We start from the raw sequence: 57,256 nt of genomic DNA on the forward strand, positions 1-57,256 counted from the left end.
ATCTGTTAAATCTTTCAGCATGGTCAATGTTTCATCTAATTTTGCCATGTTCCAAACCCTCCTTCATCAGTCCTGCATTCTTATTATACAGAACATAGCGCTAACCATACGACTATTTCACTTGAAAATCGGGTATATGTTTTTACAGCTTTCTTTTAGAAAAAGTGAAACCTTTTTCTATGCTTTTCGTATTACATCAGATCATCACCATAAGGGAGGTGCCTTCACACAATGTTTGTCATGGTTCTAAGGATTATTTTGCTTGCACTTTTTGCTTATTGTATTTATGCCGTGGTCAAATATGTCGCGAATCCTAAGAGAAGGCTTAAGCTGGCCCAATCAAAAGAACATTTTTATATTATTGATGAACAAAACAATACCCGGAAGAATTTTCAGCTGACGTATAAAGGCGTGCTTTTTGAGGGAGAAAAGCATATTCCTTCCAAGGATCATCCGCTGTTTATTCACACGATCTTTGTCTGGACAGAATCTCCTGAGAAGCTGAAGCATTTCTCTGCAAAAGATTTTGAGAGCATTGAAGAAAAAGTGCTGGAACGATATCCAAATTGTAAGATTGACTGGGACCAGCCCATTAAACTCGCAAAAAAAGCAGAAGAGCGTTAAACGCTTTTCTGCTTTTTATAAATCAAACGGGCTGTAGTAAATAGCGATGAGAATCGCTTCAATTACCAGAAGAAGCGGTACTCCGTACTTAAAAGAAGCGTGTTTCGTTTTATGTCTGAAGGTTTGCATGCCAAGCCAGACACCGAGCGCTCCAAACACGATGGCTATCAGCCACAGCCGGTCTTCAGAAATTCTCCACTTGTGCTGCTGCGCTTTGCGTTTGTCAATGCCCATCACCCAAAAACCGCACAGATTAATCAACACCAAATAAGCAGCAATAATCATGTTGCCTCATCCTTTATATAGAAAAAGCCGCTCTGCTGGAGAGCGGCTCTATATGATTACTTGTTTAATTGAGCTTTAGCAGCATCAGCAAGCTGATTGAATGCAGTAAGATCGTTTACAGCAAGATCAGCAAGCATTTTACGGTTTACTTCGATACCAGAAAGCTTAAGACCGTGCATTAAACGGCTGTAAGAAAGGCCGTTCATGCGAGCAGCTGCGTTGATACGAGTGATCCAAAGTTTACGGAAATCACGTTTTTTCTGACGACGGTCACGGAAAGCATAGTTTCCAGATTTCATGACCTGCTGGTTAGCTACTTTGTATAATGTATGTTTTGAACCGAAATAACCTTTTGCTAATTTAAGAACCTTTTTACGACGCTTACGTGTAACAGTTCCGCCTTTTACTCTTGGCATTGAATTTCCCTCCTAATTGTTCCTTATCCGATTACTTGATGTTAGCAAGCATTTGTTTGATACGTTTGAAGTCTCCTGCGCTTACAACAGCACTCTTGCGAAGCTTACGCTTTTGCTTTTGAGATTTGTTGGCGAATAAGTGACTTGTGTACGCGTGAGAACGTTTTAACTTCCCAGAACCTGTCTTTTTAAAACGTTTAGCAGATCCGCGGTGAGTTTTCATTTTTGGCATGGGATTTCCTCCTTATTGCTTTTCGTTTTTCGGTGCGAGCATTAAGAACATGCTGCGGCCGTCCATTTTTGGTTTTGTTTCGACTGTCGCAACCTCAGCACATGCTTCGGAGAAACGGTCTAATACACGCTGACCGATTTCTTTATGAGTGATTGCGCGTCCTTTAAAGCGGATAGAAGCTTTCACTTTATCGCCTTTTTCAAGGAATTTAATCGCATTGCGCAATTTCGTGTTAAAGTCATGCTCATCGATTGTCGGACTTAACCGAACTTCTTTTAAGTTAATGATTTTTTGATTCTTGCGTGCTTCTTTTTCCTTTTTCTGCTGCTCAAATCGGAACTTACCGTAGTCCATGATTCGGCAGACAGGCGGTTTTGCATTCGCTGCAACTAACACAAGGTCAAGATTTGCGCGGCCGGCGATTTCAAGTGCTTCCTGACGGGACTTGATTCCAAGCTGGTCGCCATTTTGTCCGATTAAACGGACCTCACGTGCACGGATACCCTCATTAACCAATTGATCTTTGCTAATAATGAGCCACCTCCATAGTTTCTTCGAATTGATTCACAACTCATTTTGAATGCATTTTGCAGGCAAACAAAAAGTGTGGGCATTATAAAACACCCACACTACGAACATCTGTATCAATAAAAATGTACGGTCAACCTGCCAACTACATGCATGTGTCAATCAGGTGAGAAGCGGGTGCTTCTGCTTGTGATTTATATTCAATTCAATAACTATTCTACACAATACCGGATCTTTAGTCAAGGACGACTTATCCGGAACAACTTTTACATTGTAACATGGGTTTTCTATGAGCGCAAGAGAGAAAAAGAAAATCTTTCATCCCCACCCAGAATACAAAGAACCAACAATTCCCCCCTTATTTCGCAATTTACAACAAAACCACCGACAGGAAGAAATGTAAAACAAAGTTAATCTCTGACCGATATAAGAAGCAGAAGGGAGCCTGACACATGAACAAACTGATACAGCTTGCTTTATTTTTCACATTGATATTAACCGGTTGCTCGAATAGCAGCACATCTTCCGAATCAAAAGTCGAAACTGTTAAGACAACTGCAGCATTTCCTCAAAAGGGGCTGGAGAAAGAGCTAAAAAAACTAAAACCCGTTTCATTGGACATGAAGTTCGAGAGTCCACTTGCTACTGAGTTAGGAAAGCGGAAGGCAAAAGAAGAAGCTGAAAAGCAAAGACAAATCGCCGCAGAGAAAAAGCTTGAAAAAGAGCGGGAGGCGAAACGAAAGAAACAGCAGGAGGAAAAAGCAGAGAGACAGCGATTAGCAGAGCAGCAGGCGGCAGAGAATCAGCGATTAGCGGAAGCAAAAAGACAAGCTGAACTTGAAAGACAGCGGCAGGCAGCAATCCAAAAAGAGCAGAAAGCGAACGCTGAGAAAAAGCGGCAATCGCAGGCACAACGGCAGCAGACTGAGGCACCCTCATCTAATAGTCAAGATCCACCATCTTCCTCGAGTCAGACAGATAAAACCATTCAACAGCCAGCTTCAGAGCTTCCTGATGACGATGGTTATGGTTATGAAGAACGAAAAAAGTGGCATGACGATCAAGTAGAATGGGGCATTAAACAAGGGTATATCGATCCCGAAGACGCACCATAAAATAAAAAAAGCCAAGGCATTCAGCCTTGGCTTATCCTCCGATCAGCTGCACGAACACAGGGATGACCAGAACCGTTACCACTCCTACTACGACAACAGCAATACTTGCCATCGCAGCTTCAACTTCTCCCATCTCAATCCCGACCGCTACACCAAGTGCATGTCCGGATGTTCCAAGAGCCAATCCTTTAGAAATCGGATTTTTCACTTTAAACACCTTCAAGAACAATGCTCCAAGCGCATATACGATGACAGCGTTAAAGATGACCGCAAAGGCTGTGATGTCGCTGATGCCCCCGATGCCTTTTGATAAAGGAAGCGCAATTGCCGTTGTAGCCGCCTGCGGAAGCATGCTTTTCATTACGGCCGAATCGAGATGAATGCCTTTAGCGAGCAAATAAACAATCGTGACAGAGCAGATAGAGCCGGCAATAATGGAGGCCATGATTTGCCACCAGTACTTTTTAAGCTTATCTCTTTGTTTGTACAAAGGAATTGCAAATGCGATCGTTGCCGGTTCAAGGAAAAACTTAATGATCTCTCCCCCGTTATTATAATCCGCGTAGGAAAAACCGCCGATTTTTAAAAATGCGATCCCCAGTACCATGGCAACAAACAAAGGAGTGAAAAGGAAGAAGCCTTTCGTTTTCTTAAATAAAAAGGTGCCGATGCCGAATGCAGCAAGTGATACGACAATCCCAAAATAAGGACTCATTGTGCTTTCCATGTGAAGAACCTCCTGTTTCCCTTAATGGTGAACGAGTTCGTTATTGTTCTGCGGGCTTTGCACTGTTTTTGTTTTCATGTCCGCTGCGGTTTTGCGTTTTCCGCTCAGCGACAGAATCAGCTGAGAAAACAATCCCGTAGCCCCCAGCAAAATAATCGTTGCGAGCAGAATGACAAGAACAATTTGCAGGCCGTATTGCTGCATCACACCAAGCGAATTCATAACAGATATACCTGACGGAACAAATAAAAATCCGATCAGAGAGGTCAAAGACGTTCCGAGCGTCTCCACTTGTTCCAGTTTAATGACTTTCAAACATAATAGGAGAAATAATAAGACCAACCCTACAACCGATGCCGGGATAGGTATTGGGACAATAGCGGCAATCATATTTGAAACCAGCATAATGACGGCAAAAATAAATGCTTGTGTTAAAAACCCGTACACTTTTTTAGCACTCATTTTCTTCACCTCTTTCTCTTTGGTACCCCCATTATAAATAAGAATTCCCTGTTATAAAGCGCTTACAAGATAACATGCCGTATAGCGGGTCTGAGTTGCAGAATCAAATGGCTGAAATGCAAAAAGCCGCCCATCAAATATGGAGCAGCTTTTTCAATTCCTTCGCATATGTCCGGCTGACCGGTATTTTCGATCCGTCTTTCATGATCAAATTATACGTTGAATTAAACCATGGCTGAATTTCTTTAATATATTCGGTATTCACGACAAAGCTCCGATGGACGCGGATAAAATCAGAATCCGGCAGCTTTTTCTCAATCACAACGAGTGTATCGCTGACCGTATAAGAATGATCGAAGGTTTTTACATTGACATGACCATCTTCTGTTCCGGCATAGATAATGTCCTTCGTATCCACAATCACAATCGATTCCCCCACAGATAGCGCGAGCTTGTGCTGGCCGGCATGGCTGTTTTGCTCTGTTTCTACAATATCCCGATTGACTTTTTTATATTTTTTCAGCGTTTGCTGAATTCTTTCTTCATCGAATGGCTTGGTTAAATAATCAAGAGCATCCACCTCAAACGCTTTGAGTGCATACTGGTCATACGCTGTCGCAAACACAACAGCAGGAGGATGCTTCATTTTCTTCAATCGCTTTGCGATATCAAAACCGTTTTCTCCGGATAAATCAACGTCTAAAAACAGCAAATCAGGTTTTTGATCCATCATTTGGTCAAAAGCGGATTCGATATTTTCCGCTTCATTGATTTCCATTTCCTCATTGGTCCGCTTAAGCAAGTAAGCCAGTTCATCCCTTGCCAGCATCTCATCATCAACTATTAACACCCTGAGCATGTTCTTCTCCCTCTTTCATCTGTTGCATTGGCACTTGAAAGGAAACCTCTGTCCCTTTATGAACCTCACTGCTGATATGCAGTGCAGCCTGCTGTCCGAATAAACCGATCAGCCGCTGATTTAGGTTATAAAGCGCTGTACCGGTTCCCTCCTTAGACGGAAACGGTTTCTTCCCCAGTTCCGGCAAGACGTCCGGCGGAATTCCGCGTCCGTTATCCGCCACCTTCATATAGACGGATGCGTTATCAGATAAGACACAGACTGTAACCTTGCATATGTCTTGTTTTTTCGGAAACGCGTGCCGAAGCGCGTTCTCGACAAGCACCTGCAAAACAAACGGAGGGATTTCAATCTGCTCCAGTCTGCTGTCGATATTAAGCTCAATTTTATATTTCCCGGGAAAACGCGCCTGTTCTAATGACAAATAGGCGTTAAGATGGTTCAGCTCCTTTGAGAGCGGAATCAGCAGCTGTCTCGCTCCTTGAAGGTTTGAACGAAAATAAACACTGAGCTGCAATAGGAGCTTACGGGTTTTTTCAACATCTGTACGGCATAGCGCAGAAATCGTGTTGATCGCATTAAATAAAAAATGCGGATTCACCTGTGCTTGAAGCGCTTTAATTTCAGCATCCTTGAGAAGTTTGCTTTGCAGCTCTGCTTCCCCAAGCTCAAGCTGTGTCGAAAACAGCATGGCCAGCCCCTCGGCAAGTTCCTCCTCTACCTGACTCAGGCCTGCCGGGCTTTTAAAGTACATTTTCAAGGTGCCGATTGTATTGCCGTTCGATGTCAGCGGCAGAACAATTGCAGCGTGCAAAGGGCATTCAGCATGCGTGCATTCAATCTCTTCCTGCGAAATCGCCTTCATAATATGCCCTGTTTTAATCACCTTTTTGGACAGGCCGGTGATCAAACTTTTCGATGGGATGTGGTGATCCATTCCCGCACCGACATGCGCAAGGATCTTTTCTTTATCAGTGAGAGACACCGCATCTGTTCCTGTCAGCTTATGGATAATAGCCGCTACACTTTTACAGGAGTTTTCATTTAATCCTTGGCGAAAAAATGGAAGTGTCTGATCAGCAATCGTCAGCACTCGATGCGTTTCGAGAGCTCTTGCCTGTTCTTCCTTGCGAATGATCGCTTGAATAATAGACAGAAAAATAAAACTGCCTGTTCCATTGATGAGTATCATCGGAATTCCGATCATGCTGACAAGCTCCCAAGCGTCACTGAACGGCTTTGCCATCAGCAAAATAATGATCATTTGCAGTGACTCCATGCCGATTCCCACAAGAGCCGCGATGCGCGGTGTCGGCATTCGATATCGCTTCGTAAAATACCTGCCGATCAAGCCTGCAAGAACACCCGCTAAAATAGATGATACGGCACAGCTTAAGGCCGTGCTGCCACCGAGTGAAAAACGATGCAGGCCCGCAAGTATGCCGATCCCTGCCCCTACAAAAGGACCTCCGAGAAGGCCCCCGATTTCCACGCCCAAAATACGGGTATTCGCGATAGAGCCCGATGGATCTATCGTAAACACCCAGTCATTGTTTACAATCATATTCCTTTGAATTTCGATGCCTGTATAATTGCTGATGATGCTGAAAAGAGAAAAAATTGAAATTAAAATCGCTTTTCCTTTATAGCCGTCCTGATTCTGAAGAGCTTGTCTGAAAAGTTTCGTATGGGCGAGAATGAACCCTAATATAACAATAATCCCCACTCTCTCCAGCATCATAATCATTAAATGAATCATTCATGTCACCTGTTCTTTCGTTTTCATTCTAGCATGTTTTCGTTTTACGGCTGACCGTTTTTTTAAAATCGTCTGAAAACATATTTCACAAGGCTTTTATCTATTGTAAAATAAAACATGAGCCTTTTGGCAGAAAGATTTGAATCTGAAGCAGAGGAGAAGATCATGAAAGCCGTATTTTTTGATTTAGATGATACACTACTTTGGGACGAAAAAAGCGTCAGAACAACATTTGCAGAAACTTGCTTACAGGCGGAGAAAAAATATGGCCTTGACCCTGAGGAATTCGAAGCAGCTGTTCGCGAAGCGGCGAGAGAATTGTACATGTCATATGAGACGTATCCATATACAGTGATGATCGGCATTAACCCGTTTGAAGGACTGTGGTCCAATTTCTCAGAGCCAATCAGTGAAGGCTTTCAAAAGCTGAACAAGATTGTGCCGGAGTACAGAAGAAATGCATGGACAAACGGACTGAAAGCGCTTGGGATCGATGATCCTGCATATGGCGAATACTTGGGAGAGTTTTTTGCGGCAGAGCGCAGAAAACGCCCGTTTGTATATGATGAAACTTTTGCTGTACTCGATCAATTAAAAGGCAAGTATGAATTATTGCTTTTGACAAATGGCGATCCGAGTCTGCAAAAGGAGAAGCTTGCCGGCGTACCTGAGCTCGCTCCTTACTTCAATGAAATCGTCATCTCGGGCGCATTCGGCAAGGGCAAGCCGGATGTTTCAATTTTTGAACACTGCCTTAAGCTGATGAATATTGAAAAAGACGATGCCATCATGGTCGGCGATAATTTGAATACTGATATTTTAGGCGCTTCAAGAGCCGGAATCAAAACCGTTTGGATCAACCGGACGGATAAGAAAAACGAAACTGACGTAACGCCTGATTACATCATCAGCAGCCTTCATGATTTGTTTCCTATATTAGAGAAATAAAAAAGCATGATCTCTTCAACGAGATCATGCTTTTTATTTTATTTTTTCGCTTCAGCTACTGCCTTTTTCACAAACTCATCAAGTGAAATGGTTTCAGAGTTCTGTTCTCCGTATTTACGCACGTTTACCGCTCCGTTTTCTGCTTCTTGGTCACCGACCACCAGCATGTACGGGATTTTTTGCATTTGCGCTTCACGGATTTTGTAGCCGATTTTTTCATCGCGGCTGTCGACTTCAACACGCAGGCCTTCACGTTGCAGGCGTTCCTGCACTTTTTTCGCGTAGTCTAAATGCACAGCCGGAGAAACCGGGATGACTTGGAACTGAACCGGTGCAAGCCATGTCGGCAGCGCGCCTTTGTGTTCTTCGATTAAGAAGGCAACAAAGCGTTCCATTGTTGAAACGACACCTCTGTGAATGACAACCGGACGGTGCTGCTTGCCGTCCTCACCGATGTATGTCAGGTCGAAACGTTCCGGCAATAAGAAATCAAGCTGAACCGTAGACAGTGTTTCTTCTTTTCCGATCGCAGTTTTCACCTGAACATCAAGTTTAGGGCCGTAGAATGCCGCTTCCCCTTCTGCTTCGTAATAGTCGTGGCCGATTTCGTCCATTGCCTCTTTCAGCATGGATTGCGCTTTGTTCCACATTTCATCGTCATCAAAATATTTCTCTGTATCTTCCGGATCGCGGTAAGACAGACGGAATGTGTAATCACTTAAACCGAAGTCTTCATAAACATCCTGGATTAAACGGACTGTACGGATAAACTCATCCTTAATTTGATCCGGGCGCACAAAGATGTGTGCATCATTTAACGTCATTCCGCGTACCCGTTGAAGCCCTGACAGCGCACCTGACATTTCATAGCGGTGCATCGTTCCAAGCTCTGCAATACGAATCGGAAGCTCGCGGTAACTGTGAATGTCTTGTTTGTAAATCATCATATGGTGCGGACAGTTCATCGGACGCAATACAAGTGTTTCATTGTCCATTTCCATCGGAGGGAACATGCCTTCCTGATAATGATCCCAGTGTCCTGATGTTTCATACAGCTCTTTGCTGCCTAGCACAGGTGTGTATACGTGCTCATAGCCGAGGCTGATTTCTTTATCAACAATGTAGCGCTCGATGACGCGGCGGATTGTCGCGCCTTTTGGCAGCCAAAGCGGCAGGCCTTGTCCGACTTTTTGAGAGTTCGCAAACAGCTTTAATTCTTTGCCGAGCTTTCTGTGGTCGCGTTCTTTCGCTTCTTCTAGCATACGAAGATGCTCTTCAAGATCAGCTTTTTTGAAGAAAGCTGTGCCATATACGCGCTGAAGCATTTGGTTTTTGCTGTCACCGCGCCAGTATGCGCCTGCAAGGCTTAACAGCTTAAATTCTTTGATTTTTCCGGTTGAAGGAACGTGGACGCCGCGGCACAGGTCAAAGAATTCGCCTTGCTCATAGATCGAAACGGTTTCTCCTTCAGGAATCGCATCCAATAGTTCAAGCTTCAGGTCGTCGCCGATTTCCGCAAAACGGGCTTTCGCTTCTTCACGGCTGACTTCTTTTCGAACGATCGGAAGGTTCGCATTAACGATTTTTTTCATTTCTTTCTCGATTTTCGGCAGATCCTCCGGTGTAATCGCTTCGTCCATTTCTACATCGTAGTAAAACCCGTTTTCGATAACCGGACCGACGCCGAATTTAACATCTTTGTAGATGCGTTTAATCGCTTGAGCCAGCAAGTGAGCCGTACTGTGGCGCATAATTTGAAGACCTTCTTCTGAGCCTTCTGTAATGATTTCCACTGTACCGTCTTCATTGATCGGCGTTCTCAAATCGATTTCTTCTCCGTTCAGTTTTCCGGCTAATGACTTTTTCTTTAATCCCGGACTGATGGATGCCGCGATATCTTCTGTTGTTGTTCCTTTCGCAAACTCCTTGACTGCTCCATCAGGAAATGTGATTTTTACCATATCTGACATCTTTGTCACTCCTTTTTTTGCATATAAAAACCCCGCCCCTATGAAAGGGACGAGGTTGAATAAACGGAATCGTGGTTCCACCCTTTTTTCCGCAAAGCCAATACGGCACCTGCGGCTCTAAGCTCTGTAACGGGAGTTCCCGTCAGCCATTACTGTTCCTTTTCAAGAGGTTCACAGCTGAAGTTCAAAGGCGGTAAAGCGAATGGTCCTTAGCTGGGAAGCTTGCAGCCAGGGCTTCCCTCTCTTTGAGCCGGTATCATTCCTTCGTGTCCTTATCAATACGTGTGTCTTTCTTAATCTCCTATGTATTATAAATTGTTCAATCCAAAAAATCAACACGATCGCGTTTCCTTTTTTAAACCGACAGCCTTATATAGAGAGGCTGCCGGCCCTCATCCTTCCGAGTGCTTCACCGGTATTTCTGCATCTGTAAAAGCATGCAGCGGGAGCATTTCCACTCTCTCTTGAAATACGTTTTGAATGGTCCTTGCCATCATGTGCTCGGGCTGGTCGGTATAAAGCACGACTTCATCAGGCGCAATGGAAATCAGCGGCGCGAGCAAATGAGAATCAATATACATAGGATGATCCCGGACAAATCTTCTGTCTATGTATTTCATTTTTTCCCGTTCCGGCACATAGCGCAGCTCCCATAATGTAAAGGAACCATCATGGACAATATGCACTTTTTTGATTCGCGGCTGTTTGGCGTTTACATAGTCTCTGAGTGTTTGAATAAAGTTTTGATATTCCTGTTCCATCTTATATTCATCAATCGCTGCTTCTGTAATATCTCTCAGCTGCTTATAGTATGATCCAAGTCGGAAGGTCTGAAAGGAGCGAATATAAAATACTCCTTCCTCTAAACAGATCGTTTGGAGTTCATCCAAAATAGATTGTTTCCGTGAAAGCTTCAGCGGCTCAAACGGAAGATCGTCTGCTTCACCTTCAATAATACTGTGTGCGAGCTGAAGGATTTGCTGCTGTTCATCCTGGTCCGTGAAACAATACGTTTCCTCAATCAATGACAGCATATGCTCGTCTTCTTTGCATTCCAAAAAAAATTTGACCAGAATCGGCTCCATAAAACGCTGAATAGGAAAAGCCGGATTCGCTTTTTCAATCCCGATTTTTCGTATGCCTTCACGGACAATGATATTGTTCCGATCGTCCGAATGCTGAATGAGATGTAAAAAAGCGGCTGCATCATGGTCATCTTCAAAGATTATTTCAAGCATGTTTGTCCCCCCTTACGGCATCTGTTACAAGTATATGGGGGATGTTTTTAAAATAGACGTAAAGGTCATTGGCAAATCTTAATTTGATTCTTGGAACAAGTTTTGCATTTTCTTTCTGAAGATGAACGGCAATGAGATAAACACGATATACAAAGCGAGCACCATAAAGAAAGCGGGCAGATTGCCAGCCAAAAAGCTCGCACCCAGCACATTAAGCGCAATCGTCCCAGGGATGATTCCCACAGCCGTTGCGGCAAAATACGGCAGCGCTTTGACATTGGAAAGGCCTGCCGCATAGCTGACGAAATCAAAATTGATCGGCAGGATTCTCATAAGAAAGATATAGAAAAATCCGTTATCTTCCATTTGCTTCTGTATGGCTTCAAGCCTTTCGTAATGCCCGTTCTTTTTCGCCGCAAACAAACCGGCCGCAAAAAACGAAACAGCTGAAGCGCACATCGAACCGAATAACGTATAAAACGTGCCGAGAAGCGGGCCAAACGCAAGTCCGCCAGCTATTGAAATAACAGACACCGGAAATAAAACAAGTGGCCTGACGATGGATATCCCGATAAACATCAGAGGTGCAAAGACTCCGAACGACAATACCCATACCCTGATTTCTTTCGGCGATACATTCAAATACGTTTTATTTCCCCAATAGAGTAAACCAGCACCTGCAAGCACTGCCAGCCATTTGACAGCCGTTTTTCGTTTCATACCCTCAGTTCCTTCCCCTTTGAACCACAGCAATTATGGATGTCGGCGGTTTTCTCCGTCAAGGCGGATCGGAGCAGCCAAATATAATATCCGCTCCATTAATCTTGCCGCTTTTACTTCTTCTTTTTCTCCCCTCTGCGAATACGTAAAATGATGCTTCAGCTCGTCAGGTGAGAAATTAGAAGAAAAGAACGTTGGCAGCTGCTGGGACATTCTGTGCTGAAGCACCGTTCCGATGACTTCATCCCTTACCCAGCTTGTCATTGATTCTGCTCCGATGTCATCAAGCATCAATACGGGTGTGGTCTTTACCATATTGAGCTTCTCTTCCAATGTCTGGTCTTGCAGCGAATTCTTAAGTTCTCTCACAAATTCAGGCACATAGACAATCATGGAAGAATACTCTTTTTCCGCCAGCTCATTGGCAATCGCAGCGAGCATAAACGTTTTTCCTACCCCGAATTTCCCGTATAAATATAATCCTTTCCCTTTTCCCGTCTCATTATAGCTTTTCAGAAAGTCTGTAACATGCTGAAACATCGCGAGCCTGCTTGGGTCACTGATATCAACTTGCTGGAACGTCGCTCCGAGAAGATCCTGCTGGATATACATGCTTCTCATAAGAGACTTTTGTTTCTTCTGCTGGTCGAGCTTCCGTTTGACTGGACATTCATAATACTCGATATCAATAGACCGCCCATTGACAACAAGCTTCGGATGGTAGCCCTCCAACAAATTGTTGCAGTTTTCATCTTCCGAACAATAGGAGCAATTCTTGCTTTGTTCGATATATTCATAAAGCTTATTTAAGCTCTTTTCGATCATTTTTTGGTCAATCACTTCTTCGTTTTCCTTCAAAAATGCTTGAACATCTTGATCTTTCATGACTTTTTCCTTCATTTGTTCAAGACGTTTTTGGAAATCCGGCCTGCCGGTTACGCCCTGCAGGGAACGGCCGATTGGTTCCATCTATTCCTTCACCCCGCATCTCTGTCTTTAATAGGCAGAGTATTTTTTCAGTTTTTGCATTTCTTCCATCATCTTTTTCTTCTGTTCTTCCAAATCCTGCGGATGCAGCTTCTGCTGTCCGGATTCTGAATCGGACGCTGTTTCCTTTTCTGTCATCCAATCAGGAAGCTTTTCTTCACGAATCACTTTTTGGTTTCGTTTCGAAGACTTTGTTTTTCCCTCAGCCCATTCAAGATACTGGCGGTTTTCTTCTATTGCGAGCTTCATCGCTTCCCTGACCGTTTTCACCTTTTTGCGTGCCCAATGCGAAGCGATTTTTTGGATATAGTTTTTCGACAGCTTCATGTCGGTTTTCAGCATGACATAATAAATTAACACATTTGTGACGCCTGGCTCGAGCTTCTGTTCGAACATAATTTCTTCTATGATCTTCAGATCAGCTTTTGACGGCTCTGTTCCGTCAGCAATGTCCTGCAGAAGCTTCTTCGGGGAAATCGCCTCCAGCAATGCGATCAGCTTCCCATCCAGAGAATCCTCTTCTGCCGGTTGTTCGCCTTCACGCAGATGCATCGGCTGTGTTTTTTCCACCAAATCGGGCAGCTGTCCGTTTCTTTCAATTTGATACCAGTCGCTCGCCGCTTTTCTTAATGCCTCCGTCGTAATGACGTCACGCTCATCAATTGCGCTCATCACAACGTTTTGCATTTGCAAAGGGTCAATTCCGTACAGATAAGAAAGCTTTTTGATTGTGTCCCGTACCTGCTGGGTCATCGCTTTTCTCGGTATCATCGTCTCAGAAAGTCCCGCTAAAAACAAATCAAAATCAAACACATCCTCCGTTATGGTGTAGGACGGAGACTGTCCGACAGAAGTATACTCGGACCCCTCGGCAAGCCTTACCGTTTCCTCCATATCGGATGTGAGCTTCCATTCACTCGGCTGCAGCGATTCAAACGCATGATTAAACGGACGCGTAATGTCCTTCGCATCTTCTGAAATGGCCGGGTGCGTAAAAAATTGTTTTAATTGCTGATATTTCGTTTTTCCGACCCTATTATACAGAAAAACATTCAGCATTCCGTCTTCAAAAAATTCATTTGGTCTGAGCGGCGGAAGGAGTTCATATATAAAGAGGCGCTCCTGCCGCTCGGATTCTTTCATATATACTTTCAGCAATCCGATGCCCTCGAGCTTCCCCTGTTCCTGATGGATCGTTTTTAAGTTGGACTGTGTCATCCCCATCAGCTGTCTATGTGTGGACTCTCCGCCCCACAGACGGTTTTGTTCAAGCTCTCCCCACAATGTCATATAAAGAGAGAATGCAACAGGGCCGATTAAGGGCTGGTACAGTTGTGTAATAATTTGTCTGTCAATATCCTGCAGCACCGATCTGCTTTTAACCACATACGGGTCTACAGGCAGTACATCTTTCCAATAGTCAGCCATACATTCTCAAACCTTCCGAATTTGTTTCTACCTTTCATTTTACACCGTTTCTTATATCTATCAAATGCCAATTTTGCACATGAGAAAAGAGCTAGAAGAATCCTCTTAGCTCTTTTAACGCTCTTTCTTTATTAAGTCTTTTAATTCATCGATAAAGACGTTTATATCTTTAAACTGCCGATAGACGGACGCGAACCGCACATATGCGACTTCGTCAATCTTAGCCAGCCGGTCCATGACCATTTCTCCGACGAGCTCACTCTTCACCTCGGAGCAGCCTTGATTGCGAAGCTCTTTTTCAATATCAAAGCACATGTCTTCAAGCGTTTTGAGTGAAACAGGCCTTTTTTCACATGCTTTTATGAGCCCGCGCAGCATTTTTTCTCTGCTGAATTCCTCACGAACACCTTCTTTTTTCACGACGATGAGCGGGGTTTCCTCCACTTTCTCAAAGGTCGTAAACCGGTAGTGGCAGGATTCGCACTCGCGTCTTCGGCGAATCGACTTTCCGTCATCCACAGGCCGTGAATCAAGGACTCGTGTTCCGTTATGCTGGCATGAAGGACATTTCAATAAAATCAGCTCCCAACTATATCGTTCCCTGCAATGTATTTTCGGCAGCCTCCGCCTTTTAAAAATAGATGTGACAGCATCTGTCGGGAGAGCCGGTGTTAAATTTGTTTCTTTAGCATTAGGTTGTTTGTGAAAATCTCCTTCTTATTTTACAAAAAAAATGAAAAAAGAAAAAGCTGACACTCTCGTTTCTTTATAAAAATAAAAGGAGCATAAGCTAAAAAGCGCATAATGGCTTTCTAGCTTCAGCTCCCTTTGTGTTCGCAATTTACTTTATAGTACTTTCGCTTGCGCCTGTTTAATTTGCACAGGCCCCATTCCTCTTGGTATTTCAATGTTTTCTCTTGTATCAGCATGTAATGCCTCTGCAATGTAATCAGCAGCGACATTAGGATCTAAGTCTCCACAAGTATAAACATCAATGCTCGCATATCCGTGCTCAGGAAAACTGTGAATCGTTAAGTGTGATTCAGAAATAATCACAACTCCGCTTACGCCTTGCGGTGCAAATTTGTGAAATGCAACCTCGCGCACCTCAGCACCTGATTTTAGAGCAGCATTTACAAACGTTTTTTCAATAAAATCCATGTCATTCAGCTTATCAAAATCGCATCCCCATAGCTCGGAGATAACGTGACGCCCCATTGTTTCCATAGTCATGGACCCCCCTTAACAAGAATTAAAAAGTGAAATTCCAACAACTGGGTCGGCCATTTACCACGGGGGAAAGTTAGTCCGGAGAGGTCCTAACCCTTTAAGTAATTCCGAAACAGTCTCAAGCAAGAAGTTCACGAAAAATAGTATACTGTGTTTAAGTCTAATTTGCAAGGTGCGTTTTTTCAGAAATATGTTGTTAAGGGTTTTTTCTTTAAAATGTGTCCATGACCTTATTTTATACAGCAGACGGATGTTTCATTCGTGCCGCTACATGGCGGATCAGATCAACAACTCTGCAGGAGTAGCCCCATTCGTTGTCATACCACGCCAGCACCTTTACTTTCCTGTCTTCCATTACCATTGTTGTAAGCCCGTCAATGACCGCTGAATGAGGATTCGTATTATAATCAGTCGAAACAAGCGGTTCATCTGAGTAATCAAGTACACCGTACATCGACGTTTTGGCAGCGCGTTTATATGCCTCGTTTACTTCTTCAGCCGTAACATCCGTTTTCAGATCAACAACGAGATCAACCAATGAGACGTTCGGAACAGGGACACGCAAGGCGAGGCCGTGAAGTTTTCCTTTCAAATGCGGCAGCACAAGTGAAAGCGCCTTTGCCGCTCCTGTTGTCGTCGGAATGATGGATTCACCGCAAGCCCGCGCCCGGCGCAAATCTTTGTGCGGGTTATCAATATTTTTTTGGTCATTCGTATACGCATGAACTGTAGTCATCAGACCGCTCTCAATGCCAAACTCTTCATCCAGCACTTTTACAACAGGCGCAAGGCAATTTGTCGTGCATGACGCATTTGAAATAATGACATGGCGCTCAGCGTCGAATTGGTCCTCATTTACGCCCATCACAATGGTAACGTCTTCATTTTTTCCCGGAGCGGTCAAAATCACTTTTTTTGCACCTGCTTCTATATGGCCCATCGCTTTATCTTTAGCATTAAACTTCCCTGTTGCTTCGACGACTATGTCAATATCATATTCCCGCCAAGGCAGCTGTTTTGGATCACGGCTGTTTAACAAAAGCACTTTCTTTCCATTTACGATCAGGCTGTCTTCACCAGCCACAACCTCTTTGTCGTATCTGCCGTGAATTGTGTCATACTTTATTAAATGAGCCAGCGTTTCTGCGGAATAGCTGGCGTTAATGGCCACTACTTGAATTTGATCGTCTAACATCGCTTTTCTAAAAACCATTCTTCCGATTCTTCCAAACCCGTTGATCGCTACTTTTACCTTCATGTTGGACACCCCTTATCAATTATGCCATCCTAATTTGTTACTATCTAAAATTAGTATAACACATTAAAACAAATTCGCCAGTACATATTGATAAAAATCAACGATTATAACGCTAATTTATGATGCATCTTATGTTTTCTTGCACAGAATATCAGGCGTAAGAACCAAAAAGCAGCCAGCGCTCCGCACTGACTGCCCTCATGCTTTATGATTCCTGTTTTAACTTATCATTGAGCACACTTTCTTCTAGCACAGAAAATGTATCCCCGTACACTCTGTTAATATGATTCGCTCCCCAAGCACACAGCATATCTAAAATCCCTTCTAAGCTGCGGCCGTATTCGCTGAGCTCATATTCCACTTTGGGAGGAACTTGATTATATACGATTCGGTTAATGACACCGTCCGCTTCCAGCTCGCGCAGCTGCTGAGTCAGCATTTTTTGCGTGATATTGGGCATTAGGCGTTTTAATTCGCTTGTGCGTTTTTTTCCGTGCGTCAAATGGCATAAAATGACGCATTTCCATTTCCCTCCAATCACTTCAAGAGTCGCTTCAACAGAAATGTTATATTTTTTCTTCTCCATACAATCCATTCTCCTCACAGGCACCAAAAAGTGACTATAGCACTTCAAAGTACGTACTTTTATTTCTTAACGATATGTTTCATAATCACATTTGCCGGCTGATTTGAATCTGCTCTTTTTTATTTATATAGCTTACTCGGCAGAATTTCAATCATACAACACATCTTACAAAGGAGGAACATCATGACTTCAGCCAAAAGCAGTATTCCTGCACTACTGGCTTTGGCCGTAAGTGCATTCGCAATAGGGACAACTGAATTTATCAGTGTCGGCCTTTTGCCGCTCATTGCTGATGACCTGCATATTCCAGTCACGACAGCAGGATTAACCGTTTCCCTTTATGCGCTCGGCGTTACATTTGGGGCACCTATATTAACTTCATTGACCTCAAGCATGTCGCGTAAGACACTATTGCTTTGGATCATGTTTATTTTTATTGCCGGTAATACGATGGCAGCAACCGCTTCAAGCATCGGGATTTTACTAGCAGCACGTGTGATATCGGCATTTTCGCACGGTGTGTTTATGTCGATCGGTTCGACAATCGCAGCGGATATTGTCCCGGAAGATAAAAGGGCTAGCGCGATTTCAATTATGTTTACCGGCCTCACTGTGGCAACTGTAACCGGAGTTCCTTTTGGGACATTTATCGGCCAGCAGTTCGGCTGGCGTTTCGCCTTTATGGTCATTATCGCCGTCGGAATCATTGCTTTCATTACAAATGGCATTCTTGTACCGTCCAAGTTACGAAAAGGGACGAAAACAACGATGCGGGATCAATTGAAGCTTGTGACAAACAGCCGGTTATTGCTTTTATTTGTCATTACAGCGCTTGGATACGGAGGAACATTCGTTGTGTTCACGTATCTGTCTCCCCTGCTTCAGGAAGTAACAGGCTTCAAAGCCGGGACTGTTGCAGTGATTCTGCTCGGATACGGAATAGCTATTGCTATCGGCAATATGATTGGCGGAAAGCTGTCAAACCGAAATCCGATTGCCGCTTTATTCTATATGTTTATCGTACAAGCAATTGTTCTATTCGTACTGACATTTACAGCCCCGTATCAAACAGCAGGGCTCATTACCATTCTCTGTATGGGATTGCTGGCTTTTATGAACGTGCCCGGCCTTCAGGTGTATGTCGTCATGCTGGCTGAGCGTTTTGTCCCGAGTGCAGTTGACGTCGCATCCGCGATGAATATCGCTGCCTTTAATGCAGGAATCGCGCTTGGGTCATACCTTGGCGGTGTGATCACCGATTCAATCGGATTGATTCATACCGCTTGGATAGGCGGATTAATGGTGGTCGGTGCAGTCATTTTAACAGGCTGGAGCCGCTTAATGGAAAAACGAGATCGGCAGGAAGCCTGACAATTTTAAAGGAGGAAATGAACATGACAACACATTTACAAGCAAAAGCAACACTTCATAATGGGGTAGAAATGCCTTGGTTCGGCCTCGGCGTGTTCCAAGTGGAAGAAGGATCTGAACTGGTAAACGCAGTTAAAACTGCCATTGTTCACGGGTACCGCAGTATTGATACTGCAGCTATCTATGGAAATGAAGCTGGCGTTGGAGAAGGGATTCGGGAAGGCATTGAAGAAGCAGGCATTTCAAGAGAGGATCTGTTTATCACATCGAAAGTATGGAATGCGGATTTAGGCTACGAAGAAACACTCGCCGCGTTTGAAACAAGCCTATCCAAACTCGGTCTGGATTATTTGGATCTATACCTCATCCACTGGCCTGTAGAAGGAAAGTATAAAGAAGCTTGGAGAGCGCTTGAAACGCTGTATAAAGAAGGCCGTATCAAAGCGATTGGCGTAAGCAACTTCCAAATTCACCATCTTGAAGATCTGATGACGGCAGCTGAAATTAAGCCTATGATTAACCAAGTGGAATTTCACCCGCGCCTCACACAAAAAGAGTTGATAAGATACTGCCAAAATCAGGGCATCCAGATGGAGGCTTGGTCACCTTTAATGCAGGGGCAGCTGCTGGATCATCCTGTATTGGCTGACATCGCTCAAACATATAACAAATCTGTCGCACAAATTATCTTGCGCTGGGATCTGCAGCATGGCATTATAACGATTCCTAAATCAACGAAGGAACACCGCATTAAAGAAAATGCAAGCGTATTTGACTTTGAATTAACGCAGGATGACATGAACCGAATCGATGCACTGAATGAAAACTTGCGCGTCGGTCCTGATCCGGACAACTTTGATTTTTAATGGCCAAAAAACACCGTTCAATATGAACGGTGTTTTTTGTATTATGCCCAGCTGTTCATGATTTCATCAAGCTGCCTTTTGGTCTCTTCAAGCGTGCCGCTGTTATCGATGACTTGATCTGCTCTTGCTGTTTTTTCCTCTAAGGGCATTTGAGAGCGGATACGGCTGACTGCTTCTTCTTCCGTCAGCTGATTGCGCTTCATCAGACGTTCCAGTTGAAGCTCTTTTGTCACACTGACCACGATAATTTTATCAACCAATGATTCCAATTTGCTTTCGAACAATAGCGGGATATCCAATACAACAAATGCCTCCCGATTTGCAACGGCTTCATCACGGCGATTGAGCATTTCCTGCCTGACTGCGGGATGAACAATTGCATTTAAAGCGAGACGCTTTTGTTCATTTGTAAATACCAGCGCTCCAAGCTTTTTTCGATCTATATCGCCATTTGAGAGCAGTATGTCTTCACCGAATTCGTCAATGATTTGCCGGTAGGCCGGCATCCCTTTTTCTACCGCTTGTTTTGCAATGATATCTGCATCTATAACTGTTATTCCTTTTTCAATCAGCATATTGGCTACCGTGCTTTTGCCGCTAGCTATTCCTCCCGTTAAACCAATGACTAAGGTCAAGAGATCCACTCCTTTTTACAATTTCCAGAGCCCAATCGTGATTAATAGAAGCCCCGGCAAAAACGCCATTTTATCGATCCATTTCCACTTAGACAGAAAATGGCCGGCATTGATTCCAATTGATACAAACAGCGAGCTCATGATTGCCACGGCGATGCTCATCACAATCGGCGAAAAACCGAGAATGGCTGCGCCTATACCTGCTCCAAAGGCATCAATCGATAAGGCAAATCCCAATAAGACCGCCTCAATTCCGTTGATCACACCCGATTTGTCGATATCCGCACTCATGGGTTTTCTCAAAATATGAATCACAATCCCTAATGACCGAACCTCTAAATTAAGCAGCGTTTTTTCATGCAATAGGTATTCTTTATCTTTTGCCGGTTTGAAGAATTGGTACAGAACCCACGCACCGATTCCAACCAATATCAAACCGCCAAGCTTCTCCGTCACATATACAGGAAAAAACTTCGTGAGAAAGCTTCCGATCAGCATGGATATAAACATGACAGCACCGGAACAGCAGGCGATAACCAAAATCGCTTTAAACGGTATTTTCATTTTTCTCAATCCGTACGTAAATCCGACTGAAAAACTGTCCAAGCTGACAGCCAACGCCAGCAGCAGTATAGAAACCATTTGCATATCCGTTTCTTCCTTTCTGTTGGTGCTCTTGTATCAGATGTGAAATGCCCGGGATTCATCACAATCATATATATGGGAAAGTGAAAAATCCGTGTTTCGAAAATGGCATCCTCCATTACAGAGTTACTGATATATGCACCGACAGCTTGGACGATGAAGCATTATGCTACTTTTTTTTCTGGCACTTTGCGCAAAAATGCGTGCCTCTTCCTCCAACGACAATTTTCGAAATCATCGTTCCGCAATTTTTGCATGGCTCGTCTTTTTTTCCGTACACAAAATGCTGCAGCTGGAACATTCCGATTTCCCCTTGGGAGTTGATATATGAACGGACTGTGCTTCCGCCCGCATCAATCGCCTCCTGCAGAGTGTTTTTGATTTCAGCGTGAAGGGTTTTGATTGTTTTATCTGATAATTGATTTGCTTTTGTCTCGGGATGGACACCCGCTCTGAAAAGAGCCTCATCCACATAAATGTTCCCTAGTCCAACTACCGTTTTTTGATCCAGTAGGGCAGTTTTGACAGCGCGGTTTGTTTTCGTAAGCCGTTCTTTTAAATACGCACTTGTAAATTCTTCTGCATCCGGCTCCGGCCCTAACTGAGAAAGCGGGAGCTCGCCCGCTTCTTCTCCCGGTTTAAATAAGTGCATGGTTCCAAATTTCCGCACATCCCTGTACCGAAGCTGGGTTCCATCCGTCATCGTGAATATGACATGCACGTGTTTATCGTCAGGCTCCTCGGCTTGATGAAGACCGTATTTTCCTTCCATTCGTAGGTGAGAAACCATAACATAATGATCTAAATGAAACAGTAAAAACTTTCCTCGTCTTCCGATGGACTGTATCGTTTCTCCTGCTAGTTTTCGCGCAAATTCCTCCGGTTCGGCAGGCCGTTTGATGATATTCGGCCATCTGATCTCTACCGATTTGATTGTTTTTCCCTTTACAAGCCCGGTCAGAGTGCGCCGGACCGTCTCAACCTCTGGTAATTCCGGCACATCCATCACTTCCTATCTCTGTTTATTTCGCATCGTACCAAGATGGGCCTGATGCAAAGTCCACCTTTAACGGCACATCTAATGCAAGCGCATGCTCCATCACTTCAGGAACAAGCTTTTCAAGAATTTCAATTTCTTCCTTTGGCGCCTCAAAAATCAATTCATCGTGTACTTGAAGCAGAAGCCTTGCTTTCAACTGTTTTTCTTTCAGCTTGGCAGCCATGTCAATCATGGCTTTTTTGATAATATCAGCGGCGCTTCCTTGAATCGGCGTATTCATGGCCGTCCGCTCTGCAAAACTTCGGATATTAAAGTTCCGGCTCGTCAGCTCAGGGATGTAGCGGCGGCGATGCATAAGCGTTGTTACGTATCCTTTTTGCTTCGCTTCCTGTACTGAATCTTCCATGTACGCTTTTACGCCTTGGAAGCTTTCCAGATAGCGGTCGATAAATGCTCCCGCTTCCTTCCGGGTAATGCCGAGGTTCTGTGACAGACCGTAATCGCTGATCCCGTAAACAATGCCAAAGTTGACCGCTTTCGCCTGGCGTCTCATCGCAGATGTCACTTCATCCTTAGCGACATGGAACACATCCATTGCCGTTTTCGTGTGAATATCCATATCATTTGTAAAAGCTTCGATCAGATTTTCATCCTTTGAAATATGGGCAAGCACCCGCAGCTCGATTTGTGAATAATCGGCTGCAAAAATGAGCCAGTCTTTTTCAGACGGCACAAAAGCTTGGCGAATTTTCCGCCCTTCCTCAAGCCTGATCGGAATGTTTTGCAGGTTCGGATCAGTCGAGCTGAGACGGCCAGTTTGCGTTAAGGCCTGGTTAAATCGCGTGTGCACTTTATGCGAATCCGGTCTCGTCACCTTTAAAAGCCCTTCGATATATGTTGATTGAAGCTTGCCAATTTGTCTGTACTGTAAAATATAGTCGACAATATCATGCTTGTCAGCCAGCTTTTCAAGCACATCAGCAGACGTAGAATAGCCTGTTTTCGTTTTCTTTACGACAGGAAGGCCGATCTTTTCAAATAAGATGACGCCTAGCTGTTTCGGAGAATTGATGTTAAACGGCTCTCCCGCAATCTCATGGATTTTTTCTTCATATTCCTTCAGCTTCGCACCCAGTTCTTCACCCATCCGTTTTAAACGGTCAACATCGACCTTGACGCCAGTTGATTCCATTTCTCCGAGAATAAGCGCAAGAGGCATTTCCAGCTCTTCAAACAGTTCAAGCTGGTCGTTGTTTTCCAGCTCCTGAACGAGCTTTTCCCGAAGGCTTTGAATCGCTAACGCTTTTCGGCCAAGGTGCTCAGACAGTACGTCTTCTGACGGCACTGCCCGTTTTGCTCCTTTTCCATAAACCGATTCATCACTTGAAACGATATGCAGGCCGTAATCCTTAGCCACACTCGCAACGTCGTCATATGAATTGCCCGGGTTGATGATATAAGCCGCAAGGAGCGTATCAAACTCGGCTCCTTTCAGTTCAATGCCCTGCCAGCGCAAAGCGACAACAGCCCGCTTGCTGTCGAAGACCCATTTCTTCTGCTCGTCATTTTCCACCCATTCTTTAAACACCTCAGACTCAACGGCAATGTCTTTCGGAATGAAATAAGCTCCCGTTTTATTTACGATCGAAAATCCGAGGATCGGCTCTTCATGATAATTATCGCCAATCTGTTCAACGACAAATGCGGATGGAGAAACCAATATATCGCTTGTCACGTCTGTGACTGTTTTGACATTAATGTCTTCCAACGATTGATCCTGTTCTGCTTCTGCACTGTCTTCTCCAAGCCGTTCAAGAAGCGTGTTGAAGCCAAGATCTTTAAAGATGGCAATGACCTGTTCACGATTAAAGCCTTGATATTCCAGGCCGGAAACAGATACCTCAATCGGAGCATCCGTCATAATTGTCGCAAGCTCCTTGCTCATCAATGCCTGATCCTTAAACTCCTCAAGCTTTTCCTTCAATTTCTTTCCGCTCACCTCGTCAATGGACTCCAGCAGCTTTTCAACGGAATCAAATTGTTTTAAAAGCTTAATCGCAGTCTTTTCTCCGACGCCGGGCACACCCGGAATATTATCTGAGGAATCGCCCATCAGACCCTTCATGTCAATGATTTGTTCAGGCGTAAGCCCATATTTCTCTTTGACATGCTCCGGTGTGTAAAATTCAACATCGGTAATTCCCTTTCTCGTAATGGCAACTGTCGTTTTGTCCGTTGCCAGCTGGGTTAAATCCTTATCCCCTGAGAAAACCTTTACTTCAAATCCGTCTTTTTCAGCCGATTTGGCCAGTGTGCCAATAATATCATCCGCTTCATATTGTTCCAGTTCATAGCGGCTGATCTGGTAGGCATCCAGCAGCTCGCGGATAAACGGCATTTGTTCGGAAAGCTCAGGCGGGGTTTTCTGTCTGCCGCCTTTATATTCTTTAAATGTGCCGTGACGAAATGTTGTTTTCCCGGCATCAAACGCAACCAGCATGTGCGTCGGTTTTTCATCCTCAAGCATTTTCATCAAAATCATCGCAAAGCCGTATACAGCATTCGTATGAACACCTTTATCATTGCTTAACAGCGGCAATGCAAAAAACGCCCGGTAAGCCAGACTGTTTCCGTCTACAAGCACTAATTTTTTTCGTTCCGTCATTCAATTTCCTCCTAAGAAGCCTCAGGCTTCCATTCATCTCTTACATAGTCATTAGCTCCTCTTATTTTAACAAAGTTCAATTTGAAAGGAAAATACGTGAACTATAAGAGAAGACACAAAAAAGGACGGGAACACAAATAGGTTCCCGCCGTCAAAATTGGCTCCTTGGATGAAGGGGTTCTACTACATCCTACCAGCATAGGTTTAACAGTGCATGAAGATATTGTTAAACCTTTGTAAACATTAGGCGGACTTTTCAGCGGCCCGTTTCAGCGTCACGGTAAAGACAGTTCCCCGTCCAGGCTCGCTTGTGACATCAATTTTCCCTTCATGAGCCTCTATTAAATGCTTGACAATCGCAAGGCCCAGCCCGGTTCCGCCCGAATTCCTGCTTCTGTCTTTATCTACGCGGTAAAAGCGTTCAAAGATGCGCGGAATTTCTTCTTTCTGAATTCCGATTCCAGAATCGGCAACCTCAATCTGAATGTCTTTTTCTCTGGGCTTTACATTGATAGCCACGGAGCCCCCCTCAGGCGTGTAGGTTAACGCATTGTTTACGAGATTAAGAAATACCTGTTTCAGCCTGTACGGGTCACCAGATACATATTGAGGGTCTTTCGGGACATTCAGGTGCAAGGAGATGCCTTTCTCATCCGCCTTATGCTTCAGAAGCGTTTCAATCTCAACAAGCATTTTGGCCGGCTCAAACGTTTCGATACTGAGCGTGAAATTTTGCTGCTCGATTTTTGAGAGATCGAGCAAATCCTGAACCAAAGACTGAAGCCTTTCGCTTTCCTTAAGAATAATAGAGAGAAATTCAGAAAGCGCCTCTTTGTCCTCCATCGCCCCGTCCAATAACGTCTCCGTAAACCCTTTTATTGACGTAATCGGCGTTTTCAGCTCATGAGAAACATTGGCCACAAAATCCTTCCTCATCTGCTCTAATTTCTTCGTTTCCGTCATGTCATGGAAAACGAGCACAATTCCTTTCCATTCATCGTCCGGCCCCATAATCGGAACGCCGTCCACTTCAAAATAACGCCGTTCTATTTTGATCGGAAGTCTTAACAGCTTGCATTTCTTTGTCTCCGTCATAAAAATGTCTTCGACAAGCTGGATCACTTCTTCATGTTCAAATGCATCGTGATAAAGACGGCGCAGCATATGATTCGGATTGATATGAAACTGCTTGGCGTAAGACCTGTTTACGAGATTAATAAAGCCTCTTCCGTCGATCATAATCAGCCCGGAGCCAATGTTTTCAATGACTGTCAGCAGCCGATCCCGCTGCATTTCCTGCGTTCGCGTCATTTCCATCAGATCAATGGCAAGGCTGTTCATCGCATGTCCTAGCTTATCAGAACGCCTAATATAGCCGCCGTACGTCCGTGCATCGTAGTTGCCCTTAGAGAGTTCTGTGGCTACATTTGTCGCTGACTCAATTGACCTTTTATAACGTGAGGTCATGCTGGAATAAAAATAAACAATGACGATAAATGCGGTACAAAGACTGGCCGTCAGCATCCCCCACAATTCGCCTTTTAAGCCGTCGCTTTTTTCAGAGGCGGAAAGCAGTACATATCCTGTTTTTTCACCTTCGCTTCTAAGTGAAAGTCCGTAATAAAGCTTGTTATCTGTTGTTGACAGAATACCCTCATGTCCAGAAACAAGCGCCTGCACCTTTTGGGAATCAGCCGCTCTCCCGTTTGACCCATACAGCACCTTGCCGTCTGTATCGATAACGGATGCGCTCACATCAAGCGCGCCGCCTGCATCTTTAATGATTTTCTCATTTGCTTGATCATTCAGATTGCCGGCATCAAGAAGCGAAGCCAAGTATTTTGCTTCTTTTTCAATGTGTTCCTCTGCTTTCCTTTGATCAGATGTTTCAAAAAGCTGCTGTAAAAACAGCCCGAGGACACAAAACACCAGAATCATACAGACAACGAATACAGAAAAAAGGCGCACACGGTATTTATTCATTCATTTTTGGCTCCTCCAGTTTATACCCCAATCCCCTAATCGTTTTAATGTAGATCGGTTTTTTAGTATTGTTTTCAATTTTGTCGCGAAGATGGCTGATGTGCACATCAACAATTCTCGTATCTCCGGCAAAATCATAATTCCAGACTGCGCTCAGCAGCAGGTCTCTTGTCAGAACTCTGCCTTTATGTCTGCCTAAATAGAGCAGCAGTTCGAATTCTTTCGGTGTCAGTTCAAGCTGACTTTCTTTAAAGTACGCTTCATAATGATCAGGCAGGATTTTCAGATCGCCAATTACGATTTGGCCTTCCATTTCATCATTCTTCATCTCACTAGAGGGCGCAGCCATTTCCGAACGCCTTAAAATCGCTTTTACTCTCGCATTTACTTCCCTTGGACTGAACGGCTTGGTCATATAATCATCAGCACCGAGCTCAAGCCCTAATACTTTGTCGAATTCCTCATCCTTCGCTGTCAGCATTAAAATGGGAAACATCAGTTTTTGCTGTCTCAGCTGCTTGCATACTTCGATTCCGTCCAATTTTGGAAGCATCACATCAAGCACAATCAAATCAGGCTTCTCTGTTTCCGCTTTTTTGAGTGCTTCTTCCCCATCCGAGGCGGTAATGACATCATAGCCTGACCGTTCCAAATTGTACTGTAAAAGAGTAACAATAGATTCTTCATCATCCACAACTAAAATTTTCTTGTTCATGCTGTGCCTCCAGTATTATAATTCCCCGACATCCTATTTCTCTATTTTATGTCATCTTAACATGTTTCATGATTTTATTTTAGCGAAAGCAGGACATTCCGACAATTCGCCTTTTACATCATTTTTAAAAGAAATATAGATGTTTATGATAACGCTTTCATTTATAGTAAAAAGAGAAAGGCTGTATTAAGCAAGCCTTTCTCTCTTTTTATTAGGATAATACTTTCATGACATTTTTGACAGATTCAACTGATTTATTCAGCTGCGCTCTTTCATAGTCTGTCAGTTCAAGTTCAATGATTTGCTCAAGACCGTTGCCGCCTACAATTGTAGGAACACCAAGGTAGATGCCTTCATAGCCGTATTCCCCTTCAAGATAAGCAATTGTAGGAAGAACGCGGCGCTGATCTTTCAAGATCGCTTCGACCATTTCAGTCAGAGAAGCCGCAGGCGCATAATACGCGCTTCCGTTTCCAAGAAGATTCACGATTTCGCCTCCGCCTTTTCTAGTGCGCTCCACAATTGCGTCAATCCGTTCTTTCGGAATAAGAGTTTCAAGCGGGATACCGCCAGCATAAGAATAACGCACAAGCGGAACCATATCGTCACCGTGTCCGCCGAGTACGAAACCAGTCACATCTTTCACTGACAGGTTTAATTCCTCTGCCACAAATGTTCTGAATCTTGCCGTATCAAGCACACCGGACTGGCCGATTACGCGCTCTTTAGGGAAGCCTGATTCTTTGTACACCGCGTATGTCATTGCATCAACAGGATTTGTCAGCACCACAATAATAGAGTCAGGAGAATATTTCACGATTTCCCGCGTAACGCTTCTCATAATCTTTTCGTTTGTAGAGACCAGATCATCTCTGCTCATACCAGGTTTTCTTGCGATACCGGCTGTAATGACAACAATGTCAGAGCCAGCTGTATCCTCGTAATTAGATGTTCCCGTAATTTTTGCGTCAAAGCCTTGAACTGGGCTTGCTTCAAGCATATCAAGCGCTTTTCCCTTTGTCGGGTTCTCCAATTGCGGAATGTCAACAAGAACAACGTCTGCCAGCTCTTTTTGAGCGATTAAAAATGCAGTTGTAGCTCCGGTAAAACCTGCTCCGATAACAGAAACTTTTTTACGAGTATTTCCCATGTCTCTCTTCTCCTTTATGGCTAGTTTTAGGCTTTTTCCTTGCTTAGTCCATGTTTTTGATCAGTTCTTCTCCGAACTCTGAGCATTTCACTTCAGTCGCCCCGTCCATTAATCTAGCAAAATCGTAAGTTACGACTTTGGAAGCGATTGTTTTTTCCATAGATTTGATAACCAAATCAGCCGCTTCGTTCCATCCTAAATGCTCAAGAAGCAGAACGCCTGAAAGAATAACTGAAGATGGGTTTACTTTATCAAGGCCTGCATATTTAGGAGCCGTTCCGTGCGTCGCCTCGAAAATCGCATGTCCTGTTTCGTAGTTGATGTTCGCTCCAGGAGCAATGCCGATTCCGCCGACTTGCGCAGCAAGAGCATCAGAAATGTAATCTCCGTTCAAGTTCATTGTCGCAACGACATCAAACTCGTTTGGACGCGTTAAGATCTGCTGAAGGAAAATGTCAGCAATGCTGTCTTTGATAATGATTTTTCCTGCTGCTTCCGCTTCGCTTTGCGCTTTGTTGGCAGCGTCTTTTCCTTCTTCTTCAGCAATGCGGTCATATTGAGCCCATGTGAAGACTTTATCTCCGTATTCTTTTTCAGCAAGTTCATAGCCCCAGTTTTTGAACGCGCCTTCTGTGAACTTCATGATGTTTCCTTTGTGAACAAGCGTTACAGATTTGCGGCCATGCTCGATCGCATAATCAATGGCAGCTCTGACCAAGCGGCTTGTTCCTTCTTCTGAAACAGGCTTAATGCCGATACCTGATGTCTCAGGGAAACGGATTTTGTTGACGTTTAACTCATTTTGAAGGAAGCTGATAAGCTTTTGCACTTCTTCAGAGCCTTTTGCATACTCGATGCCTGCGTAAATATCTTCTGTATTTTCACGGAAGATGACCATATCAGTATCTTCAGGGCGTTTTACCGGTGACGGCACTCCAGTAAAGTATCTTACAGGTCTTAAGCAGACGAATAGGTCAAGCTCTTGTCTGAGCGCTACGTTCAAAGAACGGATACCGCCGCCGACAGGTGTCGTTAACGGGCCTTTAATCGCGATGAAATATTCGCGGATCACATCTAATGTTTCAGCAGGGAGCCACTCACCTGTTTTATTATAAGCCTTTTCTCCGGCGTAAACTTCTTTCCATGTAATTTTCTTTTCGCCTTTGTATGCTTTTTCTACTGCTGCTTCCAAAACCTTCGAAGCCGCGTTCCAAATATCAGGACCGGTTCCGTCTCCTTCGATAAATGGGATAATCGGGTTGTTTGGTACGTTTAATACTCCGTTAGAGACTGTAATTTTTTCACCTTGTGCCACAATAAAAACCTCCCAGTATGTAATTCATATTTAGAAAACATTTTATTTTTCTTATATAGAAAATAAAATGATTTTTCCTAACATTCAATTTAAAGTGTAACCCAATTTTGATGTTCTGAACAAGAGGCTAACCTCATTGACGCAAGCCAGCCTCCAATGGTTCTTTAGGCTCTTTCTTCAATCGGAACGAATTTTTGTTTGTCAGGGCCTGTGTAATCTGCCCGCGGGCGGATCAGACGGTTGTTGTCATACTGCTCAAGAATATGAGCGAGCCAGCCGGACATTCTGCTTACAGCAAAAATCGGTGTAAACAAATCATGGTCAATACCGAGGCTGTGATATACAGAAGCCGAATAGAAATCAACGTTAGGCGGAAGCTTTTTCTCTGATGTGACGATGTCTTCTATACGAATCGACATCTCATACCATTTGCTTTCGCCTGTCAGGTTGGTCAGGCGCTTGCTCATTTCTTTCAGATGCTTCGCGCGCGGATCACCATGCTTATACACACGGTGGCCGAATCCCATGATTTTTTCTTTCTTTTCAAGTTTAGCGCGGATGTACGGCTCAGCGTTTTCCACTTCACCGATTTCTGTCAGCATTTTCATAACGCCTTCATTCGCTCCGCCGTGAAGAGGCCCTTTCAGCGCGCCGATTGCTGCAGTAATGCCTGAATAGATGTCAGAAAGTGTTGCGACGCAGACCCTCGCTGTGAACGTTGACGCGTTCAGCTCATGGTCAGCATGTAAAATCAATGCTTTGTTGAAGGCTTCAACTTCAATTGGTGAAGGCTCTTCACCGTTTAATGTGTAAAGAAAATTCTCCGCAATACCGTAATCTTCTCTCGGTTCAACAGGCTCAAGACCCTTGCGAATTCTGGAAAACGCTGCAACCAGGCCAGGCACCTTTGCCTGAAGGCGGATCGCCTTTCTGTAGTTGGCTTCCGGGTTCATGGTATCAGCCTCGCTGTCAAGCAGGCCTAGTAATGAAATTGCTGTCCGAAGAGCAGCCATGGGATGAACATTTTCGAGGGAATAAGATTTGAAGTGCTCAATAATTTCTTGCGGAACGGCAGCTTCCTTTGCAAGCTGCTGCTTTAACTCTTCAAGCTCTTTTTTGTTTGGCAGCCTTAGATGCCAAAGCAAGTAGATGATTTCTTCAAAACTTGCATTCTCTGTCAAATCATCGATATCATACCCCACATATGTAAGGGTATCATCAATAATAGAACTAACAGATGATGTTGTTGCTACAACCCCTTCAAGACCGCGTGTCGCTGTCATATATAACATCTCCTTTTCAATAAATTTCCCCTTTAAGAGTGTTGTAAAAACATGAGGCTTACTTAAAAAGCACGATGCAAGTATTTCTCTCCCCCAAAAAGAAAATGCTTACATTTTACTGGCTGCTGGAACTAAAACCCTTTGCTTATGAAAGAACATAACAAATTCTTATAAGCTTATTTAAGTTTAAGCCTATTCTCATTATAAACAATAATCAGACATTTGTTAAATGTTTACCTATAATTTTTTTTTTCATTCTGTGATTTCCCCGAAAAAACGCCTTTATTTGCGGGTTTTTGCATAAAAAAAAAGCGGCTTTAAGGCCGCTTTTTTTTATGAAGTGAACAGTTTTACGATCTGCATGGCTAAATAAGCAATCCCCGCTCCGATCAGCGGCCCCACCGCAACTCCTCCAAAAAGCGCGACTGCAAGAATGGTCCCGATCACGAGAGCAGTTGTAATATGCGGATCATTTTCAAGCAGGGCCAGGCCGTTTTTTGCAATCAGCGCCACTGCGATCCCCGCTCCAAGGGCGATCCATGCGTAGGAAGACCGCATTGCTTCTCCAAGCTGCTTAAATCCGATTTCTCCCGTGGCAATCGGGACAAGAACGGCGATGGTAATAATGGTCACACCCCAGTTAATGCCTTTTGACTGGATGGTCGGAAATAATTTCTGATCAAGCCCAACGATTTTGATGATCAAAAGGACGGATACAGCAAAGAGCAATGATTGGTTTTTTGCGATAAGTGCGATAGCCAAGAGTAAAATTAAAAATAAATTCGCTTGTGTAAACACATGCCATCCCTCCTTTAAGATGAATGTATTCATATTCAGCCGCAGCGTGAATACATATAAAAAATAGGACATGCTGACGAGAGGAGGACCGTTTTCGTGAATCAATCTTATATCACTATTTTTTTCAGAACCCTCTTTGTCATATCAATGACCGCAGGGTCGATAGCTGCGGCCTATTATTCGTTTCCGTTAACTTATCCGTTCCTGATCGCCCTTATTCTTTCTTCAGTGATTCATCCTGTTGTCGATTATTTGGACAAAGTGACAGGATTCCCCCGAACGATAAATGTTCTGGGCGTTCTTGCTTTTTTTCTGCTCGCAGCCTTCGGCGTCCTCACCATTCTGGTAGCCGAAATCGTAACGGGAACAGCCTATCTAGCAAAAACGCTGCCTCCGCATATCAGCACGTTTATTTCATATTGCGAAAAATTGTTTACCACTCATATTCAGCCGCTCTATAACGAGTTAACTCTTTTGTTTCAAGAATTGGAAACGAACCAGCAGGCTTCCATCGTCACTCATATCCAGACACTCGGTGATTCTGCCGCTAAAAATGCCGGGCTCCTGCTGTCCCACATTCTAGAGATGATCCCGAGATTTTTCGCTCTTCTTCCCAATACGGCGGCGGTTCTGATTTTTTCTCTTCTGGCAACCTTTTTTATGACAAAGGATTGGCATAAGCTGAAAGCCATGCTTGTTTTAATTCTGCCGGATCGTGTGACAGCTAACAGCAAAGCAATCAGCAGCGAATTAAAAAAAGCAATGACTGGTTTTATCAAAGCACAAGCCGTCCTCGTTTTCATCACGATGGTGATTGTATTTATCGGCCTTTCTCTCTTAAAGGTTGAACACGCCGCAACAATTGCTTTTTTAATCGGGCTTGTAGATCTTCTCCCTTACTTAGGTGCCGGCTCCGTATTTGTGCCCTGGATTTTGTATTTATCGATTACGGGCCAGCTGCCCCAAGCAATCGGAATTGGTATCCTGTACCTCGTCGTTCTTATTCAGCGGCAGCTGACAGAGCCCAAGATACTAAGTAAATCTATCGGGATCGATCCGCTGGCAACACTCATCGCCCTGTTTGCCGGCTTTAAATTATTCGGGTTTTTAGGACTGATTGCGGGACCGGCTGTACTCGTCATCATCCAAGCTTTCATCACAACAGGCGCATTAAAAGAAATATGGTCCTATATCACCGTTCAGCAAAAATAAAACGGCAGCCGTTTTTTTCATGGCTGCCGTTTTTTATTTGATGATGATCCGCTTATTCTTCGACATTCCTCTCAGCCATTTGAACAGAATCGGCTTACACCAGCCGCGGGTAAACGGGATAAGAAGACAGGCGCCGGCCAAATCTGATAAAAAGCCCGGAAGCATCAGCAATAGACCGCCAATGAAAATGCACAGACCGTCAGCAATCGCTTCCCCCGGCATTTTGCCATATTGAAGATCACGCTGAACCTTATAATACACTTCGGTTCCTTGTTTTTTTGCAGCTGCTGCGCCGATAATGCCCGTCAGAATCATGAATAGAACTGTCGGTAAAATGCCAATCAGCTTGCCTAAAAATAGGAATATGCCGATTTCTATTGCCGGAAACACAATAAAAAGCAAAAACAAAAATCTCATATCCAAGCCCCCCACACGTGTAACACGTTCTGTTCAACAAAAGGCATGATAAAGAGAAAAGGAAGGGATTCCCCTTCCGTTTTCACCTGTAATTAAAGAACGCTCGCACGGCCTTGATAGACTGCACCTCTGGAAGCGTCAACTGTAATATCCTGGCCATCTGTCAAAATAGATGTCGCATTTTCCAGACCCACGATAACCGGGATGCCAAGGCTTAATCCGACTACCGCCGCATGGCTAGTCAAACCGCCTTCTTCTGTAATAAGAGCAGACGCTTTTTCAAGGGATGTAATCATATCACGGTCAGTGCTTTTGGTAACAAGTACCGCACCGTCAGTCATTTTTTGCTCAGCTTCTTTTGCATTTTGTGCAACGACAACCGGACCGTAAGCTGATTTGCGTCCAATGCCTTGGCCTTTAGCGATGATATCACCGACAGTATGAACCTTCATTAAATTCGTAGTGCCGGACTCACCGACAGTGCCTGCTGTAATAACGATAAGATCGCCGTGTTTTACAATTCCGCTGTTCAATGATTTTTGGACAGCATCCTCAAGCATCTCATCTGTTGAGCTCGCATTTTGGCCGCTTTCCGCGAATACGCCAGATACGAGGGCAAGCTTTCTGGAAATAGAGTCATTTACAGTAACCGCAACAATCGGAGCCTGCGGACGGTATTTTGCAATCATACGTGCTGTATGGCCGCTTTCTGTCGGCGTTACGATCGCAGCAGCATTCAGGTTAATCGCCGTATGCGCGACAGATTGTCCAATTGCGTCTGTAATTGTCATGCCCACTTGATCTCTGCGTTTTGAGAGAATTTCTTTATAATTTAAAGCTTCTTCAGAACGGGACGCGATGTTATGCATTGTTTGAACTGCTTCAACCGGATAGCTTCCGGCAGCAGTTTCACCAGATAGCATGATCGCATCTGTTCCGTCGAAGATCGCGTTTGCAACGTCACTTGCTTCCGCACGAGTCGGACGCGGGTTGCGCTGCATGCTGTCAAGCATTTGTGTCGCTGTAATAACAGGTTTGCCCAGCGCGTTGCATTTTTTGATCAGTTCTTTTTGCACAAGCGGCACTTCTTCAGCTGGAATTTCCACACCTAAGTCTCCGCGTGCAACCATTAAGCCGTCAGACACTTCGAGAATCGCATCGATGTTGTCAACGCCCTCTTGGTTTTCGATTTTAGGGATGATTTGAATATCCTGAGCGTTGTGCTCTTCAAGAAGCTCACGGATTTCGAGCACATCCGTAGAACGTCGAATGAAAGATGGTGCGATGAAGTCTACTCCTTGCTCAATACCGAAAACGATATCTCGCGCATCCTTTTCAGTAATACCCGGAAGATTGACACTTACGCCCGGTACGTTAACACCTTTTTTATTTTTGAGTGTTCCGTTGTTTAATACTTTTGTTTTGATTTCGCGTTTAGCGGCATCTACATCAAGTACCTCAAGACCGATAAGGCCGTCATCTAAAAGAATCGTTGAACCTTGTTCAACGTCATGGACTAAACCTTCATATGTCACTGAAATTTTATCTGTTGTTCCTACAACCTCGTCCATTGAAATAATGAGCTCTTTGCCTGTTTCAAGCTCAATACCGCCATTTTCCATTGTATGTGTGCGGATTTCAGGACCTTTTGTATCAAGCAGAATTCCAACGTTCTTGCCAAGTTTTTTACTTGCTTCGCGGATATTTTTAATTCTTGCACCGTGCTCCTCAAAATCTCCGTGAGAAAAGTTTAATCGAGCCACGTTCATTCCTGACTCCATTAATTTCGTAAGCATTTCAATACTTTCACTTGCCGGACCGATGGTACAAACAATTTTAGTTTTTCTCATTTGGTTCACTTCCTTCTGAAATCTTCAGCCTTCAGCTGTACATTAGATAGACAGTTCTTTTGAAAGCTGATACATGTTTTGCTCAACTGTGTGTTTTGTCTCAAGTATTTCTATAATATCATGGTCTACAAGCTTATTGTTTTGTATACCTACACAGCGTCCGCCTTTTCCTTCAAGCAGCAGTTCAACTGCATATGCGCCGAGACGGCTTGCTAACACACGGTCAGCAGCACTCGGAGAACCTCCGCGCTGGATATGGCCCAATACAGATACCCTAGTTTCAAGATTTGTTTCTTCTTCAATGCGTTTCCCGAATTCAACACCGCTGCCTACACCTTCGGCAACAATAATAATACTGTGCTTCTTGCCGCGTTCGTGGCCGCGTTTTAAGCGGGCAATGATTTCGTGCATGTCATAGTCTGCCTCAGGGATTAAGATCGATTCCGCTCCCCCTGCAAGACCGGCCCACAATGCGATATCGCCGGCATGACGGCCCATTACTTCGATTACATATGTACGTTCATGAGAAGTCGCTGTATCGCGAATCTTATCAATTGCGTCAATTACTGTATTTAAAGCTGTATCGAAACCGATTGTAAAATCAGTGCCCGGAATGTCATTATCAATTGTACCCGGTACACCTACACATGGAAACCCGTGTTCCGTTAATTTTTTCGCACCCATATATGAACCGTCTCCGCCGATAACAACAAGGCCTTCAATACCAAGCTTCTTCAAGTTTTCTATCCCTTTTTCACGGCCTTCAACTGTTTTGAATTCAGGACATCTTGCCGTATAAAGCTTAGTTCCTCCACGATGTATAATATCGCCTACTGATCCGAGTTCAAGCTTTTCAATCTTTCCGCTGATCAATCCCGCGTATCCGTTGTAAATACCGTAAACTTCAACGTCATGATAGATCGCTTTTCTGACTACTGCGCGAACTGCTGCGTTCATTCCCGGGGAATCCCCGCCGCTCGTTAATACCCCTATTCGTTTCATTCTCCATTCACCTCAGCAACATATATGATTAAACATAACATGATCATTGCCCTAAAAACAATGAAAAGGGATCTCCATCCTCCCTATGAAACCTTAACTATTATACAATTAAATAAATTGTTTTTAAATAAAATTTAAGGAATGTCACAAAAAATAAACGTGAGCCAAAGGCTTCACGTTTATTTAGTTTACCCCGATATATTGATCTTCAACCGAGACTTTGCCAATTGCTTTATATTTTTCATAGCGCTGCTGAACTAATTCTTCTTCGCTCAGCTTCAGCAAAGTTTTTAACGATTGTTTAAGAGTTTCGTCCATTATGCTTGCCTGCAGCTTCACATCATGGTGCGCTCCGCCTTTTACTTCTTTAATCATATGATCTATAATACCTAATTCTTTTAAATCCGGCGCAGTGATTTTCATTGTTTCTGCTGCTTTTTTAGCAAGACTGGAGTCCTTCCATAAAAGTGCCGCGGCACCTTCCGGAGAAATAACAGAATAAGTAGAGTTTTCCAGCATATGCAAGTGATTGCCTACACCCAGACCAAGGGCTCCGCCGCTTCCGCCTTCACCGATGACGATGCAGATAACAGGCACTCGAAGGCCGGCCATCTCAAACAGGTTTTTGGCAATAGCTTCACTTTGTCCTCTTTCTTCAGCTGCTCGTCCAGGGTATGCCCCCTTCGTATCAATAAAACAGATAATTGGTCTGTTAAATTTGTCAGCCTGTTTCATCAGACGAAGCGCTTTTCTGTAGCCTTCTGGATGCGGCATCCCAAAATTACGGACTAGGTTTTCCTTCGTGTCTTTGCCGCGCTGATGCCCGATTACCGTTACAGGGAGGCCGTGGAACTTCGCAATCCCGCCGACAATGGCTTCATCGTCCCCGTACGCTCTGTCTCCGTGACATTCAAAAAAGTCGGTAAACAGGTGTTCGATATAATCAAGAGTTGTCGGACGGTCCGCCAGACGCGCGATTTGAACCCGGTCCCATGGCTTCAAATTTTTATAAATATCATCCTGAAGCTTAGCGAGACGGTCTTCGAGCCGTTCGATTTCCGCACTTAGATCCATATCGGAATCTTGGGTGAATTTTTTTAGTTCGGCGATTTTGGTTTGCAGTTCAATCACCGGTTTTTCAAATTCTAATCTTGGAGCCACTCAATGTCACCTCCTGTTTGATGCATATCCAGCAGATTTTCTAACGTTTTTTTCATATCGTCGCGATGAATAACCGCATCAAGCTGTCCATGTTTTAATAAAAATTCAGCCGTTTGGAAGTCCTCAGGCAGTTTTTCTCCTATTGTCTGTTCAATAATCCGTCTTCCGGCAAAACCGATCAGCGCGCCAGGCTCAGCGAAATTGTAATCGCCAAGGGATGCAAAGCTTGCTGATACGCCCCCGGTAGTCGGATGCGTCATTACTGAAATAATAAGACCCTGTTCTTCACTGAACAGTTTTAACGCAGAGCTTGTCTTAGCCATCTGCATCAAACTTAATACGCCTTCCTGCATTCTAGCACCGCCTGAAGCCGTAAAAATAATAAACGGAACTTTATCAGCTTTTGCTTTTTCAATCGCAAGCGTGATTTTTTCACCGACGACTGAACCCATGCTGCCCATTCTGAATGAAGAGTCCATGACGGCGACAACAGCCGGGTGTCCGCCGATGGTGCCCTTGCCTGTCACAACAGCCTCGTTTAAGGATGTTTTCTCGCGATCTTTTTCAAGCTTTTCCAGATATCCCGGGAAACCAAGCGGATTTTCCGAGAGCATTCCCTGATTAAATTCCTCAAAGGATTGTTCATCCATCAAGCTTTCGATACGCTGTTTTGCGTTCATTGGGAAATGATAATCGCAGTTCATGCATACCCGCATATTTTTATCCAACTCTTTAGTGAGCATGATTTTTTTACACTTAGGACATTTTGTCATAATGCCTTCCGGAACATCGTGCTTCGCTTGATCAGACGGTACGGAAGCATACTTTTTCTTTTTCGTGAATATATCCTTTAACAAATGATTACCTCCCTTTTGTGAAGGGTTCTCTTCACCGCATGTCATCAAACAGATAGACTTGCTAATAACTTTACCGAAACTATTGTACTTTTTTTGTCAAACGCTGTCATCCTCAATTCGACAACTTTTTATTCGATGACGTGCTCGGAAAGGCTTGTATGAAATCAGATAAGGTGTTGAAACGACAAGGTTGACAGCGCATTCAAAAATAATGTTAAACCCGGCTGAAATTTTTTTAAGGCTAACCCCCTAAAAAAATTTCAGCCGTCAGTTTAACTTGAGAACAGCGCGCCGGTCTCCGCCAACGCGCTGCCATTTTTGGAATGAATTAAAATTATTCACCAATAATCGTAAGTTTTCTTGTTTTTTCTGCGACTTCCTCAGGGTCAACAGTGATTCTTGCAACACCTGTTTCCATCGCAGCTTTTGCCACAGCCTTCGCAACAGCAGGCGCAACACGTTTATCAAACGGTGCAGGGATGACATAATCTGCGCTAAGCTCATCTTCTGAAACCAGTGAAGCAATGGCTTCAACCGCTGCGATTTTCATTTCCTCGTTAATATGAGTGGCACGCACATCAAGTGCTCCGCGGAAAATACCAGGGAATGCAAGAACATTGTTTACTTGGTTTGGGAAGTCAGAACGGCCAGTTCCGATAACGCTTGCTCCGGCTTCACGCGCATCTTCCGGCATGATTTCCGGATTTGGATTTGCCATTGCAAAGATAATCGGATCTTTTGCCATGCTTTGAACCATTTCTTTTGTTAGCGCGCCTGCTACAGAGACACCGATAAATACGTCAGCATCAACGATGACATCTTTCAGAGAACCGTCTTTGCGGTCTTGGTTCGTGAACTTCGCCACTTCATTTTTGACATCGTTCATGCCGTTCGGGCGCCCTTCATAAATGGCCCCTTTGGAATCGCACATCACAATGTCGCGAACGCCATAATGATGAAGAAGCTTGATAATCGCAATGCCAGCCGCACCCGCGCCGTTTGCGACAACTTTAATGGATGACATGGATTTTCCAGACAGTTTCAGCGCGTTCACAAGACCTGCTACGGTTACAATGGCAGTACCGTGCTGATCATCATGGAAAACCGGGATGTTTGTTTCTTTTTTGAGGCGCTCTTCAATGATAAAGCAGTTTGGCGCTGCAATATCTTCAAGGTTGACGCCGCCAAATGTCGGTTCCAGCAATTTTACAGTTTCAACGATTTTATCAACATCGTTTGTGTTTAAAGCAATCGGGAACGCATCTACGCCCGCAAAGCTTTTGAAAAGAACTGCTTTCCCTTCCATAACAGGAAGCGCCGCTTCAGGGCCGATGTTTCCAAGGCCAAGCACAGCTGTACCGTCAGTTACAACTGCTACCATGTTCCCCTTCATTGTGTAATCATATACTTTGTTAATGTCTTCATGAATATCCTTACACGGTTCTGCAACACCCGGAGAATACGCGAGGCTTAAATCTTTCGCATTTCTGACCTCTACTTTTGATTTAGACTCCAGTTTCCCCTGGTTGACTTTATGCAGGTGTAATGCTTCTTCTCTTAATGACATTCTCCTAAACACTCCTTATGGATATTTTTTGATTCGTATACTGCTGCGTTGATTGCTGCATTCTGCGGAGTAAATCTATCTGAATATTTAAACAAGATCACATAATTGCTCCAATTGTATAACAAAAAGCGAATCGTTACCACTGTTTTAAAACGACGTTTTTTTGACCCAACAGCTCTTTTAAGCGATATAACACCTGGTGATCTGCATTGATATGGAACGACTCAGGTAGCTTAATCGTCTGTTTTTGCCTTTCATAATAGAGATAAACGCCTGTTTCCCCTTTATGCTCCAGCAAAATGCGCTTAATCTTTGCCAGGATCTCCTGGCTGTGCTGACTGCTTTCTATTTTTATATAAACCGATGGCGCTTTTTCTGCATCCATATTTTCTAATAACTCTGCCCGGGACATGATGAATTGGATCTTATCTTGTCTAACTTCACATTTCCCCGCAGTGAACAAAAGAGCGCCTTCTCTTAAAACGGGAGAAAGCTGTCTGAATTGTTCAGGGAAGACTACGGCTTCCATCTCGCCGGTTTCATCACTGAGCGTTAAAAACGCCATGTTTTGACCTGTTTTCGTCCGAATCGTTTTGATCTTCGACAGCAGAACGCCTAGTGAAAGCTGCCTTTTGACTGCCCGCTGAGCCTGCAGAATGGAGACTGCTCCTTGCGCAGTGAGCTGTTTTCGGAAGGCGGAGAGGGGATGATTTGAAAAATAAATGCCAAGCGTTTCCTTTTCAAACGCAAGTAAATCCACCAGAGGAAGCTCCTCCGTCTCCACATACTTCGGCTTAATTGAAAACGATTCATCTAAAAACAATCCCATTTGGTCATCGTCCGCGGCGAATAGCTCAGCATGTTCCAAAGCAACATCAATGGATGCGAGCAGCGTGGCCCGGTTTTGGCCGAATTCGTCCATCGCACCAGAAAAGATAAGTGCTTCAAGCATTTTGCGATTTACGCTTTTTGACGGCACGCGAAAGCAGAAATCGAAAAGATCTTCAAATGGTTTCTCTTTTCTTGCTTTATATATATCTTTGACTGCTGAGACGCCTACACTTTTTATCGCGCGGAGGCTGTATCTGACAGATCCGTTTTCAACTGTAAACGGAAAACTGCTTTTATTCACTGACGGAGGAAGGATACGAATCCCGCTCCCCTTTGCTTCGTAAAGATATTGAGAGATTTTATCCTCATTGCCAATGACGCTTGTCAGCAATCCGCACATAAAATATAACGGATAATGAGCTTTCAAATACGCAAGCTGGCACCCGATCATGCTGTATGCCACCGCATGGCTTCTGTTAAAGCCATAGTTTGCGAATTTGACGATTAAATCGTAGACCTCATTTGCAGTGTCTACAGAATACTCCTTTTTTAAGCACCCTTCAACAAAATGGCTTCGCTCTCTGTCCAGGATTTCTTTTTTCTTTTTGCTGACCGCCCTTCTCAATAGGTCCGCTTCGCCTAAAGAAAACCCCGCCATACGGGAAGCAATCATCATAATTTGTTCCTGATACACAATGACGCCATATGTATCTTCCAAAATGCTCCTTAAATCTTCATGAGGATAGTGAACAGGCGCCCGGCCGTGTTTACGGTCGATAAATAACGGAATATTTTCCATCGGACCCGGCCGGTACAGTGCATTGACCGCCACAATATCTTCTAGGCCCGAAGGTTTCAGCCGTTTCAAGACGCTTCTCATCCCTGCAGATTCAAGCTGGAAAATGCCTGTCGTATCCCCTTTTGACAGCAAGGAGAACGTTTTGTCATCGCTGTAGGAAATACTTGAAAGATCTATTTTAATATTTTCTTCTTTTTCAATCATTGAAGTGATGGATTCAATAAGTGTCAGATTCCTCAAACCTAAGAAATCCATTTTTAAAAGGCCCAAGTCTTCAAGATGGTCCATCGCGTATTGCGTTAAATAGATCCCTTCATGCCCTTCTTGAAGCGGAACAACATCTGTTAACGGTTCTTCACTCAGGACAACGCCCGCTGCGTGGGTTGATGCATGCCTTGGCAGCCCTTCTATTTTCCGGGCAATTGAATAGACTTGCTGAAGCAGGCTTGACTCCCGAAGCCGCTTATCCAGCTGCGGTGACTGCTGTCTCGCTTCATCCAGCGTCATTCCCGGTCTTGAAGGAATGAGTTTTGCAAGCTGATCTGCCTCCTTCGGGCTGACGCCGAATACTCTGCCGACGTCCCGGAGCGCCGCCTTTGCCGCAAGTGTTCCAAAGGTGATAATCTGTGCGACGTGCATCGCACCGTATTTCTGCTGAACATATTGAATGACTTCATCCCTTCTAGTATCGGGAAAGTCAATATCAATATCCGGCATGCTGACGCGTTCGGGATTTAAAAATCTTTCAAACAGAAGGTGATGCTTAATCGGGTCAACATCTGTGATATACAGCACATATGCCACAAGAGAACCCGCCGCAGAACCTCTTCCCGGTCCTGTAACAATCCCTTTTTCATGGGCGTGCTTCATAAAATCCCACACGATCAGAAAGTAATCGCTGAACTTCATCCGCTTGATGACATCAAGCTCATATTGAAGACGGCGAAGGTATCGTTCATCAGGCTTGCCGAAACGGCTGCGGAGTCCCTCCATACAGATATCCGTTAAATAATCATCAGCGGACGTTCCGTCTGGGGTCGGAAAAGACGGTAGACGGGTCTGCCCGAGACTGACGTCAACCCGGCATTGTTCCGCGATCTCTACAGAAGCTTGCAGTGCCTCGGGATGCTCTCGATAAATGTTTTGCATTTCTTCGAGTGGTTTCAAATCGAGATCAGGCAAATCTTCAGCGGGTGCATCCGTCAGTTTTTCCCCCGCTTTAATCGCTTTCAAACAAAGGTAGGCAGCCTTATCTTCCTTCCTTATGTAATGCACATCGCCTGTGGCCGTAACAGGGATACCCGTTTCTTCTGATAGCTTTAGAATCTGCGCAGACAAGACTTGATTCCCTTTAAAAGGCTGATAGGAGAAATAAAAAGCTCCCTTTCCGAATATAGACTGAAATTCCAGCGAGGCTTGAGCAGCCTGTTCGAACAGCCCTCCTTCAAGAAGCGTTTCAATATATCCTTTTTCGCCGGGCGTTATTGCGATAATCCCTTCTCGATAACTGTGAAGCCATTTCGTCTTCAGTCCGCCTTTTGATTTAGATTGCAGAACGCTGCTGATTTTCAGCAGGTTTTGATAGCCTGTATTTGATTTTGCCAGCAGGACGAGCGGGTATGCTTCAAGCTCGCTGTCATCTGTAAAAACAGAAGCCGTCAAACCGATTATTGGGTTGATCCCTCTCGCCTTGCAAGCTTTATAAAATTGAATAGCTCCGTACATGACATGATCATCTGTCAGCGCCAAAGACGCATATCCGAGCCTGTCAGCTTCACTGACGAGCTCTTCCACAGCCGCGGCGCTGTTTAGCAGGCTATACCCGCTATGCACTTGCAGGTGAACAAAAGACATGCTATCACCTCTTTCTCATTACGATTCATTTCTTCCCTCATTATAAGGCCGGTTTCCAAAAGAAACAAATGTTCTTTTTTGACTCATCATCATACTTGTCCTGAAAGCTCAATATGATATAAAAGGTGAGGTGATAAAGATGGATCAGGAAGCAGGATTTATGGTGAATTTTATCAATAGCTACTTCATTGCGTTAGGGGTGCTGATCGGGGGCGCACTCATTGGGGGGCTCGGAGCATACTTGGCAGGCGAACCCCCGCTTACAGCCATTACAAAGCTTGCCAACCGGTTAAAAATATGGGCGCTTGTCGCAGCTATCGGAGGCACCTTTGATGCGGTATACAGCTTTGAACGCGGCATACTCGAAGGCAATACGAGAGATATCTTTAAACAGCTTCTTTTAATTATTTCGGCCATGGGAGGCGCGCAAAGCGGCTGGCTTATTATATCATGGCTGACCCAGGAGCATCTTTCTTCATGAGGGTCCCCCAGCATTACAAAAAACCGGGATGGCAGCGTTTTTTCGCGGGAATGATGTGCGGAGCCGTAATTAGCTGGTTCTTTTTCCTGTTTACCTACGGAACATTCCAAGAGGAGCAGGTCAGCCTCATCGAAAAGCAAAAAGAGCATGTAAAAGACTTGAACAATCAAATTTCGATCTATCAGGAAGATCTCCATAAACTGAATGAAGATAATAAAAGAAAACTGCTGATTCAAAGCGTCAGCGTCAAATTGCTGAATGGGGATAAATATAAAATATCACAGCCGGATAAAACGAAATTCGAGGAGCATGTAAAGGATGATATTTCAGAGGTGATTACAAAAGACATAGAGAGCGTCTATCAAACAAAGGATCTCTTGAAGCGGACAATTGAAAATAAAGTCTATATGATCAATGAAAAAAAATACGAGGCAACCGTCAGAGAATTGATTATTTATACGAGGCTGACAGTGGAACTTGAAATATCTTTCGCCACATAATTATGGATTTTTTTTAAATTCTCCAAACTTCTGTCGCTTTTTCCCATTCTTTTTTATAAACTATATGTGAGGCTTAATGGCGAAAGGAAGGAGGAAGGGAAATGGAGGTTTACAGTGACCGTCAGTTAGCAAAAGATCAAGCAGCCCGTCTCAGACAAGGTTTTTCTGCATATGCCGAAACAAACTCACTCGCTTCCCTCATCAAAAAAGAACTTCAATCACACAATCTCCAAGTCTACGAGGACCTTACTGATTTCGGCTGCTGGTTCATCCCCGTCACAGATGAACACTAAGAGAGAGGGTCTCCCCTCTACTCGTGTTCTTTACATAATGTTTCCAGATCAGCTAAAATCCGATCAGCTTCATCCCAGCTGTAAATAGAGGCGCCTGAAGCTAACGGATGCCCTCCGCCGTTATATTTCCGGGCAAGTCCGTTAATGACAGGCCCCTTCGAACGGAATCTGACTCTGATTTGATCGTCTTCTTCTACGAAAAACACCCAGGCGCGAATACCTGAGATATTGCCAAGCGTCCCGACAAGCTGCGACGCTTCAGAAGCCGTTGTGCCGAATTTTTCAAGCGTATCCTTTTTGATGAAAACAGAAGCAGCCCCGTTTTCGGACAAAGACACATTTTGAAAGATAAAGCCGTTAAGCTTCACCACATTCAGTTTTGTTTCATACAATTGATTAAATAACTCTGAGGAAGAGAATGGATACTGAATGAGCTCGCCTGCATATTTTAATGTTTTTTCCGTGGTATTCGGAAATAAAAAGCGTCCGGTATCTCCAACAATGCCGGCGTAGATCAGCTCTGCCGCTTTCGTATTCAGCTTCCAGCCGTGCTCTTTTCCTTCTAAATACAGCTCGTAAATCATTTCACTTACTGAGCTGGCGCTTGTATCGACCCAGAGAAGGTCACCGTATGGATCTTCGTTCGGATGGTGGTCGATTTTCATTAGTTTGGCGCCTGAAGGATAACGCTGATCGTCGATTCTTTCCTGATTTGCCGTATCGCAGACAATGACAAGTGCGCCTTCATATGTTTCATTGTCCACCTCATCGAGGGAATATAAGAAAGAGAGGGACGGTTCAGGCGTGCCGACCGCAAAAATATTTTTTTCAGGATATGTTTCACGCAAGATTTCCGTAAGCCCGCACTGTGATCCGTAGGCATCCGGATCAGGACGCACATGTCTATGTAAGATAATCGTGTCATATAATGATATGGTTCTGATCAATTCTGTTTTCATTTGATACTCCTTTATTGTTTTTATTCATTAAATCACATTCTCTGCCGACGGAAAAGAAAAATAACGTCAAAACCAAGCCCGTTTTTGTATAAAATGGGTTTGTAAACTTTTACGATGGAGGATTTCATTTATGCTGGTTCTTGTTTTTTTGATTGGGCTTTCAGCCTGCTTTTATGTGTACTATAAAGTAAAAGGCGTACGGGCAAAGCCATCTTTGGCAAAAGAAATATGTTCAGCAAAATCAAGCATGGCCTTAGGGTCACTAGTCCTGTTCTACGGGCTTAACCAAATGATATTATTCCATTCAGTATTAACGTTAGTAATCGGCGGTATCTTTATCGTCATAGGAGCAGGAAGCGCTTGGGCAGGTTATAAAGCCTTCAGGCATTACAATCCCCTTCACGCCAAAGAAGCTGAAAGAGATCACGCGTAAGGGGCGCCTGAACGTCCCTTAGCTTCTTTCCATCAGCTGAACCATCAGCATCGCTTTAGACACGATATGACCTTGGCTGTGCACTTCCACTTCCATTTTCCCAAACTTTCTGCCAGCCTCCAAGATGCGAGGTTTGACTTCGATGACTGATTCCATCTGCACAGGCTTCAAAAAGAAGATGGTGATGCTCTCTATGACGAGTTCGCCGCGTTTTTTCGAGCGCAAAAATCGGTTTGCCGCTTGCGTCAAAATGGTCGTAAATACGCCATAAGAAATGGTTCCAAGCTGATTTGTCATTTGCGGCGTGACTTCATACTCGTAAACCGTTTGATCTTCTTTATCATCACCCTCATCTTTAAACCCCCTTGAAACGATATCATCAAGCTTCTCCCCGACCTGCGGCTGCTTTTGAATCATTTGAAGAGCTTTTAATACGTCTTGGCGGCTGATCATGCCGATGAGTTTTTGGTGGCCGTCAGTGACGGGAAGCACTTCGATCCCTTCCCATACCATCATTTGCGCAGCTGAAGCGACAGATGTTTTCCCAATAACCGTGACGGGATTTTTGGTCATGACTTTTTCTATAGATGCATTTCGGTCATGGCCAGCAATATCTTTTGATGTCAGAATGCCATGGATTTTCATTTGATCGTCGACAACCGGAAAGCGGCCGTGCCCCGTTTCAAAATTTTTCTCATACCATTTTTCAAGTTTATCCTTAGGCGAAAGATATACCGTGCGGTCAGCAGGTGTTAGGATGTCCTCCACCAAAACAATTTCTTTTTTGATCAGCTGGTCATAAATTGCCCGGTTAATCATCGCGGCAACTGTAAAGGTGTCATAGCTCGTGGATAAAATCGGCAGTTCAAGCTCATCTGCCAGCTGCACAATGCTGTCATCCGTGTTAAAGCCTCCGGTCACCAATACGGCCGCGCCCGCTTCAAGCGCCTGCCTGTGTGCATTGATTCTGTTTCCGACAATCAAAAGATTCCCCGCTGCGGTGTAACGCATCATCGCGTCAAGCTCCATCGCGCCGATGACGAATTTATTCAATGTCTTATGGAGCCCTGCCCTGCCTCCGAGCACTTGTCCGTCTATAACATTTACAACCTCTGCATAGGTAAGCTTTTCAATGTTCTCTTTTTTCTTTTGTTCAATTCTGATTGTGCCCACACGTTCAATCGTGCTGACAAACCCTTTATTCTCTGCTTCCTTGATCGCTCTGTACGCGGTCCCTTCGCTTACTTTCATTTCCTTTGCAATTCTTCGGACAGAAATTTTTTCACCGACAGGCAGTGAATCGATATACGTTAAAATTTGTTCATGCTTCGTTGCCAAGCCTTTCACCTCTAAGGACAGTCTTCTTGTTTTTATTATAAGGTTTCAAAGGATTTATACGCAATGAGGCTGGAAAATAAAAAAGAAGCCCGACCGGCTTCTTACAGCGTTGATTTCGTTCCAGTCAAGCGCAAGGACCCCGTGGCTCCTTTTACATCGTAAAGCGGAAAAACCTTTATTTTTCTTTTAAATGGACATCAACCGCTGTCTTAACAATATTTCGATTCCCTATTTTAGATAAAACAAATAAAACTGCGAATAGCCATATCGCCCCTATGACCGTATAGATCAATGGATAAACAGCTGTGTTTGCGATCCATTCATTTATTAATGTTCTGGCATTTACCAGAATAATAAACCCTCCTACAAGCACACCCATCAATTGCGGATGAAACTTCTGCACCAGCCATGCTGCGATAGGGGCAGCGATAATTCCGCCGGCCATTAGTGAAAACACCCATAACCAATTGACGTCCTCCCATCCTAATGAAATAAGAAAACCGGCAGTTGCAGATACCGCGATGGCAAATTCACTTGTGTCTACAGTCCCGACAACTTTCCTCGGGCTCAAGCCTTTGCGGGATAATAAAATCGGCGTGGTCACCGGTCCCCAGCCGCCTCCACCTGTGGCATCTGCAAAACCAGCGATCACGCCCAATGGGATGGATTGTTTTCGGTTTAACGGCACATGCTTCTTCTCAAGAGCCGGCTTATATTGAAATAAAAACCTGATCAATACATATCCGCCCAGAAGGAGCAAAAACAAAGAAATATAGGGTTTCGCCACATCTCCAGGTAATTGGCTAAGGAATGCCGCGCCTAAAAAAGCGCCTATAGAGCCGGGAATGACAAGCTGATAAACGGTTTGTTTGTCAACATTGCCAAATTTAATATGCGACACTCCCGATGCGGCAGTCGTTACGACTTCCGCTAAATGGACAGAAGCCGAAGCCACAGCAGGTGTGATGCCAAACGCCAATAACAAAGAAGTTGAGGTAACCCCATAAGCCATACCTAACGAACCGTCTATTAACTGCGACAATAAACCAATAAATGCAAAAACGATTAATTTCTTCATCAGAACACCCCATCTATATCAATCAGATATTTTTGACTCTTCATTCAAATCTAACAATCTCTTGGCGCTTTCATATAAAAAATAAGAGGCTTTGATAATGGCAGTTTCATCAATTGTAAATGCAGGGTGGTGCCAATCATGATCACCGTCTGTTCCAAAAAACGCAAAGGATCCCGGAATATGCTCAAGATAATAAGCAAAATCTTCCCCCGCGGTTGATGGGTCGGGATCAATGACTTGAAGTTTCGCTTTATGCGCAGCGTCTCGCACCAGCCCCGTTATTGCCTCATCATTACAAAGCGGCGGCGGTCCGGAATGCCACTTCACATTTGCCTTTAACGAGAAAGCGGCAGAAATCTGTTCTGTGACTGCCAAAAAACGCTGTTTCACTTGATTACGAACCTCTGAATCAAATGTACGAACAGTGCCCTCAATGACAACTGTATCCGGAATGACATTCCAAGTGCTGCCGCCGTTGATTTTCCCTACGGTTAAAATCGCGCTTTGCAGCGGGTTTACATTTCTGCTTACAATCGTTTGCAGGGCGACGATAAGCTGAGAGGCGCCGACAATTGGATCAAAACCATTATGCGGCAATGCTGCATGAGCTCCTTTCCCTTCTATCTCTACTTTAAATCGGTCAACAGCAGCCATAAGCGGGCCTGTTTTTAACCCTACAGTCCCAACCGCGATATCCGGTTTATTGTGAAGTCCAATAACCGCATCAATGCCATCCAGTTGGCCGTCCTCTATCACTTTTGCAGCGCCTGCACCCGCTTCCTCTGCCGGCTGAAATAATAAACGAACCTTTCCTTTCAGACTGTCTTGATTTTCCTTCAATAAAAAGGCCGCACCAAGAAGCGCTGCCGTATGAAAATCATGACCGCACGCATGCATGATCCCTTTATGTTTAGACGCATAAGGCAATCCTGTTTTTTCTTCAATTGGCAAGGCGTCAATATCAGCCCTCAAAGCAATCGCCGGACCTTCTGACTCCCCTGCTATGTCTGCGAACACACCCGTTTTTAGAGCAGTAGGGCGAATCTGTATCCCCTTTTCTTTAAGGCATTTTTTTATAAAAGCAGTTGTTTCAAATTCTTCTTTTGACAGTTCAGGATATTGGTGCAGGTGCCGGCGAATGCCGATGAGCTGCTTTTCTAGCGTTGAGAGATTTACGGGATTATACTCCCCTTTCAACTTCAGGATGTCATTTCCTGTAGTCTGATATGGATAGGAGCCTTCTATATTTCTCCAATAATCCAAAGACATATGTTCCGCTCCTTTCCCTATCCCAATATATTTTCTTCAGACTCTTCAACATAAGATGAAATAAATCGGTTCAATTTATCAGCAAGACCACCCGCCCCAAATCTTATATACTTGCTGGAAACTTTCGGATTATCCTCTTTCAAAAAGCTTAAAAAAGATAAAATATAAATGCGCCTGTAAGCTACTTGTGTAATTCCGTACTCAAAAAACCAGTTATCAATGACATTGTATACGCCTCGGTTGACGCCATATAGGTTGTTACATTTCTTGTAAAAGCAGAGATCCGGAAGATTTAACTCCTGATGGGAAAGAAGGCTTTCTTTTTTGTTTGGTGCCATAATCCCAATCAGCTCAAAGCGTTTTGCAACGCACGAAATATCCTTTTTAATTTGCTTTGTTAAAGACTCCAAAGAATCAAACCTTCTTTCTTCTCTAATTTTAAAGAGAATGCTGCATTCGATTTTTTCTCCATAAATGTCTCTATGAAAGTCAAACAAAAAAATCTCCAATGTCTTTTCAAGGTTAGAGCCCACCGTCGGTTTCACACCGATATTCATAACCCCTAAATGAAATTGATGATTGACTGTCGCCAGAACCCCATAAACTCCATTACGCAGCCCATGTATTTTTGCATCTACATTTGCCGTGGGGAATCCAAGCTTTCTGCCTAATTGTTTTCCTTTCACAACCGTACCGGCAATGATCGTCAAAAAAGTCAGCCTCCTCTCTCAGCTTCCGCATTCGATCAGACGAAACCTAATGATGTGATGAATGTAAAACGGATTGATGCTGCGGAATGCCAAGACCGAGATTTTCCCGCAATGTCCCGCCGCGATAATCTTGACGATAAAGCCCTCTTTCTTGAAGAATCGGAATCACCTTTTCTACAAAAGCATCAAGTGTTCCCGGTATATCCGACCCAACGATAAACCCATCCGCCGCCTCAGCGTTGAACCAAGTTTCAATTAAGGATGCGACACGCTCTGGTGTTCCGATGAATAGAGTCCGTGGAAAAGCCATTTCCTGTGCTACCTCCCGCAATGTCAGATTTCTGGCTTTTGCTTCTCTCTTAATCCGGTCTGTTGTGCTTTGAAACGCATTCTTTCCCACATCGCCAATATCGGGAAATGGCTCATCCAACGGGTAAACACTCAGATCATAATCATCAAAAAAACGGGCCAAATAAGTAACAGCATTTTCAATCGGTATCAATTCTGCAAATTCACGATACTTCTTTTCCGCCTCTTCTTCCGTATCTGCCACAATCGGGCTGATCCCTGGAAAAATCCGCACACTTGAAGGATCACGCCCTTCATCAGCAGCTCGGCTTTTCACATCCGCATAAAACGCTTTTGTCTCTTCTAATGAATTGGAATGGGTAAAAATCGCATCCGCATTTTTAGCAGCAAACTGCCGGCCTGTTTCTGATGAACCCGCTTGAAACACTACAGGCTCTCCCTGCTTAGAGCGCCCGATATTCAAGGGCCCCTCTACTTGAAAATACTTTCCTTTATGATTCAGGCGATGAAGCTTCGCCTGATCGAAAAACTGCCCTGTTTTCTTATTGTGTATAAATGCGTCATGCTCCCAGGAATTCCACAGCCCGCGCACAACATCCAAATGCTCTTGTGCGATCTCGTAACGTTCAGTGTGTTCTGGCAAATTAGACTTACTATGGTTGCGCGCCGCTCCTTCCTGCGGCGAAGTAACCAGATTCCAGCCGGCCCTGCCCCCGCTGATATGGTCCAGCGACATCAATTGTCTGGAGATAGTGAATGGCTCAGTAAAAGATGTAGAGAACGTCCCTACTAAACCAATATTTTTGGTAACCGATGCCAGCGCAGATAAAATGGTGATCGGTTCAAAACGGTTTAAAAAATGAGGAATCGATTTTTCAGAAATAAATAAGCCGTCTGCAATGAAAATAAAACTAAACAAACCTTTTTCAGCTGTTTGCGCCTTTTTCATGTAAAATTCAATATTCGTGCTGGCCGAGGGATCAACATCGGGATGACGCCAGCCGTCAGTTGTTCCCCCGACACCGTGAATCATGGCTCCAAACTGAATAAAATCTGCACGTGTCATCTTTTTGCCTCCTTTATCTGTGCATGATTCGCAAGTGCAAGATCAAGGTGTTCAATGCCGATTTCAGTTATCCCTTGATACTGATTGCCGCGCCCGATTTCGACCACAGGCACATGGCGCACCCCATATTTCACCTGTAAAATATCCCGAAGCTTTTCTTTCTCTGAAACATCGATATTTTGGAACGGGAACCCTTTTTCATTCAAATAATTCTTGACTTCCTCACAATACGAACAGCCTTTTTTACTCCAAACCACAATGTTCACAACATCACTCATTCTTCTGTCCCTCCTTAACGTTTTGCAGCTAAAACTGCATCGCTCAGCAGCTGATAAGACAGCTGTTTTTCTACAGCATTTTTGATAGGTGTAAAAATAACAAAATCATTGATTTTGTATGTGCCTGATAAACGTGTTAATTCTTCTGCCACTTCTTCCTTTGTTCCGGCAATAATCCCGGTTTTTTGCACGATGATGTCATAGGGCTCTGTGACGTTTTCCAGATAGGCCTCAGCCTGTTCGCGGGAACCGACGTTGACCTTACGCCCGTCTTTCAAAACCACTTTTATCGATTCACGCGACACAATATGTTTTTCCGCTTCTTCTTTTGTATGTGCCGCAAAAACAGCGGGGGCAAGATGAAATTCAGCCTCAGATCCTGGCGGGAGATGCGCGTCAAATGCTCGGCGGGCTTCCTTCAGCACTTCCTCTTCACCGTTAATAAAGTAAGCAAAGACAAAAGAGATTCCCAGTTTTGCAGCAGAAATGGCACTCTCTGTGCTTCCTCCCAATAGAAAAATACCCGGCTTCCGATCAACCTGCGGCCTAGGACGCAATGCGGCATAGCGGTGGGTATCAGGAAAATCATCCCGAACGAAATGAGTAAGCTCCTCCAGTTTTTCATCAAACTGACGCACCGGTTTTTTATATTCGGCCTGCAGCGCGTCTGTGGACAGCTGAAACCCGCCGGGCGCTTTGCCCACTCCAAGATCTATACGGCCGGGAGCTAACGCTGATAGAAGATGGAATTGCTCCGCTACTTTATAAGAGCTGTAATGCTGCAGCATCACTCCGCCTGATGCTAAACGAATTTTTCTTGTGCTTGCAGCAAGATAGCCTAAAAGAACCTCGGGTGCAGACCCTGCAATCTCATCATTGTTGTGATGTTCGGCCACCCAAAATCGGTGATATCCACATTCTTCAGCCATTTGTGCCAATTTCACTGTATGCTGTAATGTATCAGCTGCTGTCTCCCCTTCACCAATCAAGCTTTGGTCTAAAATACTTAAGCGGATCATATCACCGGCTCCTTTATGTGTTCTTTTGGTTCAAATAAATATTCCGGCGAAACACGGCGGAGAAACTGCCTCGTTCTGTCTTTTTTGGTATGGCGGAAGACTTCCTCCGGGGTTCCTTGTTCAACAATGACTCCTTCATCCATAAAAACAACTTGATCAGAGACCCTTCTTGCAAACTCCATTTCATGTGTAACAACAATCATGGTGGCTCCGGTTTTCACGATTTCCAGCATTACCTCAAGCACTTCACCGACCAGCTCCGGGTCAAGCGCTGCCGTCGGCTCATCGAACAGCAGCACATCAGGATGAATGGCAAGCGCCCTTGCTATCCCTACCCTCTGCTTTTGTCCTCCCGATAACTGACTCGGATAAGCGTTCAATTTATCTTGAAGCCCGACCTTTCTCAGTTCATTTTCCGCTACGGCATACGCGTCTTGTTTTCTCATTTTCCGGGCAATCGTCAAGCCCTCCATGACATTTTCAATCACCGTTTTGTGAGCAAACAGGTGGTATTGCTGAAATACCATTGCCGTCTGTTTTCTGAGCCAGTGAACCTCTTTTTTGGACGGAAAGCGGCAATTAATCACTTTGTCATGTATAGAAATGATCCCTTCGTCTGGACGTTCTAATAAATTCAGGCACCGTAAAAAGGTGGTTTTCCCTGATCCGCTCGGCCCGATAATCGTCACAACTTCTCCCTTGCGTACCGTGAGATTTATCCCTTTTAATACATGGTGGATGCCAAACTGTTTATGGATATTTTTAATCTCAATCATAAAGTGCCTCCTTGAAATCTGGCTGCCTTTCTCTCTAATACTCCATTTGCGGATTCTAGGATTAGAGTCAGCACCCAATAGATAATCGCTGCTCCGATAAACGCTTCTAAAAATGCATAATTATCAGAAGCAACGATAGTCGCCGTCCCTGTAATCTCTGGGACAGCCACTATAGCCGCGATAGAGGTGGTATGCAAAAAGCCGATACCCAAATTTGTGAAGTTTGGGATGGAAACCATCAGCGCCTGCGGCAATATTACACGCCGAAAGGTTTGGCTGTATGTCAAGCCGATTGAATAAGCCGCTTCGACCTGTCCGGTATCCATCGCCAGAATGCCCGACCGGATGATTTCTGTGAGATAAGCTCCGGCAGTTAAAGACAAGGCCATGATGACAAACATGGAGACCGGTATCTCATTAGCGGACCAGCCGAGATGAAAAAAACTGCTGACTTGATCTGCAACAGGCGGTATCCCTAAATAAATCAACATAATGTGAAGAATTGCAGGTGTACTTCGAAAGAAAGACACATAAAACCTTGAGCAAGCCACCAAGCCCTTAATTCTAAAAATTCTAACAATTATATTTCCAAGAGCCACGAGAAATCCAAACACAATCGGCAAAACAGCCATCATCAATGTCAGAGGAATGGTCTTTACCATTTCTTTCATGGCGGAAACGATAAATGGAAAGTCAAATTGCAATCTTCTCCCCCCTCATCCGAAGAAATATATCAATGTATGTTCATGTCAAAAACAGTAACAATCCTTGTTTGATTCTTCTTGATTCGTTTTTCTGCCACTCGAAAGAACCATTCGAATAAAACCGCTACAGCATAATAAACAATCGATAGCGCAATGTAAACTTCAAGAGAATGGTTGCTTGAGGTAATCAGTGTTTGGCCCCTTCCGGACATATCCATAACACCTATTGAAAAGGCTAGAGACGTATCTTTTAAAGAACTGATCACCATGTTTCCCATATTCGGAAACGCCTGGACAAGTGCCTGGGGCAGAACGATTCGCCTGAAGGCCTGACTACCGCTTAAGCCAATACTGTACGCCGCTTCCGTTTGGCCTTTATCTACACTGCCCACCCCCGCTCGAATGATTTCTGCGGCTGCCGCTGCATTGCTTAACGCGTAGGTTGCGACAGCAGCATAAAACGGGTCCATTTTTGATGTATCAATCCCGATAAGCCCCGTAAGCGCCGGGATCCCGTAAAACACGATGAAAAGCTGCACCATGATAGGCGTTCCCCTGAAAAACGAGATATACACTTTTGCCAATTGATTTACAATTGGAATATTGTAGATGCGGGGCAGTGCCAGAAAGAGTCCTAATACAAAACCGAAAAGCAAGGACAGTGTTAAAATGTATAATGTAACCGGTAAATAAGCGGTTAACGTCGGCACAAAATCTCCAATCATGTTCATATCAAACGCTTTTTCCATCACTGCTCCCTCTCTTTTTACCTAATACTGCTCTTTGGAATAGTCGTCACCAAGCCATATCAAACTGAGCCTTTTCAACGTTCCGTCATCAATGATTTCCTGTAAGGCTTTATCAATATCGTCACTTAACGTTTGTTCATTTTTGTTAAACATAAAATACACTTTGGCATTCGAAAGCACATCACCGACGGTTTTTTCTTTAATAGCGCTCGTCTTGTTTTGAAAGTCTACTGCAAAAGGCGTTGAGATCGTTGCGTCCGCACGCCCCGATTTCAGCTGATTCGCAGTCTCATTTGCGCCTTGGCCCTCATAGGCAATCTCAAACGGCCGTCCATTATCCTCATTCCATTTTTTCAGTACAAGCGCTCCGTTGGAGGTTGCACTCGTAATCACCCGTTTTCCTTTTAAGTCTTCAATTCCACGGATCGTATCGTTATTTTGAAGCACAGTAATTTTTAAAGGAAAATGGTTGTAAGCAACCTTGTTAAACAGAAATTTTTTCTCACGCTCTTTGCTTTTCTCCATTTGATGTGCCACGATATCGACTTTATGCTGTCCGAGGCTGACAAGCAGGTTGGAAAATTCCATCGTTTTAAATGTGAATTTATAATGTGGCAGGCGCTTATCAAGCTCTTTGATCAGTTCGACATCATAACCGGTTAAATCGCCTTTTTCATCGATAAAGCAAATATTCGGAAATTGGGTTCCAGTTCCGACCGTGATCGTCTGTACCTTCTTTTGCCCGGCTCCCGTCGTTTGACTGCCTGCACCGCAAGCTGACAGAACTGTTATAAGCGAAAATAATATTGCCATGAATGCTGTTTTCGTTTTCATCTCATCGCCCCATTTATTTTTCAAAACTTGATTTTGAATAATCTGCCCCGAGCCATTTTCGGCTTAGTTTTTTTAGCGTTCCGTTTTTCTCCAGCTTTTTAATCGCTTGATCCGTGTCATCCGCCAAGGTTTGGCTGCCTTTATTAAACATAAAGTACACCTCGGTATCTAATAACACGTCACCGACTGTCTTTTGGCGGAAGGCGTGCGTTTTATTCTGAAAATCGACGGCAAACGGTGTAGCTATCGTTGCATCTGCGCGCCCGGTTTCAATTTGATTGGCGGTGTCATTGCTTCCCTGTCCCGCATATTTCAAATGAATCGGGCTGCCGTGCGTTTTGTTGTACTTTGTAATATAATCTGCCGCATTTGACGTGGCGCCAACTATGACTGTTTTTCCGTGCAAGTCTTTTAATGTATGAATCTTGTGATTATCCTCTTTCACCGTGATGTACATCGGCGAGTAGTTATATGGGACTTTATGATACAAAAAACGCTTTTCTCGTTCTTTATTTTTGGCCATATTGTGAGCAATCACATCAATTTTTTTATTTCCGAGACTCGTCAGCAAATTTGAGAAATCCATCGTTTTAAATTCAAATGTATATTGAGGCAACTCCTTATCGATGGCTTTCATCACTTCAATGTCATACCCGGTCAAATCGCCTTTTTCATTTAAAAACGCAATATTCGGAAAATCTGTTCCAGTGCCGACTATGACCGTTTGAGCCTGACGATCTGTTTTGTTATTTGTTTGCGAACATCCCCCGCCAAGTAATGCAAACACTGACAGCAGCAAAACCAATCCTTTACGCTTATTCATAGGCTGCCTCACATCATGCCCAGCTGGGCGCACCTAAAAGCGTTGGGTTAAATCGTTCCGGAATCAGAACCTTGTGCATCATCACACCTATGTCCCCGTCTTTTTCCTGCTCAAAATACACTTCATACCCTCTCCTTCTGTACATGTCAGCAAGCCAAGGATGCTTGCGCGCCGATGTGCCGAGTGTCAGCGCAGGAGCCTTCAGCATATCTCGAAGCACTTTTTCTTCAACATACGTAAGCAGCTTACTTCCGGCGCCTTGCCCTTTATATTCCGACAGTGTCGCAAA

Annotated in this window: 58 protein-coding genes, 1 pseudogene and 1 other annotated feature (2 of these 60 cut by a window edge); of the genes and pseudogenes, 10 read left to right on the plus strand and 49 right to left on the minus strand. The window is 44.2% G+C overall.

The features are described from left to right. Positions 1–48: the 5' end (the start) of a M42 family metallopeptidase gene (locus MKX38_RS14530; RefSeq protein ID WP_003229495.1), read on the minus strand. Its footprint begins 1,038 nt before the window's first position; only the first 48 of its 1,086 coding nucleotides appear in the window; the start codon lies at positions 46–48; its stop codon lies beyond the left edge, outside the window. Between the two features lie 183 nt (positions 49–231). On the opposite strand from MKX38_RS14530, the gene ysdB reads away from it, so the two are divergent. Next, positions 232–624: a sigma W pathway protein YsdB gene (gene ysdB, locus MKX38_RS14535; protein WP_029318219.1), complete on the plus strand. Its 393-nt coding sequence runs from the start codon at positions 232–234 to the stop codon at positions 622–624. A gap of 15 nt (positions 625–639) precedes the next feature. On the opposite strand, the gene MKX38_RS14540 is transcribed toward ysdB, so the two are convergent. The 4 genes from MKX38_RS14540 to infC are packed head-to-tail and all read right to left on the minus strand — an operon-like array spanning position 640 to position 2,091. Next, positions 640–909 (minus strand): DUF1294 domain-containing protein, encoded by a 270-nt coding sequence (locus MKX38_RS14540; protein ID WP_003229490.1) that lies wholly within the window; start codon positions 907–909, stop codon positions 640–642. A gap of 56 nt (positions 910–965) precedes the next feature. Continuing rightward, positions 966–1,325, minus strand: a complete 360-nt coding sequence (gene rplT / locus MKX38_RS14545; protein WP_003222420.1) for a 50S ribosomal protein L20 — start codon at positions 1,323–1,325, stop codon at positions 966–968. Positions 1,326–1,356: 31 nt separating this feature from the next. Further along, the gene (gene rpmI, locus MKX38_RS14550) at positions 1,357–1,557 is read right to left on the minus strand and encodes a 50S ribosomal protein L35 (RefSeq protein WP_003222418.1); all 201 of its coding nucleotides are present in this window, start codon (positions 1,555–1,557) and stop codon (positions 1,357–1,359) included. 12 nt (positions 1,558–1,569) lie between these two features. Continuing rightward, a complete protein-coding gene (gene infC / locus MKX38_RS14555) occupies positions 1,570–2,091 on the minus strand; it encodes a translation initiation factor IF-3 (RefSeq protein WP_010886591.1) in 522 nt (173 codons plus the stop codon). Positions 2,092–2,149: 58 nt separating this feature from the next. Continuing rightward, positions 2,150–2,280 (minus strand) — a sequence feature (ribosomal protein L20 leader region). A gap of 257 nt (positions 2,281–2,537) precedes the next feature. On the opposite strand from infC, the gene MKX38_RS14560 reads away from it, so the two are divergent. Then, positions 2,538–3,200, plus strand: coding sequence for a hypothetical protein (locus tag MKX38_RS14560; protein ID WP_042975003.1), 663 nt, complete (start codon positions 2,538–2,540; stop codon positions 3,198–3,200). 31 nt (positions 3,201–3,231) lie between these two features. Here MKX38_RS14560 and lrgB read toward each other — a convergent pair whose 3' ends face one another. From lrgB to lytS, 4 genes are all read right to left on the minus strand, one after another. Further along, positions 3,232–3,927 (minus strand): antiholin-like protein LrgB, encoded by a 696-nt coding sequence (gene lrgB, locus MKX38_RS14565; protein ID WP_003229482.1) that lies wholly within the window; start codon positions 3,925–3,927, stop codon positions 3,232–3,234. 21 nt (positions 3,928–3,948) lie between these two features. After that, entirely contained in the window at positions 3,949–4,389 is a 441-nt protein-coding gene (lrgA, locus tag MKX38_RS14570) for an antiholin-like murein hydrolase modulator LrgA (RefSeq protein ID WP_014477620.1), read from the minus strand. Between the two features lie 133 nt (positions 4,390–4,522). Next, positions 4,523–5,248: a two-component system response regulator LytT gene (gene lytT / locus MKX38_RS14575; RefSeq protein ID WP_015251493.1), complete on the minus strand. Its 726-nt coding sequence runs from the start codon at positions 5,246–5,248 to the stop codon at positions 4,523–4,525. Then, complete coding sequence (gene lytS, locus MKX38_RS14580) at positions 5,226–7,007, minus strand: two-component system sensor histidine kinase LytS (RefSeq protein WP_015251492.1); 1,782 nt, start codon at positions 7,005–7,007, stop codon at positions 5,226–5,228. Before lytS ends, lytT begins: the two co-directional genes overlap by 23 nt. Positions 7,008–7,172: 165 nt before the next feature. Between lytS and MKX38_RS14585 the strand changes: the two genes are divergently transcribed. Further along, positions 7,173–7,955 carry an HAD family hydrolase gene (locus MKX38_RS14585; RefSeq protein WP_032726370.1) on the plus strand — a complete coding sequence of 261 codons (783 nt, stop codon included), beginning with the start codon at positions 7,173–7,175 and terminating at the stop codon, positions 7,953–7,955. 38 nt (positions 7,956–7,993) lie between these two features. Here MKX38_RS14585 and thrS read toward each other — a convergent pair whose 3' ends face one another. The 9 genes from thrS to MKX38_RS14630 form a co-directional block, all read right to left on the minus strand. Beyond that, complete coding sequence (thrS, locus tag MKX38_RS14590; RefSeq protein WP_213385735.1) at positions 7,994–9,925, minus strand: threonine--tRNA ligase; 1,932 nt, start codon at positions 9,923–9,925, stop codon at positions 7,994–7,996. A 392-nt stretch (positions 9,926–10,317) separates the two neighbouring features. Beyond that, entirely contained in the window at positions 10,318–11,163 is an 846-nt protein-coding gene (gene ytxC / locus MKX38_RS14595; RefSeq protein ID WP_021480288.1) for a putative sporulation protein YtxC, read from the minus strand. 78 nt (positions 11,164–11,241) lie between these two features. After that, positions 11,242–11,883 carry a TVP38/TMEM64 family protein gene (locus MKX38_RS14600; protein ID WP_339187564.1) on the minus strand — a complete coding sequence of 214 codons (642 nt, stop codon included), beginning with the start codon at positions 11,881–11,883 and terminating at the stop codon, positions 11,242–11,244. 33 nt (positions 11,884–11,916) lie between these two features. Then, positions 11,917–12,852 (minus strand): primosomal protein DnaI, encoded by a 936-nt coding sequence (gene dnaI, locus MKX38_RS14605; RefSeq protein WP_024573514.1) that lies wholly within the window; start codon positions 12,850–12,852, stop codon positions 11,917–11,919. A gap of 27 nt (positions 12,853–12,879) precedes the next feature. Then, entirely contained in the window at positions 12,880–14,298 is a 1,419-nt protein-coding gene (gene dnaB / locus MKX38_RS14610; protein ID WP_339187567.1) for a replication initiation membrane attachment protein DnaB, read from the minus strand. Between the two features lie 114 nt (positions 14,299–14,412). Continuing rightward, a complete protein-coding gene (gene nrdR, locus MKX38_RS14615; protein ID WP_003223586.1) occupies positions 14,413–14,871 on the minus strand; it encodes a transcriptional regulator NrdR in 459 nt (152 codons plus the stop codon). 273 nt (positions 14,872–15,144) lie between these two features. Continuing rightward, positions 15,145–15,525: an adenosylmethionine decarboxylase gene (gene speD / locus MKX38_RS14620; protein ID WP_003223584.1), complete on the minus strand. Its 381-nt coding sequence runs from the start codon at positions 15,523–15,525 to the stop codon at positions 15,145–15,147. A gap of 238 nt (positions 15,526–15,763) precedes the next feature. Continuing rightward, on the minus strand, positions 15,764–16,786 hold the full coding sequence (locus MKX38_RS14625) for a glyceraldehyde-3-phosphate dehydrogenase (RefSeq protein WP_317680541.1): 1,023 nt from the start codon (positions 16,784–16,786) through the stop codon (positions 15,764–15,766). A gap of 205 nt (positions 16,787–16,991) precedes the next feature. Further along, positions 16,992–17,372, minus strand: a complete 381-nt coding sequence (locus MKX38_RS14630; RefSeq protein ID WP_003229458.1) for a winged helix-turn-helix transcriptional regulator — start codon at positions 17,370–17,372, stop codon at positions 16,992–16,994. A 183-nt stretch (positions 17,373–17,555) separates the two neighbouring features. Between MKX38_RS14630 and MKX38_RS14635 the strand changes: the two genes are divergently transcribed. Beyond that, positions 17,556–18,743, plus strand: a complete 1,188-nt coding sequence (locus MKX38_RS14635) for an MFS transporter (protein WP_015251485.1) — start codon at positions 17,556–17,558, stop codon at positions 18,741–18,743. Positions 18,744–18,766: 23 nt separating this feature from the next. Next, positions 18,767–19,609: an aldo/keto reductase YtbE gene (gene ytbE / locus MKX38_RS14640; RefSeq protein WP_003229455.1), complete on the plus strand. Its 843-nt coding sequence runs from the start codon at positions 18,767–18,769 to the stop codon at positions 19,607–19,609. 41 nt (positions 19,610–19,650) lie between these two features. On the opposite strand, the gene coaE is transcribed toward ytbE, so the two are convergent. The 10 genes and pseudogenes from coaE to MKX38_RS14690 all read right to left on the minus strand — a co-directional run bounded on the left by coaE (position 19,651) and on the right by MKX38_RS14690 (position 31,798). After that, entirely contained in the window at positions 19,651–20,244 is a 594-nt protein-coding gene (gene coaE / locus MKX38_RS14645; RefSeq protein WP_004398928.1) for a dephospho-CoA kinase, read from the minus strand. A gap of 15 nt (positions 20,245–20,259) precedes the next feature. After that, positions 20,260–20,910 (minus strand): annotated as a pseudogene (gene ytaF, locus MKX38_RS14650) (sporulation membrane protein YtaF); the annotation flags it as partial. Between the two features lie 148 nt (positions 20,911–21,058). Next, positions 21,059–21,889: a DNA-formamidopyrimidine glycosylase gene (mutM, locus tag MKX38_RS14655; protein WP_283933660.1), complete on the minus strand. Its 831-nt coding sequence runs from the start codon at positions 21,887–21,889 to the stop codon at positions 21,059–21,061. Between the two features lie 22 nt (positions 21,890–21,911). Beyond that, positions 21,912–24,554: a DNA polymerase I gene (gene polA, locus MKX38_RS14660; RefSeq protein WP_339187572.1), complete on the minus strand. Its 2,643-nt coding sequence runs from the start codon at positions 24,552–24,554 to the stop codon at positions 21,912–21,914. 243 nt (positions 24,555–24,797) lie between these two features. Further along, complete coding sequence (gene phoR / locus MKX38_RS14665; RefSeq protein ID WP_212059316.1) at positions 24,798–26,537, minus strand: ATP-binding protein; 1,740 nt, start codon at positions 26,535–26,537, stop codon at positions 24,798–24,800. After that, positions 26,530–27,252 (minus strand): two-component system response regulator PhoP, encoded by a 723-nt coding sequence (gene phoP / locus MKX38_RS14670; RefSeq protein WP_014477634.1) that lies wholly within the window; start codon positions 27,250–27,252, stop codon positions 26,530–26,532. Before phoP ends, phoR begins: the two co-directional genes overlap by 8 nt. Before the next feature lie 211 nt (positions 27,253–27,463). Then, positions 27,464–28,402 (minus strand): malate dehydrogenase, encoded by a 939-nt coding sequence (gene mdh, locus MKX38_RS14675; protein ID WP_003237775.1) that lies wholly within the window; start codon positions 28,400–28,402, stop codon positions 27,464–27,466. Between the two features lie 43 nt (positions 28,403–28,445). Continuing rightward, positions 28,446–29,717, minus strand: a complete 1,272-nt coding sequence (gene icd, locus MKX38_RS14680) for an NADP-dependent isocitrate dehydrogenase (RefSeq protein WP_014477637.1) — start codon at positions 29,715–29,717, stop codon at positions 28,446–28,448. A gap of 164 nt (positions 29,718–29,881) precedes the next feature. Further along, on the minus strand, positions 29,882–31,000 hold the full coding sequence (gene citZ / locus MKX38_RS14685; RefSeq protein WP_004398810.1) for a citrate synthase: 1,119 nt from the start codon (positions 30,998–31,000) through the stop codon (positions 29,882–29,884). A gap of 333 nt (positions 31,001–31,333) precedes the next feature. Next, positions 31,334–31,798: a DUF441 domain-containing protein gene (locus tag MKX38_RS14690; RefSeq protein WP_015251478.1), complete on the minus strand. Its 465-nt coding sequence runs from the start codon at positions 31,796–31,798 to the stop codon at positions 31,334–31,336. A 96-nt stretch (positions 31,799–31,894) separates the two neighbouring features. Here MKX38_RS14690 and ytvI point away from each other — a divergent pair, with 96 nt between their 5' ends. Further along, complete coding sequence (gene ytvI, locus MKX38_RS14695) at positions 31,895–33,010, plus strand: sporulation integral membrane protein YtvI (RefSeq protein WP_004399115.1); 1,116 nt, start codon at positions 31,895–31,897, stop codon at positions 33,008–33,010. A 33-nt stretch (positions 33,011–33,043) separates the two neighbouring features. Here ytvI and MKX38_RS14700 read toward each other — a convergent pair whose 3' ends face one another. From MKX38_RS14700 to dnaE, 7 genes are all read right to left on the minus strand, one after another. After that, positions 33,044–33,427: an FxsA family protein gene (locus tag MKX38_RS14700; RefSeq protein WP_015251477.1), complete on the minus strand. Its 384-nt coding sequence runs from the start codon at positions 33,425–33,427 to the stop codon at positions 33,044–33,046. 92 nt (positions 33,428–33,519) lie between these two features. Next, positions 33,520–35,277 carry a pyruvate kinase gene (gene pyk, locus MKX38_RS14705; protein WP_024573339.1) on the minus strand — a complete coding sequence of 586 codons (1,758 nt, stop codon included), beginning with the start codon at positions 35,275–35,277 and terminating at the stop codon, positions 33,520–33,522. Between the two features lie 42 nt (positions 35,278–35,319). Continuing rightward, positions 35,320–36,279 carry a 6-phosphofructokinase gene (pfkA, locus tag MKX38_RS14710; RefSeq protein WP_003237788.1) on the minus strand — a complete coding sequence of 320 codons (960 nt, stop codon included), beginning with the start codon at positions 36,277–36,279 and terminating at the stop codon, positions 35,320–35,322. A gap of 183 nt (positions 36,280–36,462) precedes the next feature. Further along, positions 36,463–37,440, minus strand: coding sequence for an acetyl-CoA carboxylase carboxyl transferase subunit alpha (accA, locus tag MKX38_RS14715; protein WP_339187577.1), 978 nt, complete (start codon positions 37,438–37,440; stop codon positions 36,463–36,465). Beyond that, positions 37,425–38,297 (minus strand): acetyl-CoA carboxylase, carboxyltransferase subunit beta, encoded by an 873-nt coding sequence (gene accD / locus MKX38_RS14720; RefSeq protein ID WP_003223544.1) that lies wholly within the window; start codon positions 38,295–38,297, stop codon positions 37,425–37,427. Before accD ends, accA begins: the two co-directional genes overlap by 16 nt. A gap of 334 nt (positions 38,298–38,631) precedes the next feature. Beyond that, positions 38,632–39,864 carry an NADP-dependent malic enzyme gene (maeB, locus tag MKX38_RS14725; RefSeq protein WP_014664951.1) on the minus strand — a complete coding sequence of 411 codons (1,233 nt, stop codon included), beginning with the start codon at positions 39,862–39,864 and terminating at the stop codon, positions 38,632–38,634. A gap of 136 nt (positions 39,865–40,000) precedes the next feature. Continuing rightward, on the minus strand, positions 40,001–43,348 hold the full coding sequence (dnaE, locus tag MKX38_RS14730) for a DNA polymerase III subunit alpha (protein WP_101172343.1): 3,348 nt from the start codon (positions 43,346–43,348) through the stop codon (positions 40,001–40,003). A 139-nt stretch (positions 43,349–43,487) separates the two neighbouring features. On the opposite strand from dnaE, the gene ytrH reads away from it, so the two are divergent. The 3 genes from ytrH (at position 43,488) to MKX38_RS14745 (ending at position 44,622) form a co-directional block, all read left to right on the plus strand. Beyond that, positions 43,488–43,829 (plus strand): sporulation membrane protein YtrH, encoded by a 342-nt coding sequence (ytrH, locus tag MKX38_RS14735; RefSeq protein ID WP_003229410.1) that lies wholly within the window; start codon positions 43,488–43,490, stop codon positions 43,827–43,829. Continuing rightward, a complete protein-coding gene (gene ytrI, locus MKX38_RS14740; RefSeq protein WP_003229408.1) occupies positions 43,826–44,329 on the plus strand; it encodes a sporulation membrane protein YtrI in 504 nt (167 codons plus the stop codon). Before ytrH ends, ytrI begins: the two co-directional genes overlap by 4 nt. Before the next feature lie 101 nt (positions 44,330–44,430). Then, positions 44,431–44,622, plus strand: coding sequence for a hypothetical protein (locus tag MKX38_RS14745; RefSeq protein ID WP_003229407.1), 192 nt, complete (start codon positions 44,431–44,433; stop codon positions 44,620–44,622). A gap of 17 nt (positions 44,623–44,639) precedes the next feature. Here MKX38_RS14745 and nrnA read toward each other — a convergent pair whose 3' ends face one another. Then, positions 44,640–45,581 carry a bifunctional oligoribonuclease/PAP phosphatase NrnA gene (gene nrnA / locus MKX38_RS14750; RefSeq protein WP_004398971.1) on the minus strand — a complete coding sequence of 314 codons (942 nt, stop codon included), beginning with the start codon at positions 45,579–45,581 and terminating at the stop codon, positions 44,640–44,642. A 130-nt stretch (positions 45,582–45,711) separates the two neighbouring features. Here nrnA and MKX38_RS14755 point away from each other — a divergent pair, with 130 nt between their 5' ends. After that, positions 45,712–46,014, plus strand: coding sequence for a YtpI family protein (locus MKX38_RS14755; RefSeq protein ID WP_003229401.1), 303 nt, complete (start codon positions 45,712–45,714; stop codon positions 46,012–46,014). Between the two features lie 18 nt (positions 46,015–46,032). Here MKX38_RS14755 and MKX38_RS14760 read toward each other — a convergent pair whose 3' ends face one another. From MKX38_RS14760 to snaA, 13 genes are all read right to left on the minus strand, one after another. Next, a complete protein-coding gene (locus tag MKX38_RS14760) occupies positions 46,033–47,352 on the minus strand; it encodes a CBS domain-containing protein (protein ID WP_004398641.1) in 1,320 nt (439 codons plus the stop codon). 175 nt (positions 47,353–47,527) lie between these two features. Further along, entirely contained in the window at positions 47,528–48,430 is a 903-nt protein-coding gene (locus tag MKX38_RS14765; protein WP_033884130.1) for a sulfite exporter TauE/SafE family protein, read from the minus strand. A gap of 18 nt (positions 48,431–48,448) precedes the next feature. Beyond that, positions 48,449–49,699: an S-alkyl-N-acetyl-metabolite deacetylase SndA gene (gene sndA / locus MKX38_RS14770; protein ID WP_033884132.1), complete on the minus strand. Its 1,251-nt coding sequence runs from the start codon at positions 49,697–49,699 to the stop codon at positions 48,449–48,451. Positions 49,700–49,716: 17 nt separating this feature from the next. Then, a complete protein-coding gene (gene ribR, locus MKX38_RS14775) occupies positions 49,717–50,409 on the minus strand; it encodes an RNA-binding riboflavin kinase RibR (RefSeq protein WP_003229393.1) in 693 nt (230 codons plus the stop codon). Positions 50,410–50,455: 46 nt separating this feature from the next. Continuing rightward, positions 50,456–51,784 (minus strand): LLM class flavin-dependent oxidoreductase, encoded by a 1,329-nt coding sequence (locus tag MKX38_RS14780; RefSeq protein ID WP_004398733.1) that lies wholly within the window; start codon positions 51,782–51,784, stop codon positions 50,456–50,458. Then, complete coding sequence (locus MKX38_RS14785; RefSeq protein ID WP_004399148.1) at positions 51,781–52,062, minus strand: glutaredoxin family protein; 282 nt, start codon at positions 52,060–52,062, stop codon at positions 51,781–51,783. Before MKX38_RS14785 ends, MKX38_RS14780 begins: the two co-directional genes overlap by 4 nt. A 14-nt stretch (positions 52,063–52,076) precedes the next feature. Then, positions 52,077–53,081, minus strand: coding sequence for an LLM class flavin-dependent oxidoreductase (locus tag MKX38_RS14790; RefSeq protein WP_004398798.1), 1,005 nt, complete (start codon positions 53,079–53,081; stop codon positions 52,077–52,079). Next, on the minus strand, positions 53,078–53,857 hold the full coding sequence (gene tcyN / locus MKX38_RS14795) for a sulfur-containing amino-acid ABC transporter ATP-binding protein TcyN (RefSeq protein ID WP_004398701.1): 780 nt from the start codon (positions 53,855–53,857) through the stop codon (positions 53,078–53,080). The genes MKX38_RS14790 and tcyN overlap by 4 nt, the downstream gene beginning before the upstream one ends. Continuing rightward, the gene (gene tcyM, locus MKX38_RS14800; protein WP_017695743.1) at positions 53,854–54,561 is read right to left on the minus strand and encodes a sulfur-containing amino acid ABC transporter permease TcyM; all 708 of its coding nucleotides are present in this window, start codon (positions 54,559–54,561) and stop codon (positions 53,854–53,856) included. The genes tcyN and tcyM overlap by 4 nt, the downstream gene beginning before the upstream one ends. A gap of 29 nt (positions 54,562–54,590) precedes the next feature. Further along, on the minus strand, positions 54,591–55,310 hold the full coding sequence (gene tcyL / locus MKX38_RS14805; RefSeq protein ID WP_004399112.1) for a sulfur-containing amino acid ABC transporter permease TcyL: 720 nt from the start codon (positions 55,308–55,310) through the stop codon (positions 54,591–54,593). Between the two features lie 21 nt (positions 55,311–55,331). Beyond that, a complete protein-coding gene (tcyK, locus tag MKX38_RS14810; protein ID WP_069322814.1) occupies positions 55,332–56,144 on the minus strand; it encodes a sulfur-containing amino acid ABC transporter substrate-binding protein TcyK in 813 nt (270 codons plus the stop codon). 13 nt (positions 56,145–56,157) lie between these two features. After that, complete coding sequence (gene tcyJ / locus MKX38_RS14815) at positions 56,158–56,967, minus strand: sulfur-containing amino acid ABC transporter substrate-binding protein TcyJ (RefSeq protein WP_015251465.1); 810 nt, start codon at positions 56,965–56,967, stop codon at positions 56,158–56,160. 13 nt (positions 56,968–56,980) lie between these two features. Then, positions 56,981–57,256, minus strand: partial view of an N-acetyltransferase SnaA gene (gene snaA / locus MKX38_RS14820; RefSeq protein ID WP_339187587.1) — the 3' portion only. The gene runs 261 nt beyond the window's last position; only the last 276 of its 537 coding nucleotides appear in the window; its start codon lies beyond the right edge, outside the window; the stop codon is at positions 56,981–56,983.

Origin of the sequence: Bacillus sp. FSL M8-0025 (genome assembly GCF_037975475.1) — a bacterium.
Classification (GTDB): Bacteria; Bacillota; Bacilli; order Bacillales; family Bacillaceae; genus Bacillus; species Bacillus subtilis.

What these genes read in the sequence shown, in the direction of transcription:
- ysdB (WP_029318219.1), top strand. Translation starts at nt 232, where the DNA reads ATGTTTGTCATGGTTCTAAGGATTATTTTGCTTGCACTTTTTGCTTAT.
- MKX38_RS14540 (WP_003229490.1), bottom strand. Translation starts at nt 909, where the DNA reads ATGATTATTGCTGCTTATTTGGTGTTGATTAATCTGTGCGGTTTTTGG.
- rplT (WP_003222420.1), bottom strand. Translation starts at nt 1,325, where the DNA reads ATGCCAAGAGTAAAAGGCGGAACTGTTACACGTAAGCGTCGTAAAAAG.
- rpmI (WP_003222418.1), bottom strand. Translation starts at nt 1,557, where the DNA reads ATGCCAAAAATGAAAACTCACCGCGGATCTGCTAAACGTTTTAAAAAG.
- MKX38_RS14560 (WP_042975003.1), top strand. Translation starts at nt 2,538, where the DNA reads ATGAACAAACTGATACAGCTTGCTTTATTTTTCACATTGATATTAACC.
- lrgB (WP_003229482.1), bottom strand. Translation starts at nt 3,927, where the DNA reads ATGGAAAGCACAATGAGTCCTTATTTTGGGATTGTCGTATCACTTGCT.
- lrgA (WP_014477620.1), bottom strand. Translation starts at nt 4,389, where the DNA reads ATGAGTGCTAAAAAAGTGTACGGGTTTTTAACACAAGCATTTATTTTT.
- lytT (WP_015251493.1), bottom strand. Translation starts at nt 5,248, where the DNA reads ATGCTCAGGGTGTTAATAGTTGATGATGAGATGCTGGCAAGGGATGAA.
- lytS (WP_015251492.1), bottom strand. Translation starts at nt 7,007, where the DNA reads ATGATTCATTTAATGATTATGATGCTGGAGAGAGTGGGGATTATTGTT.
- MKX38_RS14585 (WP_032726370.1), top strand. Translation starts at nt 7,173, where the DNA reads ATGAAAGCCGTATTTTTTGATTTAGATGATACACTACTTTGGGACGAA.
- thrS (WP_213385735.1), bottom strand. Translation starts at nt 9,925, where the DNA reads ATGTCAGATATGGTAAAAATCACATTTCCTGATGGAGCAGTCAAGGAG.
- ytxC (WP_021480288.1), bottom strand. Translation starts at nt 11,163, where the DNA reads ATGCTTGAAATAATCTTTGAAGATGACCATGATGCAGCCGCTTTTTTA.
- MKX38_RS14600 (WP_339187564.1), bottom strand. Translation starts at nt 11,883, where the DNA reads ATGAAACGAAAAACGGCTGTCAAATGGCTGGCAGTGCTTGCAGGTGCT.
- dnaI (WP_024573514.1), bottom strand. Translation starts at nt 12,852, where the DNA reads ATGGAACCAATCGGCCGTTCCCTGCAGGGCGTAACCGGCAGGCCGGAT.
- dnaB (WP_339187567.1), bottom strand. Translation starts at nt 14,298, where the DNA reads ATGGCTGACTATTGGAAAGATGTACTGCCTGTAGACCCGTATGTGGTT.
- speD (WP_003223584.1), bottom strand. Translation starts at nt 15,525, where the DNA reads ATGGAAACAATGGGGCGTCACGTTATCTCCGAGCTATGGGGATGCGAT.
- MKX38_RS14625 (WP_317680541.1), bottom strand. Translation starts at nt 16,786, where the DNA reads ATGAAGGTAAAAGTAGCGATCAACGGGTTTGGAAGAATCGGAAGAATG.
- MKX38_RS14630 (WP_003229458.1), bottom strand. Translation starts at nt 17,372, where the DNA reads ATGGAGAAGAAAAAATATAACATTTCTGTTGAAGCGACTCTTGAAGTG.
- MKX38_RS14635 (WP_015251485.1), top strand. Translation starts at nt 17,556, where the DNA reads ATGACTTCAGCCAAAAGCAGTATTCCTGCACTACTGGCTTTGGCCGTA.
- ytbE (WP_003229455.1), top strand. Translation starts at nt 18,767, where the DNA reads ATGACAACACATTTACAAGCAAAAGCAACACTTCATAATGGGGTAGAA.
- polA (WP_339187572.1), bottom strand. Translation starts at nt 24,554, where the DNA reads ATGACGGAACGAAAAAAATTAGTGCTTGTAGACGGAAACAGTCTGGCT.
- phoR (WP_212059316.1), bottom strand. Translation starts at nt 26,537, where the DNA reads ATGAATAAATACCGTGTGCGCCTTTTTTCTGTATTCGTTGTCTGTATG.
- phoP (WP_014477634.1), bottom strand. Translation starts at nt 27,252, where the DNA reads ATGAACAAGAAAATTTTAGTTGTGGATGATGAAGAATCTATTGTTACT.
- mdh (WP_003237775.1), bottom strand. Translation starts at nt 28,402, where the DNA reads ATGGGAAATACTCGTAAAAAAGTTTCTGTTATCGGAGCAGGTTTTACC.
- citZ (WP_004398810.1), bottom strand. Translation starts at nt 31,000, where the DNA reads ATGACAGCGACACGCGGTCTTGAAGGGGTTGTAGCAACAACATCATCT.
- MKX38_RS14700 (WP_015251477.1), bottom strand. Translation starts at nt 33,427, where the DNA reads ATGAGATTTTTGTTTTTGCTTTTTATTGTGTTTCCGGCAATAGAAATC.
- pyk (WP_024573339.1), bottom strand. Translation starts at nt 35,277, where the DNA reads ATGAGAAAAACTAAAATTGTTTGTACCATCGGTCCGGCAAGTGAAAGT.
- pfkA (WP_003237788.1), bottom strand. Translation starts at nt 36,279, where the DNA reads ATGAAACGAATAGGGGTATTAACGAGCGGCGGGGATTCCCCGGGAATG.
- maeB (WP_014664951.1), bottom strand. Translation starts at nt 39,864, where the DNA reads ATGTCATTAAGAGAAGAAGCATTACACCTGCATAAAGTCAACCAGGGG.
- dnaE (WP_101172343.1), bottom strand. Translation starts at nt 43,348, where the DNA reads ATGTCTTTTGTTCACCTGCAAGTGCATAGCGGGTATAGCCTGCTAAAC.
- ytrH (WP_003229410.1), top strand. Translation starts at nt 43,488, where the DNA reads ATGGATCAGGAAGCAGGATTTATGGTGAATTTTATCAATAGCTACTTC.
- ytrI (WP_003229408.1), top strand. Translation starts at nt 43,826, where the DNA reads ATGAGGGTCCCCCAGCATTACAAAAAACCGGGATGGCAGCGTTTTTTC.
- MKX38_RS14745 (WP_003229407.1), top strand. Translation starts at nt 44,431, where the DNA reads ATGGAGGTTTACAGTGACCGTCAGTTAGCAAAAGATCAAGCAGCCCGT.
- nrnA (WP_004398971.1), bottom strand. Translation starts at nt 45,581, where the DNA reads ATGAAAACAGAATTGATCAGAACCATATCATTATATGACACGATTATC.
- MKX38_RS14755 (WP_003229401.1), top strand. Translation starts at nt 45,712, where the DNA reads ATGCTGGTTCTTGTTTTTTTGATTGGGCTTTCAGCCTGCTTTTATGTG.
- MKX38_RS14765 (WP_033884130.1), bottom strand. Translation starts at nt 48,430, where the DNA reads ATGAAGAAATTAATCGTTTTTGCATTTATTGGTTTATTGTCGCAGTTA.
- sndA (WP_033884132.1), bottom strand. Translation starts at nt 49,699, where the DNA reads ATGTCTTTGGATTATTGGAGAAATATAGAAGGCTCCTATCCATATCAG.
- MKX38_RS14780 (WP_004398733.1), bottom strand. Translation starts at nt 51,784, where the DNA reads ATGACACGTGCAGATTTTATTCAGTTTGGAGCCATGATTCACGGTGTC.
- MKX38_RS14785 (WP_004399148.1), bottom strand. Translation starts at nt 52,062, where the DNA reads ATGAGTGATGTTGTGAACATTGTGGTTTGGAGTAAAAAAGGCTGTTCG.
- MKX38_RS14790 (WP_004398798.1), bottom strand. Translation starts at nt 53,081, where the DNA reads ATGATCCGCTTAAGTATTTTAGACCAAAGCTTGATTGGTGAAGGGGAG.
- tcyN (WP_004398701.1), bottom strand. Translation starts at nt 53,857, where the DNA reads ATGATTGAGATTAAAAATATCCATAAACAGTTTGGCATCCACCATGTA.
- tcyL (WP_004399112.1), bottom strand. Translation starts at nt 55,310, where the DNA reads ATGGAAAAAGCGTTTGATATGAACATGATTGGAGATTTTGTGCCGACG.
- tcyK (WP_069322814.1), bottom strand. Translation starts at nt 56,144, where the DNA reads ATGAAAACGAAAACAGCATTCATGGCAATATTATTTTCGCTTATAACA.
- tcyJ (WP_015251465.1), bottom strand. Translation starts at nt 56,967, where the DNA reads ATGAATAAGCGTAAAGGATTGGTTTTGCTGCTGTCAGTGTTTGCATTA.